Source organism: Halorhabdus amylolytica (assembly GCF_004944975.1).
In the GTDB taxonomy this organism is placed as follows: Archaea; Halobacteriota; Halobacteria; order Halobacteriales; family Haloarculaceae; genus Halorhabdus; species Halorhabdus amylolytica.
In genome coordinates, this window is record NZ_SPQG01000003.1 from 1 (window position 1) to 47,987 (window position 47,987).

General features: G+C 63.5%; 43 protein-coding genes, 1 tRNA gene and 1 pseudogene. 17 read left to right on the forward strand and 28 right to left on the reverse strand.

Annotated features, from left to right (window positions below; translation table 11 throughout):
* Positions 1-95: 95 nt before the first annotated feature.
* The 3 genes from E3374_RS17055 (at position 96) to E3374_RS04730 (ending at position 2,014) form a co-directional block, all read left to right on the forward strand.
* Positions 96-239: a hypothetical protein gene (locus E3374_RS17055; protein ID WP_169051775.1), complete on the forward strand. Its 144-nt coding sequence runs from the start codon at positions 96-98 to the stop codon at positions 237-239.
* 189 nt (positions 240-428) lie between these two features.
* Complete coding sequence (locus tag E3374_RS04725) at positions 429-1,112, forward strand: triose-phosphate isomerase (RefSeq protein WP_136687887.1); 684 nt, start codon at positions 429-431, stop codon at positions 1,110-1,112.
* Between the two features lie 62 nt (positions 1,113-1,174).
* Positions 1,175-2,014, forward strand: coding sequence for an aldo/keto reductase (locus tag E3374_RS04730; RefSeq protein WP_136687888.1), 840 nt, complete (start codon positions 1,175-1,177; stop codon positions 2,012-2,014).
* 19 nt (positions 2,015-2,033) lie between these two features.
* Here the strand turns inward: E3374_RS04730 and E3374_RS04735 are convergent, their stop codons facing one another.
* The 10 genes from E3374_RS04735 to E3374_RS04780 all read right to left on the reverse strand — a co-directional run bounded on the left by E3374_RS04735 (position 2,034) and on the right by E3374_RS04780 (position 12,778).
* The gene (locus tag E3374_RS04735; protein WP_136687889.1) at positions 2,034-4,730 is read right to left on the reverse strand and encodes a PAS domain S-box protein; all 2,697 of its coding nucleotides are present in this window, start codon (positions 4,728-4,730) and stop codon (positions 2,034-2,036) included.
* 98 nt (positions 4,731-4,828) lie between these two features.
* Positions 4,829-5,485 (reverse strand): fructose-6-phosphate aldolase, encoded by a 657-nt coding sequence (gene fsa / locus E3374_RS04740; RefSeq protein WP_136687890.1) that lies wholly within the window; start codon positions 5,483-5,485, stop codon positions 4,829-4,831.
* A 20-nt stretch (positions 5,486-5,505) separates the two neighbouring features.
* Positions 5,506-6,438, reverse strand: coding sequence for a transketolase family protein (locus tag E3374_RS04745; protein ID WP_136687891.1), 933 nt, complete (start codon positions 6,436-6,438; stop codon positions 5,506-5,508).
* Positions 6,435-7,316 (reverse strand): transketolase, encoded by an 882-nt coding sequence (locus E3374_RS04750; protein WP_136687892.1) that lies wholly within the window; start codon positions 7,314-7,316, stop codon positions 6,435-6,437. The genes E3374_RS04745 and E3374_RS04750 overlap by 4 nt, the downstream gene beginning before the upstream one ends.
* A 279-nt stretch (positions 7,317-7,595) precedes the next feature.
* Positions 7,596-8,042: a ferritin-like domain-containing protein gene (locus E3374_RS04755; protein WP_136687893.1), complete on the reverse strand. Its 447-nt coding sequence runs from the start codon at positions 8,040-8,042 to the stop codon at positions 7,596-7,598.
* Positions 8,043-8,235: 193 nt separating this feature from the next.
* The gene (locus E3374_RS04760; RefSeq protein ID WP_136687894.1) at positions 8,236-9,144 is read right to left on the reverse strand and encodes an AEC family transporter; all 909 of its coding nucleotides are present in this window, start codon (positions 9,142-9,144) and stop codon (positions 8,236-8,238) included.
* Positions 9,145-9,271: 127 nt separating this feature from the next.
* Complete coding sequence (locus tag E3374_RS04765) at positions 9,272-9,838, reverse strand: UbiX family flavin prenyltransferase (protein WP_136687895.1); 567 nt, start codon at positions 9,836-9,838, stop codon at positions 9,272-9,274.
* A 2-nt stretch (positions 9,839-9,840) separates the two neighbouring features.
* On the reverse strand, positions 9,841-10,269 hold the full coding sequence (locus E3374_RS04770; RefSeq protein WP_136687896.1) for an aconitase X swivel domain-containing protein: 429 nt from the start codon (positions 10,267-10,269) through the stop codon (positions 9,841-9,843).
* Positions 10,269-11,447, reverse strand: coding sequence for an aconitase X (locus tag E3374_RS04775; RefSeq protein ID WP_136687897.1), 1,179 nt, complete (start codon positions 11,445-11,447; stop codon positions 10,269-10,271). The genes E3374_RS04770 and E3374_RS04775 overlap by 1 nt, the downstream gene beginning before the upstream one ends.
* A gap of 29 nt (positions 11,448-11,476) precedes the next feature.
* Positions 11,477-12,778, reverse strand: a complete 1,302-nt coding sequence (locus E3374_RS04780) for a UbiD family decarboxylase (RefSeq protein WP_136687898.1) — start codon at positions 12,776-12,778, stop codon at positions 11,477-11,479.
* 139 nt (positions 12,779-12,917) lie between these two features.
* Here E3374_RS04780 and E3374_RS04785 point away from each other — a divergent pair, with 139 nt between their 5' ends.
* Entirely contained in the window at positions 12,918-13,679 is a 762-nt protein-coding gene (locus E3374_RS04785; protein ID WP_136687899.1) for an alanyl-tRNA editing protein, read from the forward strand.
* Between the two features lie 84 nt (positions 13,680-13,763).
* Here E3374_RS04785 and E3374_RS04790 read toward each other — a convergent pair whose 3' ends face one another.
* Positions 13,764-14,975 (reverse strand): RNA-guided endonuclease InsQ/TnpB family protein, encoded by a 1,212-nt coding sequence (locus tag E3374_RS04790; protein ID WP_136687900.1) that lies wholly within the window; start codon positions 14,973-14,975, stop codon positions 13,764-13,766.
* Positions 14,976-15,961: 986 nt separating this feature from the next.
* On the opposite strand from E3374_RS04790, the gene E3374_RS04800 reads away from it, so the two are divergent.
* Positions 15,962-16,065 (forward strand) — tRNA-Gln (locus tag E3374_RS04800).
* 209 nt (positions 16,066-16,274) lie between these two features.
* Here the strand turns inward: E3374_RS04800 and E3374_RS04805 are convergent.
* The 3 genes from E3374_RS04805 to E3374_RS04815 all read right to left on the reverse strand — a co-directional run bounded on the left by E3374_RS04805 (position 16,275) and on the right by E3374_RS04815 (position 18,674).
* A complete protein-coding gene (locus tag E3374_RS04805) occupies positions 16,275-16,646 on the reverse strand; it encodes a hypothetical protein (protein WP_136687901.1) in 372 nt (123 codons plus the stop codon).
* Between the two features lie 111 nt (positions 16,647-16,757).
* Positions 16,758-17,738: a Gfo/Idh/MocA family protein gene (locus E3374_RS04810; RefSeq protein ID WP_136687902.1), complete on the reverse strand. Its 981-nt coding sequence runs from the start codon at positions 17,736-17,738 to the stop codon at positions 16,758-16,760.
* Between the two features lie 180 nt (positions 17,739-17,918).
* Positions 17,919-18,674: a GNAT family N-acetyltransferase gene (locus E3374_RS04815; protein WP_136687903.1), complete on the reverse strand. Its 756-nt coding sequence runs from the start codon at positions 18,672-18,674 to the stop codon at positions 17,919-17,921.
* A gap of 238 nt (positions 18,675-18,912) precedes the next feature.
* On the opposite strand from E3374_RS04815, the gene E3374_RS04820 reads away from it, so the two are divergent.
* Positions 18,913-19,605 carry an HD domain-containing protein gene (locus E3374_RS04820; RefSeq protein ID WP_136687904.1) on the forward strand — a complete coding sequence of 231 codons (693 nt, stop codon included), beginning with the start codon at positions 18,913-18,915 and terminating at the stop codon, positions 19,603-19,605.
* Between the two features lie 18 nt (positions 19,606-19,623).
* Here the strand turns inward: E3374_RS04820 and E3374_RS04825 are convergent, their stop codons facing one another.
* Together E3374_RS04825 and E3374_RS04830 are read right to left on the reverse strand one after the other, a co-directional pair.
* Positions 19,624-20,322 carry a LysE family translocator gene (locus E3374_RS04825; protein ID WP_211194916.1) on the reverse strand — a complete coding sequence of 233 codons (699 nt, stop codon included), beginning with the start codon at positions 20,320-20,322 and terminating at the stop codon, positions 19,624-19,626.
* A 97-nt stretch (positions 20,323-20,419) separates the two neighbouring features.
* Entirely contained in the window at positions 20,420-21,154 is a 735-nt protein-coding gene (locus E3374_RS04830) for a proteasome assembly chaperone family protein (RefSeq protein WP_136687905.1), read from the reverse strand.
* A gap of 149 nt (positions 21,155-21,303) precedes the next feature.
* Here E3374_RS04830 and E3374_RS04835 point away from each other — a divergent pair, with 149 nt between their 5' ends.
* From E3374_RS04835 to E3374_RS04845, 3 genes are all read left to right on the forward strand, one after another.
* The gene (locus tag E3374_RS04835; RefSeq protein ID WP_136687906.1) at positions 21,304-22,212 is read left to right on the forward strand and encodes an RsmB/NOP family class I SAM-dependent RNA methyltransferase; all 909 of its coding nucleotides are present in this window, start codon (positions 21,304-21,306) and stop codon (positions 22,210-22,212) included.
* Positions 22,209-22,745 (forward strand): DUF7122 family protein, encoded by a 537-nt coding sequence (locus tag E3374_RS04840; protein WP_136687907.1) that lies wholly within the window; start codon positions 22,209-22,211, stop codon positions 22,743-22,745. The genes E3374_RS04835 and E3374_RS04840 overlap by 4 nt, the downstream gene beginning before the upstream one ends.
* A gap of 116 nt (positions 22,746-22,861) precedes the next feature.
* Positions 22,862-25,114 (forward strand): hypothetical protein, encoded by a 2,253-nt coding sequence (locus E3374_RS04845; RefSeq protein ID WP_136687908.1) that lies wholly within the window; start codon positions 22,862-22,864, stop codon positions 25,112-25,114.
* Positions 25,115-25,205: 91 nt separating this feature from the next.
* Here E3374_RS04845 and E3374_RS04850 read toward each other — a convergent pair whose 3' ends face one another.
* Together E3374_RS04850 and E3374_RS04855 are read right to left on the reverse strand one after the other, a co-directional pair.
* On the reverse strand, positions 25,206-26,720 hold the full coding sequence (locus tag E3374_RS04850; RefSeq protein WP_136687909.1) for a DUF790 family protein: 1,515 nt from the start codon (positions 26,718-26,720) through the stop codon (positions 25,206-25,208).
* Positions 26,721-26,835: 115 nt separating this feature from the next.
* On the reverse strand, positions 26,836-28,197 hold the full coding sequence (locus E3374_RS04855) for a DEAD/DEAH box helicase family protein (protein ID WP_169051776.1): 1,362 nt from the start codon (positions 28,195-28,197) through the stop codon (positions 26,836-26,838).
* Between the two features lie 123 nt (positions 28,198-28,320).
* Here E3374_RS04855 and grpE point away from each other — a divergent pair, with 123 nt between their 5' ends.
* The 5 genes from grpE (at position 28,321) to E3374_RS04880 (ending at position 34,345) form a co-directional block, all read left to right on the forward strand.
* Positions 28,321-29,055 carry a nucleotide exchange factor GrpE gene (grpE, locus tag E3374_RS04860; protein ID WP_136687910.1) on the forward strand — a complete coding sequence of 245 codons (735 nt, stop codon included), beginning with the start codon at positions 28,321-28,323 and terminating at the stop codon, positions 29,053-29,055.
* A 139-nt stretch (positions 29,056-29,194) separates the two neighbouring features.
* Positions 29,195-31,138, forward strand: coding sequence for a molecular chaperone DnaK (gene dnaK, locus E3374_RS04865; protein WP_136687911.1), 1,944 nt, complete (start codon positions 29,195-29,197; stop codon positions 31,136-31,138).
* A gap of 110 nt (positions 31,139-31,248) precedes the next feature.
* The gene (locus E3374_RS04870; protein ID WP_136687912.1) at positions 31,249-32,061 is read left to right on the forward strand and encodes an aldo/keto reductase; all 813 of its coding nucleotides are present in this window, start codon (positions 31,249-31,251) and stop codon (positions 32,059-32,061) included.
* A gap of 83 nt (positions 32,062-32,144) precedes the next feature.
* Positions 32,145-33,227 carry an ATP-NAD kinase family protein gene (locus tag E3374_RS04875; protein ID WP_136687913.1) on the forward strand — a complete coding sequence of 361 codons (1,083 nt, stop codon included), beginning with the start codon at positions 32,145-32,147 and terminating at the stop codon, positions 33,225-33,227.
* Positions 33,228-33,310: 83 nt separating this feature from the next.
* The gene (locus E3374_RS04880) at positions 33,311-34,345 is read left to right on the forward strand and encodes a phosphate signaling complex PhoU family protein (protein WP_136687914.1); all 1,035 of its coding nucleotides are present in this window, start codon (positions 33,311-33,313) and stop codon (positions 34,343-34,345) included.
* 85 nt (positions 34,346-34,430) lie between these two features.
* Here E3374_RS04880 and folP read toward each other — a convergent pair whose 3' ends face one another.
* From folP to purH, 4 genes are all read right to left on the reverse strand, one after another.
* Complete coding sequence (gene folP, locus E3374_RS04885; RefSeq protein WP_136687915.1) at positions 34,431-36,869, reverse strand: dihydropteroate synthase; 2,439 nt, start codon at positions 36,867-36,869, stop codon at positions 34,431-34,433.
* 135 nt (positions 36,870-37,004) lie between these two features.
* A complete protein-coding gene (locus E3374_RS04890; RefSeq protein ID WP_136687916.1) occupies positions 37,005-37,826 on the reverse strand; it encodes a hypothetical protein in 822 nt (273 codons plus the stop codon).
* 82 nt (positions 37,827-37,908) lie between these two features.
* Positions 37,909-38,697 (reverse strand): LolA-like protein, encoded by a 789-nt coding sequence (locus tag E3374_RS04895; RefSeq protein ID WP_136687917.1) that lies wholly within the window; start codon positions 38,695-38,697, stop codon positions 37,909-37,911.
* A gap of 89 nt (positions 38,698-38,786) precedes the next feature.
* The gene (gene purH / locus E3374_RS04900) at positions 38,787-40,367 is read right to left on the reverse strand and encodes a bifunctional phosphoribosylaminoimidazolecarboxamide formyltransferase/IMP cyclohydrolase (RefSeq protein ID WP_136687918.1); all 1,581 of its coding nucleotides are present in this window, start codon (positions 40,365-40,367) and stop codon (positions 38,787-38,789) included.
* Positions 40,368-40,479: 112 nt separating this feature from the next.
* Between purH and E3374_RS04905 the strand changes: the two genes are divergently transcribed.
* The 3 genes from E3374_RS04905 to E3374_RS04915 all read left to right on the forward strand — a co-directional run bounded on the left by E3374_RS04905 (position 40,480) and on the right by E3374_RS04915 (position 44,375).
* Complete coding sequence (locus E3374_RS04905) at positions 40,480-42,330, forward strand: SLC13 family permease (RefSeq protein WP_136687919.1); 1,851 nt, start codon at positions 40,480-40,482, stop codon at positions 42,328-42,330.
* 112 nt (positions 42,331-42,442) lie between these two features.
* Positions 42,443-43,777: a metallophosphoesterase gene (locus E3374_RS04910; protein ID WP_136687920.1), complete on the forward strand. Its 1,335-nt coding sequence runs from the start codon at positions 42,443-42,445 to the stop codon at positions 43,775-43,777.
* 217 nt (positions 43,778-43,994) lie between these two features.
* Entirely contained in the window at positions 43,995-44,375 is a 381-nt protein-coding gene (locus E3374_RS04915) for an ACT domain-containing protein (protein WP_136687921.1), read from the forward strand.
* A 102-nt stretch (positions 44,376-44,477) separates the two neighbouring features.
* On the opposite strand, the gene E3374_RS17545 is transcribed toward E3374_RS04915, so the two are convergent.
* From E3374_RS17545 to E3374_RS04935, 6 genes and pseudogenes are all read right to left on the reverse strand, one after another.
* Positions 44,478-44,813 carry an MFS transporter gene (locus E3374_RS17545; RefSeq protein ID WP_248299406.1) on the reverse strand — a complete coding sequence of 112 codons (336 nt, stop codon included), beginning with the start codon at positions 44,811-44,813 and terminating at the stop codon, positions 44,478-44,480.
* A gap of 98 nt (positions 44,814-44,911) precedes the next feature.
* Positions 44,912-45,583, reverse strand: a pseudogene (locus tag E3374_RS17550) (MFS transporter); the annotation flags it as partial.
* Positions 45,584-45,684: 101 nt separating this feature from the next.
* Entirely contained in the window at positions 45,685-46,128 is a 444-nt protein-coding gene (locus tag E3374_RS04925; protein WP_136687922.1) for a MarR family winged helix-turn-helix transcriptional regulator, read from the reverse strand.
* Positions 46,129-46,279: 151 nt separating this feature from the next.
* On the reverse strand, positions 46,280-46,474 hold the full coding sequence (locus tag E3374_RS04930) for a cold-shock protein (protein WP_136687923.1): 195 nt from the start codon (positions 46,472-46,474) through the stop codon (positions 46,280-46,282).
* Positions 46,475-46,557: 83 nt separating this feature from the next.
* A complete protein-coding gene (locus E3374_RS17060) occupies positions 46,558-46,710 on the reverse strand; it encodes a hypothetical protein (protein WP_169051777.1) in 153 nt (50 codons plus the stop codon).
* A 193-nt stretch (positions 46,711-46,903) separates the two neighbouring features.
* Positions 46,904-47,677 carry an SDR family NAD(P)-dependent oxidoreductase gene (locus tag E3374_RS04935; RefSeq protein ID WP_136687924.1) on the reverse strand — a complete coding sequence of 258 codons (774 nt, stop codon included), beginning with the start codon at positions 47,675-47,677 and terminating at the stop codon, positions 46,904-46,906.
* Positions 47,678-47,987 lie beyond the last annotated feature (310 nt).

Below are 47,987 nucleotides of genomic sequence, written 5' to 3' on the forward strand. Positions count from 1 at the left end.
CTGCTCATCGTCGTCGGTGAGCGGTCGCACGGCGAACGTGTTGGTACGCTTCACGACAACAGATGTTTATAATTTTAGTCTTAAAGTCTTTTCGTATGACACCAGATATTTACATTTCACACACGCTCGGCGGCCGAGTCAAAGATTACGCAGAAGCGAACGATTTGGACCTCTCGGAATCCTATGCAGAGGTTTTAGAAGCGGGACTCGACACGTTGGAGACTCACGACCAGCAGTAACACGGCGTTTTCACCAGAGCTTACGCGATTCACTCCCGCCCTGTCGTCCGAGAGACGGAGTCTCTCGTGATCACGAAAATCTCTGATTTTCGAACGACTCAGTCCTCGGTTCCGACAGAGCGTCGGAAAACTCGTCCTTCGCGGGAAGGGCGGGATTCTCTCGCTGAATCAAGATAGCTACCCGAAAGAATGTTACCGTACCCACACTTCCAGGTCAACCACAAGGTCTATCCGGGAACAGTCGGGACCGACGGCCTCGCCCTCGCGGAGACGATCGAACGGATCGGCGAGGAGACTGACGCTTCCTTCGTGGTGACGCCACAGGTCCCCGACCTTCGACTGATCGCCAGCGAGACTGACCTGCCAGTCTTTGCACCGGCCGTCGATCCCGTCTCCCCTGGACGCGGGATGGGAACACTTCTGCCCGAAGCGCTCGCAGAAGCGGGGGCGGCCGGGGCCGTTATCAATCACGCCGAGAACCGCGACACGGTGGCGGACATCGAGACGAAGATCGGCCGCTGTCGAAAGGTCGGTCTGGACGCGATCGTCTGCGTCGATAGCGTCGAGACGGGACGAGCAGTCGCCGCTCTCGAACCGGATCAGTTGCTCTTCGAGCGTCCGGAGGATATCTCGACCGATCGGGCGATCACCCGGACCCATCCGGAACGCATCGATCGGTTTCTCGACATGCGGGACGACGTGGCCCCCGACACGAGAGTCCGCGTCGGTGGTGGCATATCGACGGCCGAAGACGTCCGGAGGGCCTTCGAACTCGGAGCGGACGCGACCGGCGCGGCGTCGGCGATCGCCACGGTCGACGATCAGGAGAGACTCCTCCGTGAGATCGGTGAGGTCGTCGAATCGGTAAAGTAGATCCTGCAGAGCGACGCGAGCGGTCACGTTAAGGTCCAGGGGAGCAAATCTCCACGTGAACGATGACTGTCCCAACAACGACGCTTCCCAGTGACGACGAACTGCCAGTCGTCGGCAAAGGCACCTACGAACTCGAAGGTGAGACGGTCCAGGAACCGGTCGAGATGGCACTCGACGTCGGGTACACCCACATCGACACTGCCGAAGGGTACATGAACGAGCCGTCGCTCGGCGAGGTACTGGCCGATCACGATCGCGACGAACTGTTTCTGACATCGAAGGTCCTGGCCAAGCACCTCAATTACGAGTCGGTGATCGAAGCCGCAAAGACGACGCTCGAAGACCTACAGACGGACTATCTCGATCTCTATCTGATCCACTGGCCCAACCCCGCGATCTCGGTGCGTGAAACGATGGACGCGATGGCGACGCTCGAAGAGCAGGAACTGGTCCGGAACGTCGGCGTCTCGAACTTCGATCTGTACCAGCTCAGCGCTGCCCAACACGTCACCGACGTCCCGATCGCCGTCAACCAGATCGAGTTCCACCCCTACCTTCAGCGTCCGGAACTCGTCGAGTACTGCCAGGAGAACGATATCGTCGTCGAAGCCGCGGCCCCGCTGGCACGCACTGAAGTGCTCGATGACCCCGTGATCGAAGAGCTTGCGGAGGAATACGACCGTACGCCCGCCCAGATCGTCCTCCGGTGGGCCGTCGAGAAGGACGTCGTCGTCCTGCCGCGCTCGACCTCCCGGAAACACATCGAGCAGAACTTCGACCTCTTTGACTTCGAACTCGAAGCGGACGATCACGCGCGCATCGACGATCTGGATCGCGACGAGCCGGTCTACGACGATCGCGCCCGATCGTGGGACGACGACGTCTGGGGTATGGCAGAGTAACCGGTCCACCGACAGGAGCCTACTCGTAGAGTACGTCGACGCCAGTGAACTCGAACCGTGCGCCGCCGTTCTCGCTTTCCCCAAGAGAGACCGTCCAGTCGTGAGCGTCTGCGATCGCCTCGACGATCGCGAGCCCGAACCCAGTGCCGTCCTCGGCTGTGGAGTGACCTGGTTCGAAGATCGCCTCGCGGTCGTCCGCGGGGATACCCGGTCCGTCGTCTTCGACGTAGAACCCGTTTTCGAGCGCACCTACCCTGACAGCGACGTCCTCACCGGCATGTGTCACTGCATTCGCGAAGAGGTTCGCGAGCAGTTGTCTCAATCGTCCCGGATCAGTGTCGATCGTCCGGTCGGTCTCGACGGAAAGGGTCGCCTTGGCCGTCATCACCGTTTGCCAGCTATCCGCGGCCGCGTCGGCGAGCCCGACGGGTTCCGTCTCGATAGTCGCCATCCCCTCGACTGTGAGCGTCCGGATGTCCTCTATCAGCGAGAGGCTTCGCTCGATGGCTGTCGATGCGTGTGCGAGATGACCGCTGTCACACTCCTCCGCGGCGAGTTCGAGTCGGCTGCTCGCGACGTTCAAGGGGTTCCGGAGATCGTGACTGACGACGCCTGCGAACTGATCGAGGCGATCGTTTTGCTGTTTCAGGCGCTGTTCGTTGTGAATCCGATCGGTGACGTCCCGGTAGAGCCAGAGATTGGCCTCGCCGTCGGGCAGCGTGTAAGGCACGTAATCGCGTTCGAGTACGCGTCCGTCTGCGAGTTCAAGTCGCTCGTTTTTGACGGGTTCACGCGCATCGATCCGCTCGTCGACTCCGTCGATGAACCCCTCGGGATCGGCGAAGTAATCCTTGAAATTCTCGGCGGCCAGCGTACAGTCCTGACCGATCAACGCGTCGGTCGAATACGGGGCATCGAAGAGCGAGAGCAATCGCTCGTTGACCATCAGGACATCGCGGTCGGCGTCCTCGACGAGGACGGCCATCGGCAGATTCTCGACGATCGTCCGCAGGACCGTATTGGCCTGGTCGCGTTCCCGCTCGCGCTCCTTGCGGTCGGTGACGTCGACGTTGATCGCCACGAACCGCTCGACCGTTCCCTCCTCGTCCGTGACAGGGGTGATCGTCTGCTCGACGACGTAGTGTTCGCCGTCGCTGTCCTCGTTGACGAGTTCGCCAACCCACGTCTCGCCGTCGAGGATCGTCTCCCAGAGGTCCACGTAAAACGCCTCGTCGTGTTCACCCGAGTTGAGGATCGACGCGTCCTGACCGATCGCTTCCCCGGCGGTATAGCCGGACTGGCGTTCGAACGCAGGGTTGACGTACTCGATCACCCCGTCGGGGTCCGTCCAGTAGACCGCGTGGCCGGCGTATTCGACCGCCTGACGGTACGCCCGGAGTTCGCGTTCCCGGGTCGTCCGGTCGGTGACGTCAGTGTACCATACGTAGTTGCCGTCGGGCGATCCGTCGTCCAGCCCGTAGGGGATAATATGGATGATAAACTCCCGGATCCCGTCGGACGTCAGTCGCTCGACGTCGGCGGTAATGGCCTCCCCTTTTGCGGTCCGTTCGCGGAACTCGGCGTGTTCGTCCTCGTACTCCTCGGGCACGAGGACGTCCATGACGGCTTCGCCGACGACGACGTCCCGATCGAACCCGAAGACCGTCTCGAAGGCCTCGTTGACGTCAGTGATGTGTTGTCCGCCGTCCTCGCCCAGGGGACTGGAGGCCGCGACTGGCGTCGGCGCGTTCACGAACAGCGCCTCCCGGCGATCACGCTCCTCGCGGCGCTGTTCGTCGATGGCAAACGAGTGTAGGGCGTGGCCAACGTCGGCTCCAAGTTCCGACAGCAGACCGCACTCGTCCTCGTCGAAGGGGTGGGGATCGTCCGCGTACAGTGTGAGGACGCCGTAGAGTGTCTCCTCGTGAGCGAGCGGGACAGCCGCGATAGACTGGAATCCGCGGGCGATCGCCGCGTCGGCCCATCGATCGAGTTCGGCGTCCGCTGCGATGTTCTCCGTGACTGCGACGCGTCGTTCGCGGATCGCAGTCCCGGCTGGTCCCTGTCCAGTCGGGCTGTCCTCAGCCGTGACCGTGATCTCATCGAGATAGTCGTCGCCCGCCCCGGCCGTCGTTCGGGGCCGGAGACGATCCGTGTCCGGGTCGACGGCCCCGATCCACGCGAACCCGTAGCGGTCGGTGTCGACGATCCGTTCGCAGACGCTGGATTCCGCCTCTTCACGGCAGTCTGCCCGTACGAGTGCCTGGTTGACGTCGCTGGCAAGCGTCCGGATCCGGTCGAGTTTGACCGCCCGTCTCTCCGAACGATACTGGGCGACAGCGTTGTGGATCCGGTTTTTGAGCAGGTCGTATTGCTCGGTTCCGCCGCCCTTCTGGAGGTAGTCGGTCGCCCCGGCGGTGATGGCCTCGCTTGCCACCTCTTCGCTTCCCCTCCCAGTGTAGAGGATAAACGGGAGGTCGGGATAGTCCGCCCGGACCGCCTCGAGGAACTCGATGCCGTCCATCCCCGACATCGCGTAATCCGAGACGACACAGTCGAATCGTCCTTCCGCGAGTCCGGCAAGCCCTTCCTCGGCGTCCGTCGCCGTCTCGACGGTGATGTCATCGTCCCGTTCGAGCATGTCAGCCACGAGTGCGGCCAGATCCGGCTCGTCGTCGACGTGTAAGACGGCGATTTCGACCGGTTCGTTCGTCATCTATTTTATATCTATTGACAGGCGAGGATCAAAAACCTGTGGTGACGATTCTCAGAACAGATACTCGCGACGAACGGTGACGAAAAGCGACGAGAGGCTTACTTCAGCGCGGGACTCTCGCGGTCGCCCCAGTCGTCGAGGAAGGCTTCGAGCCCGCTGTCGGTGCGCGGGTGGTCGAACATCGAATCGGCGACAGCCGGCGGCAGGGTCGCGATATCGGCACCCGCCTTGGCGACCTCCTGGACGTGGTAGGGATGGCGGATCGACGCCGCGAGAATGTCCGTCTCGAAGTCGTAGTTGTCGTAGACTTCGCGGATATCCTCGATGAGGCCGACGCCGTCGTGGCCGTTGTCGTCGAGCCGGCCGATAAACGGCGAGACCATCGTCGCGCCGTTCTTGGCGGCGATCAGGGCCTGGTTGACCGAGAACACCAGCGTGATGTTGGTCTGGACGCCCTCGTCGGTGAGCGTCTGCAGGGCCTTCATGCCGTCGCGAGTCATCGGCAATTTGACGGCGATGTTGTCGCCCCAGGTGTCGTACTCGCGGGCCTCTTCGAGCATGCCCTCGTAGTCGGTGGCGATGACCTCGACGCTGATGGGGCCGTCGACGAACTCGTCCAGTTCGTCGATGATATCACGATACTCCCGGTCAGTCGAAGAGACCAGCGACGGGTTCGTGGTGACCCCGTCGACCAGTCCCAGTTCGTCCGCTTCTCGTACCTCCTCGACGAACGCTGAGTCGATATATGTGCGCATGATCAGTTGTGTTAGTGGACTTACTCCAATAGCCCTTTCGCCGTCTCGGCGATGTCCTCGCCGGTGAAGCCGTAGTACTCGTAGAGGTCGAGTCCGTTTCCGGAGGTGCCGAACTCGTCTTCGATGCCGACGCGCTTCATCGGTGTGGGGCGCTGTTCGGCGAGTACCTCGGCGACGGCGCTACCCAGGCCGCCGTAGATGTTGTGGTCCTCGGCGGTGAGGATCGCGCCGGTCTGCTCGGCGGACTCGACGACCAGTTCCTCGTCGAGGGGCTTGATCGTCGACATGTTCACGACGCGGGCGTCGATGCCGTCCTCGGCCAGGACCTCGGCGGCTTCCTGGACGACGTGGACCATCGCGCCGTGGGCCATCAGCGTCACGTCAGACCCGTCACGAAGGATCTCGCCCTCGCCGATCGTCGGCTCGTACTCGTCCTCGTCGTGGATGACGGGGACGGATTCCCGGATCAGTCGGAGATAGGCGGGATCGTCGTCGTCCGCCAGCGCGGTGACCAGGGCGTTGGCCTCGACGGCGTCGGCCGGCGAGATGACGCGCAGGTTCGGCAGGCCGCGATAGGCAGAGATGTCCTCGATGGTCTGGGCGCTCGGGCCGTCCTCGCCCGTGATGACGCCGGCGTGGCTGCCGACGACGGTCACGTTGCGCTTCGGGCGGGCGATCTGCTGGCGCACCTGCTCGAAGCCACGCTCGGAGAAGATGGCGAACGTGTTGGCAAAGACCGGTCGGCCGGTCTCGGCGATGCCGGCCGCCGTCGCGAACAGATCCTGCTCGGAGATGCCCACGTTGATCCAGCGCTCGGGGTACTCGTCGCGGAACCAGCCGCCCCGGGTGGATTTGGCCAGGTCGGCGTCCATGACGATGAAGTCCTCGCGTTCCTCAGCCTCGCGCAGCAATCCGTTCCCGAAGCCGTTCCGGGTCGATATCTTCTCGCTCATTTGGTCGTCACCTCCGCGGTCGCGGGGTCGAAGCCAAGTTCCTCGAGGGCCTCGTCGAACTCCTCGTCGGTCAACGCGCCGGCGTGATAGCCGTTGGGTTGGGCCTCCATGAAGTCTATCGGGTGACCCTTGACGGTGTTGGCGATCAGTAGCCGCGGGCCGTCGGTGGCGTTGATCTCCTCGAAGGCGTCGGCGATCTCCCCGAAGTCGTGGCCGTCGACCTCCCAGACATCCCACCGGAAGGCCTCGAACTTCTCGGCCAGTGGGTCGATCTCCATCGTCTCGGCGACGGGGAGGTCGTTCTGTTTCTTGTTGCGGTCGACGATCGCGACGATGTCCAGCTCCTTCTCGCCGGCCGACATCGCGGCCTCCCAGATGTTGCCTTCCTGGGTCTCGCCGTCGCCCAGAATGGCGTAGACGTCGTACTCGGCGTCGTCGAAATCGGCACCCATCGCCTGACCGTTGGCGTAGGACAGTCCCTGGCCGAGCGATCCAGAGGGGAACTCGACGCCCGGGACCTTCGGTGAGGAGTGACCCGGGAGTGCCCCGCCGAGGCGACGGAACTCCTCGTTGGGATCAACGTCGATGAAGTCGTACCGTTCTAGCAGTGCATACAGCACCGGACAGGCGTGCCCTTTGCTGTAGATGAGCCGGTCACGATCCGGATCGTCGGGATTCTCGGGGTCGACGTTCAGTTCCTCGTTGTACAACCAGAGCAGATACTCCACGGCAGACAGCGAGCCGCCCGGATGGCCCGACTGTGCCGCGTAGACCATCTCGACGATGTCCCTGCGGACCTCCTGTGCCGTCTGGCGATACGCTTCGATTCGCTCGTCCAGATCGCCGTCTGGCGCTCGATTACCAGGCAAGTTTTTCACCCACGAAAGATTCCCCTTCTCGCGAGTAAAAAGCTTCCCATTTCGCACGATTCACGAACTGAGAAGGCGGTATAGCCCAAATATCGGGAAGAAATTGAACGTCTGGCGGGGAACGACGCAGGCGCGGAATAAATGATTGAACGTGATTGTCCCGGACGAGGAACACGATTCTGCCGGGACACTCATCGGATTCGACGGACAAACTAGGTGACGCCCGTGGTCCGTCGAACGCCGGGAATCAGTCGGACGGTTCGCCAGAGCGGCCCGGACGCACAGATATCAGGCGAATTCTTTCCGGTAGCTGCGGAACTCCGCGAGGTGGGCCTGTTCGTCGGCCAGCAGTTCGGTCGCGAGGTCTTCCGTAACGGGATCCTCGGCGGCCTCGGCCGCGTCGATCAGAGCTTCGTAGGTCGCGACGGCGTCCTCCTCGGCCTCGATGACGCCCTCGACGACCGCGAGCACGTCGCTCCCCTCGGCGGGCGGCTGCAGCGACTCCTGGTTGACCTCGAAGTCGGCAGAGGCCGGAGGAACCTCGCCGTAGAAGCGCAGCCGATAGCCCAGTTCCTCGGCGTGATGGAGTTCCTCCTCGACGTCCTCTTTGAGTGATTCGGCGACAGTCTCGCCCAGCACGGTCTCTAAGTAGATCGCGTTGGCGAGGTAGTTCATCGCGGTCTCCACTTCGTCTAAATAGGCCTGCTCGAGCAGGTCGACGATGTCCTCGGACATGCGTTCTGTAGTTCCACCCGCCGAACATAAAGGATCACAGCCCGGTCCCAGCGACTGGGAACGATTCGGGAGGGCGACGAAGACGTTCGGCCACTCGCCTCACCCACAGCGCGTTGATAGTCGCTGGTGTCCCTGACTCGTCGCGAAGGCGAAGACGTTCGGCCACTGACGTCGTCGGCGACGCGCGTACACGTCAGGGTACGACGGCGATCAGCGCCGAGAGGGTGATCGCCGAGGCGACCGTGGTAAGAAAGACGTTCACCGAGGCCAGCCGTCGATCCCCGCCCATTTCGGTAACGTAGACGAACGTCGAGACAGCCGCCGGCGCCCCGAACATGACGACAGCCGTCCGGAGTGTCCATGGATCAGCGCCGAGACCGGCGAAGACGAGCCAGGCGACGGCCGGCATGACCAGCAGTTTCAACACCAGGACGGTACCGACGATCGACCGGTCGAAGTCGATCGACTCGAGTTCGATCGACCCGCCGACACAGAGCAACGCAACGGGCAGGGCTGCCTCGGCGATCAGCGCGACGCCGTCGGCGGGTCGCCCTGCCAGCGTGAACGGGATCTGCGAGACCGTCAGTCCAACGAGCAACGCGATCAGGACAGGATTGGTGAGCAGTCGTGTTACCTCCTCGCGGACGTTCGTCCCGCTGCCGGTGATCCGGACGAGGAGTGTGACAGTCAGCGGGATCTGAACGAGCGCGCCGATCCCCAGGACGACACTGCCGATCCCCGCCGCCCGCTCGCCGAGCGCACTCGCCACGACCGGGAGGCCGATATACCCCAGATTCGTATGGTAAGACTGGACCGTGGCCGCGGCCCGTGGCCCGTCTGCGTCGATGCGTCGGTGGACCGCCCACGCGATCGCCGCCATCGCGATCAACATACCGACCACGCCGACCAGCAGTTCCCGCGAGACGATCTCGCCGAGCGGCTGAGCGTGTGTCGAGTCGAACACCAGTACCGGCAGGACCACATAGAAAGCGACGCTGTTGAGCCAGCCGACGCGGGTGGCGTCGAGTACCTCGACCTCCCGGAGTGCGACGCCGACCGCCAGCAAGCCGATCATGACCACCAGCCGAGTCAGTACGTCCATCGTCCACCGCTCGACTGCGCGGCCGTTTGGAGTTTTCCAGTTGTTGCTGCTTTGGGTAGTGTGCTCGAACGACACGGGGACGACGCCGAGATCGATCGGGCCCGCCACCGTCTGGAATCCGTTCGGATCACGTCGGGTCCCAGCGGTCGTAGCAGTCGTGATCGAGGTCGAAGCGTTCGAGAATCTTCCCGACGACGTGATCGACGAAGTCCGCGGGTTCCTGGGGATCGAAGTAGAATCCGAGCACCGGCGCCACGACGTCGACGCCCATGCCTGCGAGTTTCGTGAGGTTCTCCAGGTGGATCTGGCTGAACGGTGTCTCCCGCGGAACGATCACAAGTTGGCGGCGTTCCTTCAGCGTGACGTCGGCGGCCCGGGTCACCAGCGAGTCCGCGCGGCCGGTGGCAACGGCCGCGACGGTGTTCATCGAGGCCGGCACGATCACCATGCCGTCGGTGTCGTACGAGCCTGAGGCGATCGGTGCGCCCACCTCACTCTCGCCGTACAGTTCCGTTGACGCTTGCCGAAGTCGACCCATCGTCGCCTCGCGTGAGCCGGACTCGTGGGCCATCACCGACTCGGCGGCGTCGGTAACCACGGTGTAGACCTCGGCGTGCTCGACGAGTGCTTCGACTGTCCGAACGGCGATCGGGATCCCCGAGGCACCCGTCACGCCGACGACGATCCGTTCCACGGTTACACCCGCCTGATGGTACCCGCGTCGGCGTCGACCGCGACGGTCTCGCCGTCCTCAAGGCTGTCCAGATCAGCCGCGGGCGAATCCACACAGGGTATCTCCCCGAGAATCGCCCCTGTCGCGACGATGGTTTCGGTCTCTTCGTTGACGATCGCTGCGGGCGCACAACCGTTGTTCGCCAGGCCGTAGAGGACGTACGAGCCCACCGTCGATCCCTTCCCGCGCGCGAAGACAAGCACTTTCCCAGTTATGTTTTCGCCCTCCAGGGGATGGCCGTCCTCGATGAACTCGCCGGTGTCGGGTTCGACAGCGCCGTAGAAACTGATCGGCACGGGTGAGCGCAGGACCTCCCCGCGACCCGTGCCCTCGGTGATCGGTTCGGCATCGATCGCTTCCGGGGCCGTCTCGTTGCTCGCTTCCGAAGTCATTACTCAGTCACCTCCGCCAGCAGCGTCTCCTTGTCGTTGAACGCCACGTCCTGGTTACAGAATCCCGGGAGATACGTCGCTGCCTTCGCCGAGTCGGTCGCGCTGGATTCGTAGCCCAGTTCCTCGATCGGCGAGACGACGTTGCAGGTGTCGGCAAGCACTTTCCCGCCGGCCGTTTCGATCGTCTCAGTCAGTCCGTTGCGATCGGCCCAGGTCTTGACCGATGCGCTCGTACAGACCCACAGATCGCTGGTGAGGGCCTTGCCTTCGACGGTCGCCGCCACGTCCTGGATCTCCTCGGGCGAGCAATGCGGACACCCGATGACGACGAGTTCCGGATCGTCGGCGGTGGTGAGTTCCGCGTACTCTTCTTCGAGTTCTCCTTCGCCGAACGTCACCGTCTCGACGTTTTCGGGTGGGTCCATCTCCGTCGTCACATCCTCGACGAAGTGGAGTGCGACCGCGCCGGTCGCAGCCATCGCCGCACCGAGTGATTTCAGGTCGTCCGTTCCGCCCGAATCGATCCCGGCGAAATACGGCTTGCCGTCCTCGACGAGTCGGCCCGTCCAGGAGCCAAGCGCTGCGAAGTCGGCCTGGCTCTCGATGTCGGCTTCGACGTCGATGCGGTAGGTCGGCTGGCGATTCTCCTCGAGATGGAGTCCATACTTCGGCGTCCGGCCGGTGATCGCCGCGGCCAGTGCCGAGGGACCGCCCTCACGGTTGGTCTTTGCGCCGACCACACTGTTGACAAAGGAAACGGCAGAGGATTCCGCCCAGGCGACGTGCTGGCCACGTCGCGGGAGATTCCCCGCGAGATAGGGGGTACAGGTAAAGGATAGGACGATCCCCATCTCCTTGAGCGCGTCTCGAATGCGCTTCTGTTTGTCGGCGAACGCCTCGTCGATTCCGAGTTCCTCCCAGCGCTCGAAGTCCATCCCCGCAGGGTTGGCGAACGTCGGAACCGAGGTCTCGGCGCCTTCCTCGGCGAAGCCTTCTAAGAACTCTACGCCGGGGTCACCGATCGACTTGTAGGAGATGCCCGAGGCCTGGGCGGACTCGATCTCGATCATTTCCTCGGCGCCGTAGATATCACCGAGTTTCACAAGCAGTTCCATCGCCTTCCGGACGGCATCGTTGTCCGATTCGAGTAAGTCTTCCTCGTGCTGTGTCAGGTGCATGGCTGATAGTGATGGTTCTGTGGCAGTCGTTATCGATAGTCTTCGAGGTCGATCTCCTCGGCACCGGGCACGGTCACTTCGGCGAAATCCGCGCGGTCCCGGTCGCCGGGCACAGTTGCGTCGACGATCCACTTCGCGAGCGTCCCGCGATCGTAGTCCTGGGACGGATCCAGGGACGATCCCTTGGCGTTCTCGATGAGGGTGATGTCCTCGTCGGGTTGCATCCGCGTCGCGGTTGCCCACTCGACAGCCGTCGGATCCGCGGGATCGATGTCGCTGTCGACGACGGTAACCTTCTTCATCGACGGGTGACCCGCAAGTGCGGCCATCCCGGCGTTTTTCGGATCCCCCTCCGTCCGCTTGTCGATCTGGACGACGCCGTGGAGCCACGAACACCCCCCGGGCGTCAACACGACGTTCTCGACCGTCGGGACGGTGTTCTCGACGATCCGGTAGATCCTGGGTTCCTGTGGGATCCCCATCAAGTGGGCGTGTTCGGTCCGGCCGGGGACGATGATCCGCGCGTACGGATCAGGACGCATATAGAGCTCCGCGACAGTCACGACTGGTTGCTGTCGCGTGCGATCCCACGTCCGGGAGAGGTCGACGAACGGCCCCTCTTCGCTTCGCTCGTCGGTGATCGTCGCGCGCATGACCATCTCGGCGTCGACGGGCACGGCGATCCCGTCGGCGTCGGCGATAGCCAGGTCGCCGTCGAGCAGCCGATTGGCCAGTGCGAGTTCGCTCTTCTCTGGCGCGAAGGAGGTCGCCGCCGCGAGTTCGACCGCCGGGTGGACGCCCATCACGATCGCCACGTCGAGGCCACCCTCCGTCCGGGTATAGATGTCGTGAAGGTGGCGCTCGACCAGTCGCATGACGACCCGATTGCCTTCGTCGAACATCATCCGATGGAACGAGCAGTTGGTGACGCCAGTCTCGGGGTCCTCGGCGATCACGACCGAGGAGGCGAAGTACTGGCGTTCGTGTTCGTCGTAGAAGATCGGAATCGGAACGTGCTCGTCGATCGTCGGATCGCTCGCGACGTGCTCGAAAGACGGGTCGGCTGTCTCCTCGACGGGTAGCGGATCGTCCATCGCCGACCCCATCGCCTCGACGATCTCGGTGGGTTGGATGCCCAGCGCCCGGCCGATCATCTCCCGGGAACCGAGCGTGTTGGCGACCGCGCGGACGTCAGGATAGCCCTCGACGCGCTCGAAGACTGTCGGCCTGGTCTCGTCCGTTACGGCCAGTGCCGGGAGTTCAAAGCGCGGATCGACGGGTTCTGTGAGCGTTGTCTGCTCCTCTCCGGCCAGAAAGTCTCGTAAACCCATGATAGACGGTCCTTGCACGGCATCCTATTCATGTGCTGGGGTCTGCTCCCGGCAGTTGGGAACGCCCGTCTGGACTGACCCGCGGACTCGCCATCGGCAGATCGGGAATTTAGTAGGGACCGTCTTCGTACCTCCGGACATGACCGAACTACGATACCTGCCCGACGCCGACGACGTGACCGACTTCGAAGCGACTGTCGTCGACGCCACCGAAGAATCGATCGTCCTCGATGAGACGTACTTCTATCCCGAGGGCGGCGGTCAACCGGCCGATCACGGAACTATCGAGTGGGGCGTTGGCTCCGCACCGGTCGTCGACGTTCGGAAAGACCACGGCGAGATCCACCACGAGATTGACGAGGTAGAGGGCGTTCTGCCGGATGAAGGCGACCCTGTCACGGGCCACGTCGATGAGAACCGCCGCCAAGCCCACCGGCGGATGCACACCGCTCAACACGTCCTTTCGCGGGTGGTTCTCGAAGAGTACGACGCGACGACGGCGGGCAACCAGATACACGCCGAGTTTTCGCGGATCGACTTCGAACCCGCCGACTTCGACGACGAGGATCTCGAACTGATCGAGCAACGGACCAACGACGTGATCGAACGCGATCTGGCGGTCACGAAGGACGAACGACCACGCGAGATCGTCGAGGAGAACGTCGCCGAAGGACGGTCGAATCTCGATCTGCTGCCCGATCACGTCGAGGAGTTGCGGGTCGTCGAGATCGGCGGTTTCGACATGTGTCCCTGCGGCGGCACCCACGTCGATCGAACGGGCGAAATCGGCCGAATCGAGATCACGAATCGGCTCTCGAAAGGTGCTGACGTCGAGCGTATCGAGTTCGAGTTGCGTGAGGAGTCAACTGCCCCGCGCACGGTGGGCGGGGCTTGTCAGTGAACTCGGCCTCTCCCGACCATGGTTAGTCGGACGGGACAAAGCCCCGATTCGGCGTTCACGAGAGCGAAGCTCTCGTGCAGCCCATCAGGTTTCTACGAAACCTGAGGACGTCACGGTTCCTGACTTCAGGGCGAGTTGACTGTCACCCGTCCGCCGCGACGACTGTAGGCCGCGACGGACGTACCGCCACCCAACATTCTTCGAACCCACGTAATCCGCATTCTGAGTTACTCCGCACGACTCACACTCGAATTCCGCCTGTCGCACTCGGTTGCCCTTGCTCGTGTGCCCACATTCGGGACAGCGCCGACTCGTGTTCTTCGGGTCTACAAACTCGACGCTAATCCCCTCGGCGTCAGCCTTGTACTCCACGAGGTCAACGAGCTGTCGGTGGGCCCACTGGTGGAACTCTTTGACGGGCGGCGCACGCTCTCGGATGTGCTGTAGATTCTCGAATGCGATGTACTCGCAGTCGTGAGTACGTGCGTCTTCGAGAATCTGGTTCGCAACTTGATGGAGTTGGTCACGAAGATACCGTGATTCTCTCCCACTCATCTGCTGAATCGTCCGATGGGCGGATTGTGTCCCAGTCTGCTGGAGATTACCGCGAATCCGCTCGAACTCTCGATGCTGGTGTCGAAGTTCTCTGCCGGAGGCGAAGTACGCTGTCGAGGTGGTGGCGATGTTGACGATGCCGAGGTCAACGCCGAGAACTGTCCTGTCCTCGTCGTCATCCTGTATTTCGACCTGTTTTTCGGGTTTGTCTTTGCGAAACCCGAGGTGCAGGTAGTATTCGTCATCACGCTTTGACAGCGTAGACTCTGTTACTTCCCACTCCTCATCGGTGAGGTATTCGTGTTGATACCCGTCTTCTTCGTTGGGGAGGTTCAGGTCACACCGAATCCGACCCTTGACAGTGGCAAGCGAAACAGACCCGTCCTCGAACAGTATCATCGTCCGGGTGTCGTATTTCACCGTGTTGCTGGTAAATTCAGGTCGGGACGTTTTGTCGTGTTCATCAAGCTCTTCGATTGCTTCGACACCATCGAGTGCGGCTGCGGCTTGGTGGGTGGCGAGAATTACGTGCTGACTCCCGAGACGTGTTTCCTCCAACACTGTGTCGTAGGCGAGGTCTTGGAGGTAGGTTTTCCGCGTCTCACCTGCATCCCATCCGATGCGACTGCTGATGTTGCAGGCAGTTTTCCACTCGCTGATGGTGGCGTCGAGCAAGTCCTGTTGCTCGTCGGTGAGGATGGGGCGGGTGATCGCAGTGCGTCTCAGGTAGTCGTCTGCCACTATTTTCAATAGAAGGTAGAGTTAGTTAATAGCCCGTGGTTTGTGGTAGCAAGTGTCGGCTTCAACCCCGCCCACGGTGTTGACGCAAATCGAAGATTTGCGAAAGCCGAAAACCGGAGGTTTTCGGAAGGGCGGGGAATCCGCCTCGCTACCTGGTTTGAACAGAGCGATCCTGGTAAGCACGAGTGTTTCAGCAAGCACATCGTGAATTAACTGTTCAGTAGATGGGCGAACTGACCGACGGCATTCGCACGAACTACCGGGTTCTTCGAACCACTCGTTCGCGCGATTCGCCGCGCTCGAAGCGCTCGGCCTTTTTCATCGACGCTTTTCGAGAAGTGGCTCCAGCGGCGAACGAAGCGAGTGAGGAAACCCGACGATGAAAAAGGTCGCTGTATTACCCGTAACCGAGCAAGATGGGGCAACTTCTCATCACAGGCCCGTTAGACCCACTATAGTCTCAGTTTCTCCCGGCTCAGGATAGATGAGATTGGTGTGCTCAATGCAGATGAGTCAGAGGACGATACATTCACCAACGGAGACACTTTTGTCCTTACGGCAGGTGTTCGGACTGAAATTCCTGTCCGTACTGTTTGAGCACGCGCAGGGTCGGACGAGCGGCGATCCGGCGAGCGATCGATGTCTCCGGCGGCGAGATTCCAGCTATCTGGGTGGCCCACCCGGTCGTGTCTTGGAGTCGGTCACGGGCGTCTTCGGCAGCCGTGATGACTGATACGGATTATTGTCGTGATGTACCGGTATCCGTCGACCCCCGGGTCGGCGTCATCCGGGAATAATCTACAATAATCCGTATAACTCCGGACGCATGGGGCTTTGCGAAGCTTCACGCACAGATTCGCTACAAAGCCGCCGAGAAGGGGTTCCTGTCGAGACGGTGAATCCCGGCTCAATCCAGGTGCCGAAACCATCTTGCGATCCGTCGGAAAGATAACGCTCTTAAACACTGATCGACAACTCTTCTGTGCAGTCCCGTGGTGTAGTGGCCAATCATAGAGGCCTTTGGACGAGATCTGATACGTCAGATTCCGGAAGAAAGCCTCTGACGGCGGTTCGAATCCGCCCGGGACTATATTTCAGTATTGTTTCAATCGGAATAAACTGGATAGAGGCTTGCCGTCACGGTCCGGACTGAAGCCCCATCACAGAGCAATCCTTCACCCGAGCGGGTCGCCATAGCATGATGTATCTGAACGGACAAGGACGGACCAGGACGTTAGAGTCGGGTGAATCGACTTACGCGACCGAACGGGAGCGGTACACACGGTCGAACGTTGGCGTTTAGTCGGCCATCACGTCGACGTCACTCCAGGGTCGGAGCCAGGCCGTCGTCATCTGTCGGTAGGTATCCCAGAAATCCGTCCAGAGTTCGACTTCTGGCGTCTCTCTCGGCGGAGTTCCGTACGTACCACGGGAACTACTCGCCGAGATGGGCGACGGCAAACGTGACTCCTCCAGCGACCGCGTCGGCCGGACAGACACCGCGTGACCACACTCTGGACACTGGTACCAGACCGACCGCGAACCGCGCCGCTCGTGGAGGACCCAGTCGCCCTCGACGTGGCTGTCGTGACCGCAGTTGGCACAGAACAACACGGACTTCCGTCTCGGCGATCCGCAGTTGCTGTCCGATACCGTACTAGAGGGGGCCATCTTCTTCTGACAGTTGGTGACTGACGGATAAAAAGGTTAGTATAAATTATTTATTTTTCCAAACGGCGGAAAGAAGGACTTTGAAAGGATATTACCGACAGTACTGCTTCATTAATATTTATCTACTGTCACGACTTCGCCCCGCTCGGCACTCTCATAGAGGGCATCGATAACGGCCATGTTCCGGAGAGACTCCACGTCGTCGATCCGGGGGCGTTCTCCAGCTTCGACGGCGTCGGCGAAGTGTTCGACTTCCCGCTGGTACGGGTCGACCGGATCGAACTCCTCGGTCGTCCGTCGGCCGTCGACCTCGTACTCGATGGAGACAGTCTGGTCGGGAGCGGCTCCGAAGACGTTCTCTGCTTCGAGCCACCCGTCAACGGCCTCGACCCGATAAGCCTCGGCCTCGGGAGTATCGAACCCGGAGTGGATCCGTGCCGTCGCGCCCGACTCGAACTCCAGAACGCCGGTCAATTGCGTGTCGACGCCGCTGTCACGGGTGTCGGCACTCCGGGCGTACACCCGCTCGGGTTCGCCGAGGAACAACCGCATCGCGCTGACCGTATAACAACCGAGATCCATCAGGGAACCGCCGGCGAGGTCGGGATCGAGGCGGATATCTTCGAGGTCGTCGAGCCGGAAGGTAAACGCCGAAGAGCCCGTACGGACCTCCCCGAGTTCTTCGTCGACGACTTCGGCTGCCCGTTCCGTCCGTGGGTGGAAGCGGTACATGAACGCTTCCATCAGCGTCACGTCCCTCTCGGCACAGTATTCGAACATCTCACGGGCCTCGTCAGCGTCGACTGCGATCGGTTTCTCACAGAGGATGTCCAACCCGGCGTCGGCTATCCGTTTCGTCCACTCGGCATGGAGACCGTTCGGGAGGGGATTGTAGACGGCGTCGATCGGAGCCTCCTCGAACATGGCCTCGTAACTACCGTAGGCGTTGGGGATGTCGAGTTCGCCCGCGACGTTCGCGGCGCGATCGCCGTCCCGTGAGGCGATTGCCGTTACTTCGTGGGAACTCCGTTCGATCGCCGGCACGAGCGCGTTGCGGGCGATGTCGGCCGTGCTGATAATGCCAAATCGCATGCATTCAACTGCGTCCGGTTCCCTCTTGAAAACCCGGGTTCACCGGCCGTCGGGTGAGGACTTCATCTTCATCCTGGATGTGACGACGAAACGAACGAAAGGTCGGGTGAAAATGGGCCCAACGAGCGAACGCGAGTCGACGAACCGACGACCGACGAGCCGGCGGGCACGAGTGCCCGATCAGAGGTATGCGGCGTCCCACCGGGTCGGTTTGCGCCGGTTCCCGCAGTCAGTGCATTCGATACGACCCATTGCATCCATCGCGTTGGCGAGCTGTCCGCAGTTGTCACAGTAGTACCCGTAGCGGTTCTCCCGGTCGGGATCGGTGTAGACGATGTGGAACGGGGCCTCCGATCCGCCTTCGGATTCGTCGTGGTCGACGTAGACAGTCTGTTCGCCGGATTCGAGCGGTTCCAGACCGGTAGGCTCGGCGACGTAACGATACTCGACGTGCGTGCGACCGCCGATCTCGATCTCGGTCCGGCCGACGCGTTCGAAGCCCTGTGACTCGAAGAAGTCGGTGCCGTCCTGATTGTTCGCGAGGACCCGTCCCTGGACCGTCGTCGCACCCGATTCACGGAGGCGATCGATCGTCTCCTCGAACAGTGCCGTCCCGATCCCCTCGCCGCGGTATTCGGGGTCGATGTGCAACCAAAGCAGGAGGGCGTCCCGACCTTCGTCCGCCTCGTCGGTAACCCACGGCCGGTCGGCCGTCAGCGTGCTCTCGGAGAACCCGACAATCTGTCCGTCGGATTCGGCGACCAGTAGTTTTCGATCGGCAGACCCAAGACTGCTGTCGAGCGGTTCCTCCCCGTACCACTCCTCGACCCCACTGGTGATCGTCTGCGGACTCAGCGAGTACGACGACTGGAGGGACCGCCTGGCAACGTCCCGGATCGCCGGTTTGTCACTCAGTGTCGCGGTTCGTATCTCCATGGTACCCATTGTGGGATCGGCCCTCTTAAGCGAACCGGCGCATCGACCCCCGACACGCAGCGGCCATCGTGGTTGCGACGGCGTCGTGATGGAAGTGCTGATCAGTGACGGAGGCACGGTGGCTCTCGGAGGGGTTAGCCGGGTTTGGCGGCTCCTGTCGGTGTCGTAACGCTAAAGAGCCGAACCCACCATTTATTAGCCAAGATGAGTACTACGCGAAGCCGCCGGAGGTGGTTCTGTGGGTGTTGAGATCCGGGAGTCACCCGTCTCGGACGACGATGTCGAGGAGATGAAGCGGTTCGTCCACGACTATCTCGAAGCAAGCGTCGAGAACGAACAGGCGGGCGGTCGGATGCGGTGGTACCCCTGGCATTCCGCGGAGTACCGGTACAACCACATCCTCAATGTGGTCGAGCTGGCGGCCGATATCGCGCGCACGGAGGGCGCAGACTTGCAGGTCACCCGCGTCGCAGCCCTCTTTCACGATATCGCGAAACTCGAGGCCGAACAGGACGAACACGCCGAGGCGGGAGCCCGCATCGCCAAGGAGTTCCTGACGACCCACGGGGACTATCCGGAATCCTTCGTCGAACAGGTCGTCGAGGCCATCCGCGAGCACTCCTATCAGGGCGACTTAACGGACCTGCCCCTGGAGACTCGCTGTCTCATCGAGGCGGACGTCCTCGACAAGGTCGGCGCCAATGGCGTCGCCCTCCTGTTGTTACGGATGGGATACGAATCCCGCGACCACACGGACGCCGCCGAGATGGTCGAACGGGTCGTCGAGCGCGGCGAGGACGCCCGCGAACGCATCGAGAGTGACGCCGCCGAGAGTCACCTCCACCGTCGGCTCAAGCGGGTCCGCTGGTTCAAAGAGTGGCTGGAGAGCGAAGTCGCCGCCATCGAACCCGGCGCGGATCCGGAAGAGTGAGTCGGGCGGCCCGGATCGTCACAATATGTCGAACGTGGCGAGGGCGTCCGACAGGAAGAGCACGCCGAAAGCCGCAAGGAAGACTGCGCTGAGCGCCGCCACGACGGGCGCGAAGCGATCGATTCGACGGCCAGCCCCGACGAGCGTCGCCGGGAAGCCGACGATCCAGAGGACGATGCCGCCGAACAGCCCGACGATCAGTGCGGGGTCCCCGGTGTGGACGACCAGCACACCCGCGAGCGTGTCGCCGACGTAAGGAGTATGTGAGAAGACGTCGACAGTGCCGGGCGTCAACAGCCCGACACCGACGGTCACCCAGAAGACGATCTGATACGGGTTGGTGAGTGCCAGCAGGAACGCTCGCCTGAAGCCGCGTGCGTCCGAACCGGGTGCCCCGTCGTCGAAGTCGGTGAAGGTTTGGTCGAGTTCCCGGACGGCGTCGACGGCGAAGTAAAGCATCAGGAGGCCACCGACGGCGACCATCGCACCCTGCAGATAGGTTACCTCGCGGACGATCGAAACGACCCCTAGCGCGGCCAGCGCGAAGAACGTCGCGTCGGCAACCATGGCGCCACAGCCGGCGATGACGCCTGGCCGGAACCCACGGACGACACTCTCCTCGGCGATGACTGCGTTCATCGGACCCGGCGGGGCCGCAAGCGCCAGTCCGAAGACCATCCCGGCCAGCCCGGTCGCGACGGTTTCTGGGACTGCCATCACCCGACAGTAGTCCGGATTCGCCGAAAAGGGTATCGAGTTGTGGCACCATCCCAGTCTGTCGATCGCTCGATTCTGCTCGGAGGAGGCGTCCTCGCTACTGGTACATCCCGACCGGTTCGGCCTTCGAACTCTCCTCGCTGGCCTGTTGCATCTGCCGGGCGAGTTTCTTCCTGGCCGTCCGGATCTCCTCGGCCTGTTCGAGAAGCGTCTCGGTCTCGACGTCGATCCCGGCGATCCGTTCGATCCCTTCCTCGAGAAGGATTCTCGCGGCCGCGGGATCGGGGAACTGCGAGGAGGCCTCGACGATCAAACCCAGACCGTCCAGGTCGCGACGGCTGGCTTCGTACATGAGCGCACCGGTCGGCCCGCTGATCGCCCCACGCTCGACCGGCGGGGGGACATCGTGGATCGACAGGAGTTCCGCCGCTTCGCCTGTCCCAACGCCGTACAGTGCCCGTTCCCCATCCGGGTCGGTCGGGATTCCGCTGAGGTAGAGGGGCAACGCGCTGACCTCCTCGAGCCAGCCGGTCACACAACCGGCGAACTCCCCGGCTGCCTGTGGCGAGACCGGGACGTCGCTCTGGAGAACCAACAGGTCCCGATCCACGTCGGCGTAGATCCGCACGGCACCGGTGATCGCTCTGTCGTCCTCGTGATAGACGGCGACCTCCGGCAGCCCATCGCAGTGACAGGTCGCGTAGTGGGCCATGTCGAAGGTCTCGATGATATGATCGGCGGCGATCTTCCCGACGAGGCCGATGCCGGGGAACCCCTCGACGAGGACCGGTTCATCGAGATCGAGGTCATCGTGGACGGCGACGTGTGCCATGCGTGAACATGGCCTGCTAGAACCAAAAACGTGCCGGGCGGGCCCACCATCCCGACGGTATTCACAATCATCCGTTCGGACCAGTTTGCCCCCGGCCATCCGATCGCCCGTTCGAAACCGTCAAACCGGATCCATGCCAAGCGCCCCCGATGGAAGTACTGCGGCGTTACGAGCCCATCGTCGAGGACTTCGAGGCCTTCCGGGCAGCCTGTGAGCGTTCGCTCCCGTCGGTCGTCAGGGTGAACACGCTGAAGACGACGGTCGAACGGGCGCGGGAAGCACTCGCCGAGGAGGACATCAGCCACGAACCAACAGGCTGGCACGACGGGGTGCTCAAACTCCCGGAAGGCGATCCCGGATCGAACTGGCCGTACATCCAGGGGTGGCTCCACGGCCAGGAGGAGGTCTCGGCGCTCCCACCGTTAGTGCTCGATCCGCAACCCGGCGAGCGCGTCTGGGATGCCGCCGCGGCACCGGGGAGCAAGACCACGCAACTCGCCGCGCTGATGGACGACGAAGGCCTGCTCGTGGCGACCGACAACAACCTCGGGCGGCTCTCGGCGCTCCGATCGAACGCCGAGCGCCTGGGCGTGACGAACCTCGCGGTCACCAACGAGGACGCCCGCAATCACTCCCTGAAACCGTTCGACGGTAAGTCCTACGACCGGGCGCTTGTGGACGTTCCCTGTTCGTGTGAGGGGACGATCCGGAAGAACCCAGACGCTCTCGAACAGTGGACCTTCGAACACGTCCAGGGGGTCGCTGGCGTCCAGAAGGGGATCCTCCGGCGGGCGATCGAGGCGACCCGCAAGGGTGGGACGGTCGTCTACTCGACGTGTACGTTCGCACCAGAGGAGAACGAGGCCGTCCTGGACTCCGCGCTGGAGAAGCACCCCTGCCGGCTGGTTGAGGTGGAACTGCCGCTGCAATCCCGTCCCGGCGTCACGGAGTGGGAGGACGAATCATTCGATCCGAACGTCCGGAAGGCCCGGCGGATCTACCCACACTTCAACGACACCGGCGGGTTCTTCGTTGCGAAACTGGAGGTAACTGAATGACCGACAGTGATCGAGACGGGGACACGAACGCCCCCGAGAACGATAGCGAGCGGTTCGATCGGCTGCCCGAAACCGAAGCGGAACGCGAGGTCCCGGGACGACCCACTCGCGAAGCCGTCCTCGACTTCTGGGCGGACCGGTTCGGCGTCCCGCCGGAAACGTTCGACGATCACACCTTCTGGGAGCGTGGCTCGGGCAAGATCTGGGCGTTCTGCGGGGACCTCCCGTCACCGGTCGAGATCGAGGCCCTCGGAATGACGTTCCTGCGGACGCGCCAGGAACACTGGAAGCCGACCCTGGAGGCCGTCCAACGGTTCGGCGGTCACGCCGAGAAGAACGTGATTCACCTCTCGCGGGATGAGTCGCGCAGGTTTCTCGCCGGCGAGGACCAGGAACCCGCGTGGGACGGCGACTGGGGATATCTGATCGTCACGCACAATCTCGCTGGCGAGCGCGAACCGCTTGGAGTCGGGTTGTACGTCTACGACGAACTCCGATCACAGGTTCCCAAGGGGCGGCGACGTAACCTCTGACAGGACCCGCAATTCCAGCGTCACTTCGTCCGAACCCATGTCACTGCTTCAATTAATGCGATAATTTATATTCGATGTGAGCGTTCATTCGCAGGATGACGGCGGGAAAACCGGATGTGACAGGATTCGATCGGAAAGCCGTTCTCGGGCTCGTGGTGACGGTCGTGATCGTCGCCATCGGTGTCGCGGGGTTGGGAGGGATAGCGAGTGGGGCCGAGGAACCGCGGGACAGGCTCGGGAACGTGTCGGCACCGGTCGTCGTCTTCGAGGGGGAAGTCCTGAACGTTACCGAGGTCAGACAGTCGGAGTCGGGCGATCCGATCGGTACAGGGTCCGTGAGTTTCGAGGGACTGGCGGGTAACGCCGAGGGAGAGTTCGAGCAAGCAGACGACGCCTCCCGGGTCGACTTCCGAAACTTCCGGACTGGGACATACGATACGAACGGAGACGGGCGGACCGATGTCGTGGTCCGAGCGCCGGTCATCAGGTCGGTGACAGTCCGGACACAGAACGGCGCGAACGTAACGGGCGGACGCATTCCTGCCGACGCGGTCGTCGATATCGCCGCGCAGTTCAACTTCGAGGCGGCCGACCGGATCGAAGTGAGTGTCGAGGATCCGGACGGACTCGACGTGACGCGGGAAGTCCTCGGCTCGGGAACGGCGAGACACCTCACCGACGCCGAGGATAGCGTCCGGGCGAACTTCACGGACCAGCCGGAGGGTGCCTACCGGATCGAGGTCGAGGCGAGCGAACTCGACGCGTCGCGGACAGCGACCGTCGTGATCAGGAGTAGCCGGCCGACGATCGCGCTCGACCGGAGCACCGTCTCGCGTGGCGAGTCGACGATTGCGACCGTGATCGGCGATCCCGGCGAGCGGGTACTGCTCCGGATCAGGAGCGGCGACCTCGACGGCGTCCCAGCGACCGACGAGGGGGCCCACCAGGTGTTCGCCGCGTCGGGCGCAGTCGTCGATCGGATCGGGAGTGACGCCCCCGGCGCGGTCGCCGCAGTCGTCCGTCTCGACGACCGCGGTGAGGGACGTGTTCGCATCCACAGCGACGGGCTCAGATCGGATAACACGGCCCGGATCGAGCTCGTCCAGGGGACCAGCATCCGGGGGACATCGCTGTCCCGGGCCTCGTTGCGCGTCGATCGCCGCGCAGTGAGTGTCACCGAGTACCCTGCCACGGCAATCCTCGGGTCGGAACTGACGCTCACCGGACAGGCGAGGGGTGCGTCGACAGTCACGGCCTACGCGCGGATCGACAACCGATGGGAGCCGCTGTTCCGGGACGGGTCGAGCGATCGGTACGCGAGGGCCGACGTCCGGAGCGACGGTCGCTACACGCTCCGGATCGACACCTCCCGAGTGATCAACGCCAGGGGGACCTACTGGATCGCCGTCGCGGCCGACGCTGGCGAGCAGTACGACCCGGACCAGCGGCTGTCTGCCGCCGAGTTCGCCAGCCTCGATGCCGAATCCGTATCGATCCGGATCGGAAGCGGGGAGCTGAGGGCCAGCCTCTCCCAGCCGGAAGTGGCCTTCGACACTGGCGACGAGGTGACTCTCTCGATCGAGACCGGGACCGATCAGGAGGACATCCACCTCTACGTCGTGACGCCCCGGGGAGCCCTCCAGACTGCGGAGACGGCGGCCGTGCGGGACGGACTGCTCGAACGGGACCTCGGAGACTTCACCACTCGCGGGGAGTACCGGTTCGTGGTCGTCTCCCGCGGCGACGACGGGTCCTTCGAGTCGACGCCGAACTCCGTCCGGACGCACGTAACGGGACGGGAGTCACAGACGCAACTGCTGGCGAAAGTCCGGGACGCCTACACCCGGGCGGGCTCGGACGACCGGCTCCGCGAGTTGCGTCTCGACGTCACGTATCCACGGATCGCGATCGACGCGCCCCCGGCGGACGGGACCGTCGAACCCGGTGACGTAACCGTTTCCGGAACGACCAACCGCCAGGCAGGAACCGACGTGTCCGTCGAGGTTTACCGCGACGGCACCACGGTGACTGCCGAGACGACTCGGATCGGATCGGCCGGCGAGTGGCAGACGACGCTCGATCTCGCAGGCGAGTCGGCGGGGAGCTACACTGTCCGCGTCGAGGTCGACGGAACGACCACCCAGCGACGCTTCTCGATCGATCCGACGACCACCACTACCACCGCGACGGCGACGTCGACCACGGCGACCGCCGAGACGACGACAGATACGACTACCGTGACGACGACAGACGCGGCCGCCGAGACGACGACCGGAGTAACCGAAACCGACGGTCAGGGATTGACGGCCGTGCTGGCGCTGCTCGCAATCGTCGCTGTGGCGGCACTCGCGATCCGTCGCCAGACCTGACGGACCGTTCTAACCGCGTGATCGACAGTCGGACTGTCGCGGACCGAGACGCGATCGAGGCCGTCTGGGAACCGGAGAAAGGGGGACATAGTCACTCCCCAGGTTTCTCGCGCTCCCGAACCACGCCGCCACCGAGACCCTCCCACTCGACACGATACCCCAACCGGGAGAGTACCGCGCTCGCATCGTCGATCCCGTACTCCTCAAGGACCGTCTCCGCCTCCGCGAGGTCTATGCCGGCCTCGATCTCGTCCTCCAGCGCGTCCAGAACCGCCGGTCGAACGAGTGTCCGGCCGACGCGCTCGTGGCTGGGGACGGCTACTCGCTCGATCGCGCTCTCGCTGACGCCGTGCTCGGCGGCCAGGTCTGTGAGTGTGATCACGTCCGTCTCGGGGTCCAGCTCCGAAGGAAGCGACGTGGCCGCCTCGTTGACGAGATCGGCCTCGTAGCGCCGGAGGGCTTCCCGAACGTCCTTGATCCTGACCCGGCCGGAATACGGGATCGCCCGATGATCGCGCGCCTCGATCGCCTCGCCGACGCCGAGACTTTCGTCGAAGGCGACGAGCAATTCCACGTCCTCGATCGCCTCGAACTGGTCGAGTTTCTTCCCGACGTATTCGGGCGTCCAAAAGCCCATGATCTCGAAGTAGACCCGGAAGTCGGCGTGCCGGTAGTCGAATGCGAAATCGGGGATAGCGACGCTCGTCCCGACTTCGAGGGGTTCCGGTTCGCGTGTGAGTTCCCAGGGGAGGGACAGCGACTCGAAGCGGGTCGCGAAGTCGGCTTCGACCTCGCTGTCGTAACTCGCGTCCGTGACGGGTTCGACGCCGGGGACCGAAAGGTCGGTATCAGACAGTTCCAGTCGGCGCTCGGTCCCGTCGTCGTCGATCGTCGCTTCCAGGTTCCACTCCGCGGTCGTCGCCACACTCCGGAGCAGACGGGCGAACCGGGTTCCGTACCGCCGGGTCGATTCAAAGAGCGCGTCCGGCCCCGTGACGAGTAATTCCCACTCTCCGTCGTCTTTGTTCACTTCGTAGAGCAGTCCCAGTCGCTTGACCGCCGAGACCAGTTTCCTTGGATCGTTCGACCGAACCCGGACCTCGGTGGCGTCGAACAGCGCCGTCTGCGCGAGCGAGAGATCGTACTGGTCGAGCAACTCCGTCGGTGTCCAGCGCGGATCGAACGCCGTCAGGACCTGTTCGGCCTCCCGGTCCGCGTACAGTGATCCCGAGACGGCGTCGGCGTCAGCCCCCATCCGATCGGCGGCTCGTTTGAGTGCCCGCTGACGGTCGTCCTCCGTGACGACGCCCACTGTCTCGGCGGCGGCGAACGCCGCACGTCGTGCACGCACGGGGGAGAGCGGCGCCCGCGTCTCGAAGGTCGCGTCGCGTTCGAGCAACGACGCGAACCCACGGACGAGTTTGAAGTCCGGTGCGTCCCGTTCCAGGTCGGCCAGCGCCGCATCGAGCACTCGTCGCCGGTGGCCCACGTGGCCCTGAAAGACCCCGACCGTCCGGGCCGCCAGATTACGGTGGTCCCCGTTGACGAATTGCGGGTGATAGCCGCCGCCGGCCCGCGAGACCCGCAACAGGTCTTTTCCCAACACGCCTCCCCGTTCGGGACAGAGGGGTGAAAAGCCGACGGACGGGGATCGACAGTGGCCAGTCCCGCCATTCCGTCTCGAACGTCCGCGACGGTGGCGAAGGCGTAATTTCCGTGGCTTACTCACCATCGGACCGCCGGCGTCGCGCGACCCGTTCTTCCGCAGTGTCCGCACAGATCACCTCGTACAGCAGGGCGCGGTCGTCCCCTTCCGTCGGCCGAAGTATGCGCCCGAGCCGCTGGGTAAACTCCCGCTGACTGCCGCTGCCGGCGAGCACGATCCCGACGTTCGCCGCGGGCACGTCGATCCCCTCGTCGAGGACGTTCGCCGTGACGACCGTCGAGTACGTCCCGGCGCGAAACCGTTCGAGGATCTCGCGACGCTCGCGGGTACCCGTCTCGTGAGTGATCGCCGGCCGGAGGAACCGCTCGGACAGCTCGTAGACGAAGTCGGTCGTAGCGGCGAAGCCGATGACGCGGTCGTCAGTGTGGCGATCGAGCAGGTCGGCGAGGACTTCGACCTTCCGATCGGCCGTCCGGACGACGTCACGGGCGCGTTCCTTCGCCAGCAGTGCCTCGCGGGCCCGTGGGTCCGAGCCCGAGCGCATCACGAGCTTGCGATAGTCCGAGCCGCTGGTCAACTGCAGATCCGAACTCGCGAGGTACTCGGTGAACGTCTCCTGATTGGCCTCGTAGGTCCCGCGCTCCTCGTCAGTCAACTCGACCTCGATCCGCTTGATGTCGTAGGGTGCGAGGTGTTCACCCGCCAGGTCGTCCGGGTCGAGCCGGTAGAGCGGATCCCCCACCAGCTCGGCGATCACCTCGTGAGCGCCGTCCGACCGCTCGAAGGTAGCTGTCAGCCCGAGACGGGCGGGGGCAGCCGATAGGCGAGCGATGTCGCGATATCCCTCCCCGCCGAGGTGGTGAACCTCGTCGAAGATCACCAGCCCGAAGCGGTCGCCGATCCCGTCGGCCCGGAGGTACGCCGAATCGTACGTGGCGACGGTGACAGCTTCCAGGCGCTGCTCGCCGCCGCCCAACTGGCCGATCGGCACGTCGAATTCGGTTTCGAGTTCCGCGCGCCACTGTTCGAGCAAGTCGATCGTCGGGACGACGACCAGCGCGGCTGTCCCCAGCGTCGCGATGGCCTCTATCCCGATCACGGTCTTGCCGCTGCCGGTCGGCAGTTCGAGGACGCCGCGCTCGTCTGCCTCGCGCCAGGCGTCAAGGGCCTCGCGTTGATAGTTCCTGAGACGATAGGAAGAGGTCACATCGACCGACGGGGCCGAGAGGACCGCGTCCTCGATGTCGCAGTCGGCCTCACCGAGCGCGCGGCGAACGGCCATGTATCGGTAGCCAGGGGCTCGCCAGGTGTCCGAACGGTCGTCGCGTTTGAGATCCGCCATCGTGGCGACCGACTCGGGGAGATCTCCCTCGACGCGGATCGTGCCGGACTCGTAGGTAAGCGCGAGCGGAGCCACTGTCCTTCTGTGGCCGGTCGGCAGCCAAAAGGTTGTTCCCGGAGGGCGTTTGGACGGACTCGACTCCGCGTCCGGACGAGGGCTTTCTCAATCCTTTTATCCGCTGACGGGCACCTATCGACCATGACTGAGACCGAGCAAGACGGCGAGGACGTCGAACGGACTGAGGAGGGGGCAAGCGACGACGCGCCAGAGGGCTCGGCCCAACCCCCCGAATCCAGCGACGAAAGCGTCTCCTCGCTCCGCGAGGATTTCCTTGAGGATATCCGCGAAACCGACGACACCGAACTCGCCGACGAACTCGCTGCCCGCGAACTGGAGATCGAGACGCTCCGCGACGAGATTGACGAACTCGAGGCGAGCCTCGAGGAAAAGAACGAGGAGATCGAGGACCTCACTTCCCGTCTGAAGCGCAAGCAAGCGGACTTCCAGAACTACAAGAAGCGCATGGAACGTGAGCGCGAGAAGGAACGCGAGCGCGCCACTGAAGACCTGGTCGAACGGCTGCTCGATGTCCGGGACAACCTACGGCGCGCTCTCGACCAGGACGACTCCGACGATCTCAGAGAGGGCGTCGAATCGACGTTTAGACAGTTCGAGCGGGAACTCGACCGGGAGAACGTCGACCCGATCGAACCCGCGCCTGGCGACGAGGTCGACCCCGAACGTCACGAAGTACTGGCTCAGATCGAGGCCGACCAGCCCGAAGGGACGATCGCCGACGTTCACCGGCCCGGGTACGTAATGGGGGAGAAAGTACTCCGTCCGGCACAGGTGGCCGTCAGCGACGGGCCGAGGGACGACGAGTACGAGACGGACGGGGATCGTCCGGAGGAGGGCGCGGACGACCAAGAGTAGGACGGAACTTCTGTATAAAACCCTCGACTGTGAACGTCCCCGTCGAGACAAACCGCAAGACGGGAGCGACACCGGTCCGGAGCGTGGTTCGGCCTGTCTAGTAATGTTTAACCGGCACAAGCCGGTAGATGCGGACAAGATGGCGAGCAACAAGATTCTCGGAATCGACCTGGGGACGACCAACAGCGCGTTCGCGGTGATGGAGGGTGGCGACCCGGAGATCATCGTCAACAGCGAGGGCGAGCGGACGACGCCCTCGGTCGTGGCGTTCGACGACGGGGAGCAACTCGTCGGCAAGCCGGCGAAGAACCAGGCCGTCAAGAATCCCGACCACACGATCCAGTCGATCAAGCGTCATATGGGCGAGGAGGACTACACCGTCTCCCTGGAGGACGAGGAGTATACGCCCGAGCAGATCTCGGCGATGGTCCTCCAGAAGATCAAACGCGACGCCGAGGAGTACCTCGGCGAGGAGATCGAGAAGGCCGTCATCACGGTCCCGGCGTACTTCAACGACCATCAGCGACAGGCGACGAAGGACGCCGGCGAGATCGCCGGTTTCGAGGTCGAGCGCATCATCAACGAGCCGACGGCGGCCTCGATGGCCTACGGACTTGACGACGAGTCCGATCAGACCGTCCTCGTTTACGACCTGGGTGGTGGGACCTTCGACGTCTCGATCCTCGACCTGGGTGGGGGCGTCTACGAAGTCGTCGCGACCAACGGGGACAACGATCTCGGCGGCGACGATTGGGACCGGGCAGTTATCGACTGGCTCGCCGAGGACTTCGAGAACGAACACGGAATCGACCTCCGGGAGGACCGTCAGGCACTCCAGCGCATGAAGGATGCCGCCGAGGAGGCCAAGATCGAACTCTCCTCGCGCAAGGAGACGGAGATCAACCTGCCCTTTATCACGTCGACCGACGACGGCCCGGTCCATCTGGAGAAGGACCTCACCCGTGCGAAGTTCGAGAGCCTGACAGAGGACCTCATCGAGCGGACAGTTCAACCCACTGAACAGGCTCTGGAGGACGCCGGTTACTCGAAGTCTGACATCGACGAGGTGCTCCTCGTGGGTGGATCGACCCGGATGCCACAGGTCCAGGAGAAGGTCGAGGAACTCACGGGCAAGGAACCGAAGAAGAACGTCAATCCCGACGAGGCCGTCGCGCTGGGCGCCGCGATCCAGGGCGGCGTCCTCTCGGGCGACGTCGACGACATCGTTCTGCTCGACGTGACGCCTCTCAGCCTTGGCGTCGAGGTCAAGGGCGGGCTCTTCGAACGGCTCATCGAGAAGAACACCACCATCCCGACCGAGGAGTCGAAGATCTTCACGACCGCGGCCGCAAACCAGACGTCGGTCCAGATCCGTGTCTTCCAGGGCGAGCGAGAGATCGCCGAGGAGAACGAACTCCTCGGGGCTTTCATGCTACAGGGGATCCCGCCGGCGCCCGCGGGCACGCCCCAGATCGAGGTCACGTTCTCCATCGACGAGAACGGTATCGTCAACGTCTCCGCGGAGGATCAGGGATCCGGTAACTCCGAAGAGATCACTATCGAGGGCGGCGTTGGCCTCTCAGACGAGGAGATCGAGGAGATGCAGGAAGAGGCCGAACAACACGCCGAGGAAGACCAGAAGCGCCGTGAGCGTATCGAGGCACGAAACGAGGCCGAGAGCGCCGTCCAGCGTGCCGAGACGTTGTTGGAAGAAAACGACGAGGCCGTCGACGACGACCTCCGAGAAGACATCGAAGACAAGATCGATGCCGTCGAGGAGGCTCTAGAAGACGACGATGCCACGAAGGACGACTACGAGAGCGCGACCGAGGAACTGACCGAGGCGCTCCAGGAGATCGGCAAGCAGATGTACCAGGAGCAGGCCGCCGAGGGTGCTGGGGGTGCCGGAGCCGCTGGTGGTGCGGCCGGTGCCGGCGGCATGGGCGGTATGGGCGCTGGCGGTCCCGCTGGCGCCGGTGGCCCGGCAGGTGCCGGTGGCGCTGGAACCGGTGATGCCGACGACGAAGAGTACGTCGACGCTGACTTCGAAGAGGTCCAAGACGAAGACGACGAGGACGAGTAACACGAGTCGCGGGGCCGAGACCCGCTCCGATCGAACCGCGTTTCGATGAGTGAGGTGATTTTTCGCCGTCGATGATAATACCCATAGGTTTCGATCACGATCGATCACACATGACGGCATTACCCGAGATCGGCCTCGGTACCTGGCAGAACGAGGATCCGAAACAGTGTGCCGAGAGCGTCCGGACCGCCCTGGAGATGGGCTACCGGCACGTCGATACCGCGGAGTTCTACGGCAACGAAGACGCCGTCGGCGAGGGGATCGCCCGGGCCGACGTCGATCGCGATGAGATCTTCCTCGCGACGAAGGTTCACCCGTCCGCGACGGGTGTCGCTTACGAGGAGGTCCTCGAAGCCGCCGAGAACAGCCGTGAGCGCCTCGGCGTCGAGTCTCTCGATCTGCTGTACGTCCACTGGCCGACCGGCGAGTACGATCCTGAAGAGACGTTACCGGCGTTCGACGAACTCCGCGAAAGTGGGCTGATCGAACACGTCGGCGTCTCGAACTTCGAGCCGTACAACCTCGATCGCGCTCTCGACGTCCTCGATGTGCCCCTGTTCGCCAATCAGATCGAGATGCATCCGCTGCTCCCCCAGGCGGAACTGCGCGAGTACGCCGACGAACACGACCATCACGTCGTCGCGTACTCCCCGCTCGCCCGCGGGGACGTCTTCGACGTGCCCGAGATCACCGAGATCGCGAAAAAGCACGGCGTCAGCGAGGCTCAGGTCAGCCTGGCGTGGGTCCGTCAGAAGGGCGCCTATCCGATCCCGAAGGCCACGAGCGAGGCCCATATCCGGGACAACTTCGGGAGTCTCGACCTCGAACTCGACGCGGATGACATCGCTGCCATCGACGCCATCGACCGGACCGAACGCCACGTCGACTTCGACAGCGCCCCCTGGCATCACCGCCCGGAGTGAATCCGTTCCGGTGTCGCAGACGGTTCCCGTCGTGATCGCCGACGATCCCCGTGTTTTTCCGGGATCACGGCTTATCTTCTGGTATGCGCCGCGTCGGTATCCTGCTCAATCCGATCGCCGGCATGGGCGGACGGGTCGGGCTGAAAGGGACCGATGGCAAGGTCGCCGAGGCCCGTCAGCGCGGGGCGGAGCCACGCGCTCCCGACCGGGCGCGACGGGCGCTCGACGCGCTGGCGTCTCACGATACCGTGTCGGTGGTGACGGTGGCGGGGATCATGGGGGCCGATATCGCCCGCGAAGCAGGGTTCGATCCGACCGTCGTGGCCGAACCAGTCGCGGGACCAGCGGCGTCGATCGGCGAAACGACGGCGGCCGACACCCGACGTGCCGTCGCCGCGCTGGTCGCCGCAGACGTCGACGTGGTGGTGTTCGTCGGGGGCGACGGCACCGCCGTCGACGTCGCCGAGACGCTCGACGGGCTCGGGAGCGAGATACCGATGCTCGGCGTCCCGGCGGGCGTGAAAGTCTACTCGGGCGTCTTCGCCGTCGATCCGACGGCCGCCGCGGAGATCGTCACCACGTTCGAGGAGACCGAACCAGGTGACGTCCTGGATCTCGACGAGGACGCCTTCCGGGAGGGGGAGGTCTCGACGGTGTTACGATCGACAGCGAAGACGCCAGTCGATCGGCGACGGCAGTCACCCAAACAACGAGTCGGGGGGACGGTGGAGACGCTCGCAACGGGTGTCGCCGCCGGGGTCGATCCTGAAACGACCTACGTCTTCGGACCGGGGAGTACAGTCGGCGCGATCGAATCACAGCTCGGGTTCGAGGGATCGCCACTGGGCGTCGATGTCTGGCGGGACGGCAACGTCCTGGTCGAGGACGGCGGCGAGTCCGAGATCCTCGCGAGTCTCGGGACTGACAACGTCGTGTTCGTCTCGCCGATCGGCGGCCAGGGGTTCGTCTTCGGTCGTGGCAATCAGCAACTCTCCCCTGCCGTCCTCCGACAGTCCGACGTCCGGATCGTCGCTTCGCGCCGGAAACTAGACGGGATCGGCGTCCTCCGGGTGGATACCGGCGACCGCGCCCTCGACGAGCGACTGCGGGGCTGGCATCGCGTTCGAGTCGGGCGCGTCGAAACCCGACTCGTCCGGATCGTCTAGGGCCTAGAGGTTTGCTTTCGGCGACCTAGGCATACCCTCGTAGTATTGATAGACTTAAGGTCGACTGGTCACATAAGAGGTGTATGGATACGCGGAAGGTCCAACAGCTCGGACCCTCAACGCTGGCGATGACACTCCCGGCTGACTGGACGAGCGAAAACGGGGTACAGAAGGGAGACGAAGTGACCCTGCGAATCGGTGGGAAAGGCATGTTGACCGTCTTTCCCGAGTCCGTCGACTCGGGGAAATCGGAGGCGACGATCCACGTGTCGACGCTCGACGCGGACTCCGTCGAGCGGGCTATCGTCGCCCAGTACGTCCTCGGCCGGCGCGTGATCCACGTCGAGGCCGACGAAGGCAAGACACTGCCGAGTTCGCACATCAACGCCGTCTACAACGCCGAGACACAGTTGATGGGGCTGGGCGTCATCGAGGAGACCCCACGGCGGATCGCCATCCGGTGTTCGGTGGACCCGGGGGACTTCCGTCTCGAAAACCTGCTTGAACGCTTAGAGAGTACGGGGAGTACGATGCGAACCGAGGGGATCAAGGCACTGGCACACGGCAATCCCGACCTCGCCCAGCGGGCACTCAATCGCGAACGACAGGCCAACAAGATCTTCGTCCTGCTGTTGCGGCTGATCTTCACCGCCTACCAGAACCCCAATCTCGCCCACGCCGTGGGACTGGAGGATGGGTTCCCGCTGGTCGGCTATCGGTCAGTCGCGAAAAACCTCGAGTTGATCGCCGATAACGCCGAGGACATCGCGGACATCGCCCTCGAGACCGACGGCCACCGTCTCAACGTGGATTCGGAGACGATGGAACGGATCCGGGACCTGACCGAACAGGTCGACGAACTCACCGAGATGGCCGTCAAAGCCGTCGTCGAACGCGACTTCGAGATCGCGAACGACGTCCGTACACGGTTCCGGGAGATCGACCACTGCGAGGACGAATTGCTCGACGGGCTCGAAGAGATGCCCAACAGCGATCTGCTGGCGGTCAGGGACGTTCTGGTCGCGCTCCAGGAGACGGCCCAGTACGCGGTCCGCAACGCCGAGATCGCCACGAATCTCGCACTGAACGAGGAGTCCGAACACACGACGATCGAGTGAGGAACGCGGGGTCGCTCGCAGCCTCAAGGGCGTCCGGCCCGTTCCAAGCGGTCACTTCTCGAAGGCACCCGGTCCTCTAAGACATTCACTTCTCGAAGCGATCCGAATCGGCGGCCGCGCGTACGACGTCGACGGCCGCGACGTTTGCCGCCGCGTCGTGGACCCGGATCACGTCGGCACCGCGGTCGGCCGCTAGCGCGGTGGCCGCGATCGTGGGTTCGTAGCGCTCCTCGGCGTCGCGATCGATCAGTTCAAACATCGACTTGTGGGAGTGACCGATCAGGACCGGACAGCCCAGCCCGCGGAGTTCCTCGAGACGATCGAGCACTTCGAAGTTCTCCGCGGCACTCTTCCCGAAGCCAAGGCCGGGATCGACGAGGATCCGCGAGCGGTCGAGGCCAGCCTTCTCGGCCAGCAAGACGCGTTCTGTGAGTTCGTCGAGGATGTCCTCGACGACGTCGTCGTAGTGGACCTCGTGGTCGGGATCGACAGGCGTGTCGATACTGTGCATGACGACGACCGACGCATCGTGTTCAGCCGCGAGACGCGCCATGCTGGGATCTTCGAGCCCGGAGACGTCGTTGAGAACGTCCGCGCCGGCTTCCAGGGCCGCCTCCGCGACTTCGACCTTCCGCGTGTCGACCGAGACGGTCACGTCCCGGCCGGCGAGGCGTTCGATCACCGGGACCACGCGATCGTGCTCGGTCTCGACGGGCACTGGATCGGCACCCGGTCGGGTGCTCTCGCCCCCGACGTCGACGATGTCGACGCCCGCCTCGATCATCTCCTCGGCGCGATCGAGCGCGTCCGCGAGGGCGTCGTACTCGCCGCCGTCGTGGAAGCTATCGGGCGTGACGTTCAAGATCCCCATCACGGCCGTGCCGTCCTCCCAGGGGAGACCCTGATCGTCGGGAACGACGTCGACGGAAAGCGCCTTCCGAAGTTCCTCAGCCAGCGACGATCCGACGTGGGATCGATCCCCGAGTCGCCCGACGACGCGTTCGAACTGCGCGTGGGTCCCCATGAGGAGAACGTCGACGCGTTCGCGCTCGCTGTCGTCGACGGCCGAGATCGCACACTCTCCGCCCACTGAACGGAGTGCGTCTCTGAGAGTCCGAGCTTCCCGAGGCTGGAGGCGCGTCTTCAGGACGCGATGGACGCCCTGAGCCCGCATCTCCCAGGCGTCCTCGTCGGTGACGTGAGCGTCTTCGAGAACCGCCTGGGCTTCCGGAAGCGACCCGACGCGTTTGGGCACCTTCGCTCGCGTCCAGCGCGACCGTGCCTCCCTGACGGCGTACAGCGAACCCACGACGAGGACGGCGTCGTCCGAGCCGGCGGTCTCGAGTGCCAGATCAAGCCCGTCCGCCACCGTCGACCGCGTCTCGACGTCGGCGTCAGTCTCGATCACGAACGCCCGGGCGAGGACCCCCTCGTCCTCCGCCCGGTCGACGTCCGGGCGAGCAGTGATCACGGTGTCGGGTTCGGGCAGCGCCGCGGCCATTCCTCGGTGGTCCTTATCGCACATCGCCCCGACGACGAGGTGCAGGTCGTCGTACTCGAACGTCGAGAGAGTCTCGGCAACCTGCTCACAGCCGCCGGGGTTGTGTGCACCATCCAGGACGACCAGCGGTTCGCGATCGAGTACTTCGAATCGGCCTGGCCAGGTAGCCCGCCGGAGACCGCTTGCGAGTTCAGTCTCATTCACGTCGGCGACCTGCCGGGACAGGGCAGCCGCGACACCCGCGTTTCGAGCCTGATGGGTCCCTAACAGGGGGAGACGCGCTTCGACCGACCAGTCCGGGCCTGACAGCGTGACAAGTCCCTCCAGGCCGTCGCGACCGTCAGCCCCGACCGAGACCGTGGCATCGTCGTCGGTCCCCACTCGAAGTACTTCGCCCGCCTCACCGCGGATGGCGGCCAGCGCGTCGCCGGTCGCGGCCGTCACCAGCGGTGCCTCCTCGGGGGCGACCGCGGCCTTGTCGCTCGCGATCTCCTCGATCGTCTCGCCGAGGAAGTCCGTGTGTTCGAGGGTGATGCTCGTGACCGCGCTGGCAACGGGGTCGACCACGCTGGTGGCGTCGTGGCGGCCGCCGATGCCGACCTCCAGGATCGCGACGTCGACCTCGCGGCGGCCGAACTCCCACAGCGCCAAGGCCGTCAGCGTCTCGAAGAACGTCGGCGCGTCGCCGGCAGCCGCGTTCTCGGTGACGTAGGGTTCGATCCGCTCGACGAACTCGACGAGCGCTGCCTTCGACAGTTTCCGTCCGTTGACTCGGACGCGCTCACGGACGTCGTCGAGATGCGGCGAGATGTAGATCCCGACGTCCAGTCCCGCCTCTCGGAGCACCGTCTCGAGCATCCGGGCGGTGCTTCCCTTGCCGTTGGAGCCGGCGATCTGGACCGTAGTGAGTGGCACCTGTGGATCGTCCAGATACGCGAGCATCTCCCGCGTCGCCTCAGTTCCGGGACGCGGAGAGAACCGGCGGAGGTCGAAAAGAAAGTTCGCAGCCTCGTGATAGCGCATGCTTGTTGGCATCGGGCCGGCGCGCTTTAGCCTATCGGAGTCAGATGCCTCCCGTCCTCCCGGAGTCAGATGCCTCCCGTCCTCCCGGAGTCAGATCTCCCTGTCACGGCCCCATCTCCCCGACGGATCAGCCCCTCACTCCTCGCCGACGATGCTGGCGTCCGCCGCGCCCTCGGGGAGAGAGACAGAGACGTTCTCGTAGGTGAGTCGGGTGGTGATCTCACGGTCGACATCGACCGACTGCCCTTCGATCGTCCGGGTGAGTTCGGCCGTCCGCCGGATCTTGATCGGGCGAGTCGTCTCGGGGTCGATCCAGAACGTCGCCCGGAGGGTCGCGTTGGCCTCGACACCTGGCGGAAAGTCGAGCGTGTCCCGGAGCGCCGAATTCAGTTCCGCCGTGTCAAATGCGGCGTGCAGGACGTATGCCTCCGACCCATCGAGAGTCACTGTCTCGAGGTCCGACAGCGAAGCATTGTCGAGGAATAACTGGTGTAGCCGGAGTTGATCGTAGAGGGTCCAGTGGCGCGCAAAGCTCTCCGAGACATCCCGTTCGATCCACTCGGAACCGTACTCCGCCCGGAACCGATCGCTGCGCTGATAGAGCGTCTGATCGAGGACGTACCGCTCGACGGTGACCCGCTGACCGGATCGAGTTACCGTCCGATGGGAAACCAGTGAGCGGCTGGTCCGGTTGAGGGCGTATTCGACGTCGATGGTGCTCGTCAGGTCGCCGTCCGCGAGGTGCTGGACGATTGTCGCGTTCTGGTCGGCGGTGTAGGCGGAGACGTTCTCCATCGCCGATAGCGTGTCGGCTCGCAGTGCGTTCGCCCCGGGGACCTCGCCTTCGACGGTCTCGGATGGCGTCGCTGTCGGCGTCGTCGATCCGCTTCCGACACACCCGGCAAGCAACACTGTCGCCAGGAGGAGAGCACCCGCGAGGTGTGTTCGAGTCGTCATATCGGTTCCAACGGGACCGACCGAAATAAACCCGGCTAAGCCGGGAAGGCGGGCGGGGCGGTCCAGAGACCCCACCGTAGCGCTACGAACTGGTCTTGTTTCCGAGCGAAACCGCCGAATCGGCCGCTTCTGGGAGTGAAACAGAAACGTCACGGTCGTACTCGAACGCGAGTTCGATGTCCATCGTCAGGTCGGCAGTCTGTCCCGCTTGCGTGACTGTCGCGTTCATCGAGACAGTGCTTTTCACCGGACGATCAGTGTCTGGATCGACCCAGAGACGTTGTTCGACGTTGGTCACGTCGTACTCGACGCCCGACCCGGCGCCGAGGCGGGCCATGATCTGATCGCTCGTCGCGTCTTCGTCGACGTCGGCTTCGAGGAGCCGTGTTTCAGTTCCGTCAACGGTCTCGGTACCACCTGTCGTCACCGAAGCGTTCGTCAGGAACGCCCGCTGGCGGGAGAGGGTGTCTTGCTGGTCGAAGAAACTGTCCCCGATCTCGACGGTCACCCACTCCGAGCCGTACTGGCTGGCGTAGGCGGGACTGTACTCGTAGAGCGACTCGTTCAATACGTAGACACTGGCTTGCTGGGCCATCCCGCTCACCGAGACAGTCTGGTTGATCTGCAGCCGCTGGTCCGCCCGATCGAACGCTCCGTCGGACTCGATCGTCTGGCGCTGTGTCCGGTTGTTGACCGTCTGGACTATCGTCGTGTTCGAAGTAACGTGATAGGATTCGACGGCGTCCATTGCCGCGAGTGTCTCCGACTGGGCCTGTGATCCGTCGACCTTCTCGGTCGTCGCCCCACCACTACACCCCGCGAGGACCACCATCCCGAGGAGAGCAATCAGGGCAAGCGTACGTCGTCGCATGTATCTCATCCGTACTTTCCGTGGGCCCGTAAAAAGGGACCGTCTTTCCCTCGATACTGTCTGGAAACTGACAGAGTGGGGGCGGCGACTCAATCGTGTCGGAACGCCCGCGTGCCGGTGAAGACCATCGCCATGTCGAGTTCGTCGGCCCGTTCGATCACGTCGTCGTCGTTGACGCTCCCGCCGGGCTGGATGACCGCCTCGATGCCGGCCTCCTCGGCCGCGTCGATGCCGTCCGGGAACGGGAAGAAGGCGTCGCTGGCCATCACCGCGCCGTCGGCGTCCTTGCCCTCGGCGTCTGCCTCGGCTTTCATCTTCGCGATCTCGACGGCGTCGACCCGAGAGACCTGGCCTGCGCCCACGCCGACCGTCTCCGTGCCTTTCGCGAAGAGGATCGCGTTGGATTTGACGTGCTTGATGGTCTGCCAGGCGAAGAGCATCGACTCGATCTGTTCGTCGGTCGGCTCGCGCTCGGTGACGACTTCGAGATCCTCGCGTGTGACCGTCTGGAGGTCGCGATCCTGAACGAGTCGGCCGCCGACGATCGGCTTCTCGGTCACCGTCTCGGTGGGATCGAACTGCTCGCTCACGTCGAGAACGCGGAGGTTGTCCTTCTCGAAGAGCACCGCGAGGGCATCGTCGGTATACCCCGGCGCGACGACGACCTCTTTGAAGGACTCGACGATCTGCTCGGCCGTCGCGGCGTCACACGTCCGATTGAGGGCGACGATCCCCCCGAAAGCACTTTTGGGATCAGTCGAGAGGGCGTCGGCGTAGGCCTCGCTGATCGATTCGGCGACCGCACAGCCTGCCGGGTTGGTGTGCTTGATGACTGCACACGCTGGCTCGTCGAACTCCTTGACGATGTTCAGCGCCGCGTCGGCGTCGTTGTAGTTGTTGTAACCCATCCCCTTCGCACCTCCGTTGAGTTGCGGGGCATGGACGACGCTGGCCTCCCCACAGGTCCGATCGGCATAGAGGGCGGCGTCCTGGTGGGGATTCTCACCGTAGCGGAGTTCCCGAACGCGGTCGTCGCTCGCGATCCGCCGGGCGGGGTACGCGCCGCCGTCGTCACCCTCGACGGAAACCGTTCCGGAGTCCCGATCGATCTCGACGCGGTCCTCGGCGAACCACTCGATTGCACGGGGATAAGCCCTGAATTCTCCTTCGTAGAGCACCCGCTCTTTGAGATCTTCGACGGCGTCACCCTCCCGGACGGGAACGGGTTCCTGGGTGACGATCGGTCCGTCGTCGACCGTCTCGTCGACGACGTGGACGGTACAGCCCGTCGTCTTCACGCCCGCTTCGAGGACATCCTCGTGGGGACTCATACCTTTGAACGCCGGCAGGAGCGCCGGGTGGACGTTCAACGTCGTCGGGGCAGCGTCGAGGAACGTCTCGGTGAGGATCCGCATGTAGCCGTCCAGCGCCACGAGTTCGAACTCGTAGTCACCGAGGGCATCGAGAACGCGCTTCTCGTGTGCTTTGCGGTCCTCCCCTTCCTCGCGTTCGACGACTTCAGTCGGGATGTCCCGGTCGGCGGCTTTCTCCAGCACCGGTGCGTCGGCGTCGTTGGTCAGGACGACGGCGAACTCCGCCCCACCCGGCGCGCGGTCGGCGATGTTCATCAGATTGCGGCCGCGATTCGAGGCCATTCCGGCGAGCTTCATGTGCGGGGAGGGGCGGGCCGCCAGCAAAGTAGTTGCGGATCGGGCGGGTCAGGGACAACCCGAAAGACGTTGCATCCCAATTCTTAATTCCTGTCCCCCGAATCGACGGGGCATGGCCATCGCGGGAATCCCGTTCGAGGCAGCCCTCGTGTTCGGACTCATCGGCGTGGCACTCGTCCTGTTCGTCTCGGAGGTGATCCCGAACGACGTCACGGCGATCGGCGTCATCGTCGCGCTGGCCGCGCTCGGGCCGACCATCGGGGTCACGCCACGGGACGCCATCGCGGGGTTCGCCAATCCCGCGACGATCACCATCGTTGCGATGTACATGCTGAGTGCGGGGATCCAGAATACGGGACTCGTCCAGCGACTCGGCGTCTCGCTCGCGGGGTTCGTCCGTGGCGACGAAGGTCGGGCCCTGCTGGCGACGGTCGGCACGACAGGGCCGATCGCGGGGTTCGTCAACAACACCCCGGTCGTCGCCGTGTTCATCCCGATGATCACTGATCTGGCCGAACAGAGCGACGTCTCGCCGTCGAAGTTGTTGTTGCCCCTGTCCTACGCGGCGATCCTCGGCGGGACGCTGACACTCGTGGGGACCTCGACGAACATCCTCGCCAGTGACTTCACCCGACAGCTCGTTCCCGGGCGGGACGGTATCGGCATGTTCGAGTTCACGCAACTGGGTGTGATCGTCCTCGCGGTCGGACTCGCGTATCTGTTGACGATCGGCCGTCGACTCACGCCCGCACGGATCCCGGTCGATACGGATCTCGTTTCGGAGTTCAATCTCGAAGATCACCTCGACCAGTTACGCGTCCCGGAGACGTCGACTATCATCGGCGAGCCAGTCGCCGACATCGAGAACCGAGAGGATGTTCCGGTCGACGTACTCCAGTTGCGTCGGAACGGTGAGGCCTACGCCGTCCCGGACACCGACCAGCGGATCGCCGCCGGTGACGTCCTCGTCGTCAACGGACCGAGACGGGCGGTATCCCGGCTCCGCGACGCCTACGGCCTCCATCGCCTCGTCCGTGAAGACGTCACCGACGACACCTTCGACGACAGCCCAACCGAGAACACCCTCGCCAAGGCGGTTGTCCCGGAGGACTCGGCGTACGTCGGGGAAACGCTCGCGGAAGCGCGACTCGAAGAGTTCCACCGGACGACGGTCCTCGCGGTCCGGCGAAGCGACGAACTCATCCGTCAGGATCTGGACGAGGTCACTGTCGAGCCAGGCGACCTCCTGCTGGTCCGACTATCGTCGACGGCCATCGATTACTTCGCGGAGTCGGGTGATCTGATCGTGGTCGACGAGGGGGAGGCCGACCGGATCGACGAGATCGAACCGGCAGAGGTCGCGCCGCTGTCGCCGAAGACGCCACTCGCGGTCGCGATCATGGCAGGGGTGATCGGTGCGGCGGCGTCGAACCTCCTTCCGATCGTGATCGCCGCCCTCGCGGGCGTCTTTGCGATGATCGTCACGGGCTGTCTGTCGCCAGCCGACGCCTACGACGCTGTCTCCTGGAACATCGTCTTCCTGCTGGCGGGTGTGATCCCGCTCGGGTTCGCCATGGAGGCGACCGGCGGGGCCTCAGTGCTGGCCGACGCGCTGGTCGCTACCGATGCGTTCCTTCCGCTTATCCTGGTGATGCTACTGTTTTATGTCTTTACCGGCCTCCTGGCGAACGTCATCACCCCCGTCGCAACGATCGTATTGATGATCCCCGTCGCCGTTGATGCAGCCGGCGGAATGGAAGCCGACCCCTTCGCGTTCCTGCTGGCAGTGATGTTCGCTTCCGCGATGTCGTTCATGACGCCTGTCGGCTACCAGACCAACCTGATGGTCTATGGTCCCGGCGGCTATCGGTTCTCGGACTTCCTGAAAGTCGGCGGCCCGTTGCAGTTGCTGCTTGCGGTCGTGACGACGGTTGGGATCGCGACGATGTGGGGGCTCACGTGATCACGCCCGATGGACGGCTCGCTTCTCGACACCCAGGTCGGCACCGGGCGAGGGTGTTCCGGGCTGGCACCGGGCGAAGGTGTTTTGAGACAGCGCGCGCACTCGAAGACGAATGGGTGACGCCGAGACGGTCTACTACGCGATCAGCGACCTCCACATCGGCGGCGACGAGCAACTGGAACACGTCGAGTTCCTCGACGAACTGCTCGCGTTTCTCGAACGTCTCGAGAGAACTGACGAGAACGCGGAGCTACTCATCAACGGGGACGCGTTCGGCCTCTGGGAGTTCACCACTCTGGAAGGCATCGAGAAGTTCGACGCGCTGGTCGATCGCTACCCGGAGTTGTTCGAACAGCTCCGTGCGACCGGCGAGAACGTCCAGATCACGCTTCTGCCGGGCAATCACGACCACGAACTCGCCGCCTACGACGAGTACGTAACGCGGTTCGCCAAATACAACGTGGATCTCGTCCAGAAACAATCGATCACCCGTCCTGTTGGCAAGCGAGTCATTCACTTCGAACACGGCAACCAGCGCGACCCGAACAACCGCTTTGTGGACTTCGGCAACCCCTACGAGAAGCCGCTTGGCTATCACTACAACACGCTCGTGACCAGCCGAGCTGGCCAGGTATCCGACCGCGGACGACGCAACTGGCTGAAGGATATCCAGGCGGTCACGCCCACCGAGCGGGTCCCGGTGTGGTTCCTCTCGAAGTACTTCTACAACGAGATGCATCCCCTGCTGCGGTACGCCGCCGTCCCGTTCCTGTTGCTGTTCAATCTGAGCGCGCTTGTCGCGATCGGTGCCGGCCTCGACCTGATCGGGATCTGGTCGATGCCGACCGACGCCATCGAAGGGGCGTTCGGTCGACTCGGATCCGCCGGGACGTTCGCGTTCTCGGTGCTGGCGATCAACGTGGCTATCGTCGGGATACTAGTCCTGGTCTGGATCCCGCTGCGGTTCATCGTCCAGGATTTCAAGCGTACCATCGACCGGTTCGGCCTCGTCGAGACGGAGTTCACGGTCGATCCGAGCGAACCGTACGTCGCTGCGGCGAGAGACGTCTTCGAGGCGCGTCCCGAGACGGCCGTCTTCTGCTACGGACATACCCACCGACCGGCGGTCGAGGAGGTTGACGGACGGGCGATAGTCAACACGGGGACGTGGCTGAAGCGTTTCCATCGCCGGCCCGTGATCGCTGGATTGCTCCCTCCGGTCTTCCACCCGACCTTCCGGCTGAGTGTGGTCCGGATCGCCGCCGAGGACGGGGGCGTGGCCGTCGAGTACGAGACGATAGACAAACCCGATCCCGCAAAAGAGGACCTGACGTTCACCGAACGGTTGCTGACTGTCGGCCGGGTACCTGATCCGAGCATTCCTGATCGGGTGGTCGTCGGTGATTCCAGGGAGTTCGAATCAGCGACAACTGATCGAAAGCCATGACCGTGTATCACATGGCATACCGCGAGTCGTCTACTTGATCGAGCGTCGCTCGTTTTCGCCGTCTCGATACCTCGATCTGAACCCACTCCGGACTAGCTGTATTCTGCACAGCCCGAATCGAGTACGTAAGGGTGCTGTACGTCGACACACCGAATGACACTCCTGTAACTCCGCCCGGGATCGACACTGTTTTCCACGACTCAACTGGTGGGTCGGTATGGAACCGAGTGCGTTCCTCGACGGTGCAACCGTGACGATTTCGGATCGTACGTATGCAGTCTGTCGAACCGAGGAGACGTACGCTACTGCGTTCGCGACGGTTCGAGACGGGACCGAGACAACGACCATCATTGCGGAGGACGCCCTCGATAGCGTGGCGTACGAGTCGATCGAGCGGGGCTGGAAGCGCTTGACGTTCGACGTAGAACTCCCGTTCGAGCTGGTGGGATTTCTGGCAACGGTCGCGACGGCCCTGGCAGATGCGGAGGTCTCTGTCTTCGTTCTCTCTTCGTACTCGACGGATCACCTTCTCGTCCAGACGGACGACATTGCTACCGCCGCCAGTACACTCGTGGATCTCGGTTGTGACGTGAACTGACGGCCATAGTTGGTTGCACCGAGTTTGGACGACACACTCCGCGTGTCATCTCCGAGTAGCAGGATTCGGTCGACAGTCCTCTCGAGGGCCAGATAACGAGAGTTATCGTATATTTTTGATCGTCGTGCCCACGAAAAGTGTGGCGACGACGCCCGCAGTCACGCCGAAGACCGCGACGACGCCGAACCCGGCCGCGACCGGACCGAACACCACTGGCGAGAGGAACTGTCCCACGTACCCGAACATGGCGATGTACGAGCTGAACTGCCCCTTTCGGCTCGCCGGAACCAGCTCTTCGACCCAGAGCATCGCCGTCGGGAAGACCAGCCCCTGTCCGAGCCCGAACAACACGACCGGAGCGATCGCCACGACCGGGGAATTCGCGACCGGAACGACGGCGAAGCCGATCGTCCAGAGGAGAAACGCGATCCGGGCCAACTGGCCGTAGGAGAACAGCCGGTGGATCCGATCGACAGCGCGGCGCTAACACCGCCAGCGATCCCCATCACCGAGAGGTAGAGACTGATCTGAAACGACGACTCCAGCCCGTAGGTCTCTAAGATCCCCGGATAGTAGACGACGATCGAGTAAAGCAGGACGTTCGCCAGGAAGTAAAGCAGGTAGACGGCGAGGAGCAACGGCGTCCCCGTGATCACGTCCACCAGCAGCCGGAGACTACCACCCGCCCCGTCGCTCTCCGAAGGGTCCGACTCCATCGCCGGCTCAGGGACGAACAGCAGTGCGGCCACGCCGAGCGGGAGGCCAACGAGGTAGACGCCGAAGGGGACCTGCCAGGAGGCGGTCCCGAGGATTCCGCCGACGAGTGGCCAGACCGACGCCCCGACGCTGTTGGCGCCGGCTCGCAACCCCATCGCGCGGTCTTTCCGTCGGCCCGAATAGAGGTTGTAAATGAGGACCGTCACGCCCGTATAGACGAATGCGACGGCGACGCCCAGTGCCGCCCGCGTCACGAGCAAGACGGGAAACGACGTGACGACGAGCCCGGCACCGCCGGCAAGTGCGTACACCACCAGCCCGAGGATATAGGGTTTCCGTGGCCCATATCGGTCGATAAGGACGCCGGCGGTGAGGCTCGCGAGAACGATGAACAGACCGTGAGTCGTGATGATGAGTCCTGCCAAGGACTGCATGACGGCCAGTCCTGCCTGGATCTGGTTGACGACCGGCCCCAGTATCGCGCCGGCCATGACCGTCAGCGTCCCCGTAGCGACGATCACCCAGAGTGCGACCCCCGCGGACGGTGACGGCGGGACCTAATCCCGAAGGCGACTTCAGATCGACGACGAGATCACGTTTCGTCCTCCGGAAGATCCACGTCCAGGTTCCGACAGACCGTCCGCAAGTGCCCGACCAGCGCCGATCGCTCCTCGACTGACAGTCCCTCGGTTAGTTGGGACTCGACACGGTCTTTCACGGCGGCGATATCCTCACGGAGTTCTCGTCCCGCGTCCGTCAGGTGCAGTCGCTTCCGCCGGCCGTCATCGGGATCCGGTCGCGTCTCGACGTATCCTTTCGATTCGAGTTGAGCCACGACGCGGGCGATCGAACTCTTCTCCAGATGGTGTTGTTCGACGAGGTCGGTCTGGGTGAGGCCCTCGCGTTCGGCGAGCGCAAACAGGACCCGATACTCGCCGCGACCCAGGTCCTGGTCAGAGAGTTCGTCCTCGATCGTCCGACTGAGTGCCCGGCCGGCCAGGGAGACGTGCCAGGCGACGGGCTCGCGATCGGGCATAGGCCAGGTAGTTGCGTACACAACTTCATTGCCACGAATGGGGCGTCCGGTCACGATATCGGTCCACCAACGAGGCAGGGGCTCGCAGCGTAGTGTTCGAAAGAATCGGAATTGCGTTCAGAGCACTGCCCGACGGCAGTGTTCGGATGATCTATGCGCGAACGACGTTCGTCGCGCGCGGGCCTTTGGGGGCCTGCTCGATGTCGAATTCGATGTCCTGTCCCTCTTCGAGGTCCGGGCCGCCAACGTCCTCCATGTGGAAGAAAACGTCATCGTCCTCGTCCTCAGTCGAAATGAAACCGTAACCGCCAGTGTCGTGGAAGAAATCCACCGTTCCGTTTGCCATTGCAAACAAACGTAGTGTCGCTCGGGGGATAACCCTTCTGAGAGTAGTGGTACCACGACCGTTGAGTGAACGTATCGCAAGATTCAGGCGACCAGTGGCGCGAGTTCCTCCTCGTAACAACGCCGGCAGACGTAGTAATCGATCGCGCCCTCCTCGCTGTTCGTATGTACGAGCACATGCACCGTGCTGTCGAACGGGTACTGACCGCCGCAGACAGCACACGTCTCGGATGACATCTCCCAGTTGTGGTATTCGTTCACGACCTACATAGGTGTTTGCGATCGTTCACGGAGGGACTGCGGCCGCATGTCTCCGGAGGTCTCTCCTCGCTAGATATCTTTGATCGGGTCGTCCCACGGATAGCCCCTTTCGGGGTGGGGAGCCGTCGCAATACAGTGAGAGAATCCCGTCGTTCTGTCCTGGCAGACGTCAGCGAGACGTATACCCGCCGTCCAGGACGATCGTCGACCCGGTCATGTATGACGAGGCGTCCGAAGCGAGGTAGACGACGAGTTCCCGGAGTTCCTCCGGACGGCCGAGTCGACCGAGCGGCGTGTTTTCGAGCCATTCCTCTTCCATGTCCGGGTTCGCTTCGAGAACGTCGTCGACGAGTTCGGTTCGCATGTACCCGGGTGCGATGGCGTTGACCCTGACGCCGCGGTCGGCCCATTCGACTGCGAGCGATTCGGTGAGCATTGCGAGGCCGGCCTTCGTCGTGTTGTAACTCGCCTGCTTCTGGGGAACGTTGACGTCGATACCCGACATTGAGGCGATGTTGATGATCTTCCCCGTTTCCCGACGGAGCATCTGCGTTCCGACGTGTTTGGCACAGAGAAACGGACCGTCGAGATTCACCGAGAGTACGCGTCGCCAGGACTCAATCGATGTCTCCTCGGCGGGGGAGTTCTCGACGATACCAGCGTTATTGACGAGCACGTCGATCGGCCCGAGCCGTTCGGTAACGCGTTCGACCATCTCTTCGACCGACGCCTCGTCGGTCACGTCCGTCTCGACGGCGATCACGTCGGTCTCGCCGTCGAGTTCTCTCGCGGTCGTCGTCGCTTTCTCCCCCTGCACGTCGACGATCGCCACGTCGGCCCCCATCTCCGCGAGGGCACCTGCCATATGCTTACCCAGACCCTGGGCCGCCCCGGTGACGATGGCCACGTCGCCGTCGAGTGAAAACCGCTCCATGACGCTCATAGGACGCTTTCGCTTGTCGCCGTGAGTGATTAAACCCCATGCACATCCATCAGACAGATGTCTGTTTCCTCTTCGGTGTTCGTTCGCGTACTCACGATGTCCTGCTGAACACCGCGAGGCAGGGCGCATCAGACGACGATAGGACTCTGACAGTGTGCTGTTGAACGGAGTCAGACAACACTCGTCGGATGACGAACGGAATCCGACGGTGGGGCTGGGAGTTCGCCGAGTATCACGAGGCGAACGCCGATCGACTCGTTTCACTCGTCGATCGGAATTTGAACCACGTGAAGGTGGTCGCTCGCTTCGC

Coding starts and splice junctions, on each gene's coding strand:
- E3374_RS04840 (WP_136687907.1), top strand. CDS start 22,209: ATGACCGACAGTGATCGAGACGGGGACACGAACGCCCCCGAGAACGAT.
- E3374_RS04725 (WP_136687887.1), top strand. CDS start 429: ATGTTACCGTACCCACACTTCCAGGTCAACCACAAGGTCTATCCGGGA.
- E3374_RS04825 (WP_211194916.1), bottom strand. CDS start 20,322: ATGGCAGTCCCAGAAACCGTCGCGACCGGGCTGGCCGGGATGGTCTTC.
- E3374_RS04935 (WP_136687924.1), bottom strand. CDS start 47,677: ATGAGCGTCATGGAGCGGTTTTCACTCGACGGCGACGTGGCCATCGTC.
- E3374_RS04880 (WP_136687914.1), top strand. CDS start 33,311: ATGGATACGCGGAAGGTCCAACAGCTCGGACCCTCAACGCTGGCGATG.
- E3374_RS04735 (WP_136687889.1), bottom strand. CDS start 4,730: ATGACGAACGAACCGGTCGAAATCGCCGTCTTACACGTCGACGACGAG.
- dnaK (WP_136687911.1), top strand. CDS start 29,195: ATGGCGAGCAACAAGATTCTCGGAATCGACCTGGGGACGACCAACAGC.
- E3374_RS04835 (WP_136687906.1), top strand. CDS start 21,304: ATGGAAGTACTGCGGCGTTACGAGCCCATCGTCGAGGACTTCGAGGCC.
- E3374_RS04830 (WP_136687905.1), bottom strand. CDS start 21,154: ATGGCACACGTCGCCGTCCACGATGACCTCGATCTCGATGAACCGGTC.
- E3374_RS04915 (WP_136687921.1), top strand. CDS start 43,995: ATGGAACCGAGTGCGTTCCTCGACGGTGCAACCGTGACGATTTCGGAT.
- E3374_RS04875 (WP_136687913.1), top strand. CDS start 32,145: ATGCGCCGCGTCGGTATCCTGCTCAATCCGATCGCCGGCATGGGCGGA.
- E3374_RS04930 (WP_136687923.1), bottom strand. CDS start 46,474: ATGGCAAACGGAACGGTGGATTTCTTCCACGACACTGGCGGTTACGGT.
- E3374_RS04775 (WP_136687897.1), bottom strand. CDS start 11,447: ATGCACCTGACACAGCACGAGGAAGACTTACTCGAATCGGACAACGAT.
- E3374_RS04910 (WP_136687920.1), top strand. CDS start 42,443: ATGGGTGACGCCGAGACGGTCTACTACGCGATCAGCGACCTCCACATC.
- E3374_RS04805 (WP_136687901.1), bottom strand. CDS start 16,646: ATGGCCCCCTCTAGTACGGTATCGGACAGCAACTGCGGATCGCCGAGA.
- E3374_RS04895 (WP_136687917.1), bottom strand. CDS start 38,697: ATGCGACGACGTACGCTTGCCCTGATTGCTCTCCTCGGGATGGTGGTC.
- E3374_RS04745 (WP_136687891.1), bottom strand. CDS start 6,438: ATGAGCGAGAAGATATCGACCCGGAACGGCTTCGGGAACGGATTGCTG.
- E3374_RS04925 (WP_136687922.1), bottom strand. CDS start 46,128: ATGCCCGATCGCGAGCCCGTCGCCTGGCACGTCTCCCTGGCCGGCCGG.
- fsa (WP_136687890.1), bottom strand. CDS start 5,485: ATGCGCACATATATCGACTCAGCGTTCGTCGAGGAGGTACGAGAAGCG.
- E3374_RS04770 (WP_136687896.1), bottom strand. CDS start 10,269: ATGACTTCGGAAGCGAGCAACGAGACGGCCCCGGAAGCGATCGATGCC.
- E3374_RS04815 (WP_136687903.1), bottom strand. CDS start 18,674: ATGGAGATACGAACCGCGACACTGAGTGACAAACCGGCGATCCGGGAC.
- E3374_RS04870 (WP_136687912.1), top strand. CDS start 31,249: ATGACGGCATTACCCGAGATCGGCCTCGGTACCTGGCAGAACGAGGAT.
- E3374_RS04890 (WP_136687916.1), bottom strand. CDS start 37,826: ATGACGACTCGAACACACCTCGCGGGTGCTCTCCTCCTGGCGACAGTG.
- E3374_RS04785 (WP_136687899.1), top strand. CDS start 12,918: ATGACCGAACTACGATACCTGCCCGACGCCGACGACGTGACCGACTTC.
- E3374_RS04730 (WP_136687888.1), top strand. CDS start 1,175: ATGACTGTCCCAACAACGACGCTTCCCAGTGACGACGAACTGCCAGTC.
- E3374_RS04755 (WP_136687893.1), bottom strand. CDS start 8,042: ATGTCCGAGGACATCGTCGACCTGCTCGAGCAGGCCTATTTAGACGAA.
- E3374_RS17055 (WP_169051775.1), top strand. CDS start 96: ATGACACCAGATATTTACATTTCACACACGCTCGGCGGCCGAGTCAAA.
- E3374_RS04780 (WP_136687898.1), bottom strand. CDS start 12,778: ATGGGTTTACGAGACTTTCTGGCCGGAGAGGAGCAGACAACGCTCACA.
- purH (WP_136687918.1), bottom strand. CDS start 40,367: ATGAAGCTCGCCGGAATGGCCTCGAATCGCGGCCGCAATCTGATGAAC.
- folP (WP_136687915.1), bottom strand. CDS start 36,869: ATGCGCTATCACGAGGCTGCGAACTTTCTTTTCGACCTCCGCCGGTTC.
- grpE (WP_136687910.1), top strand. CDS start 28,321: ATGACTGAGACCGAGCAAGACGGCGAGGACGTCGAACGGACTGAGGAG.
- E3374_RS04810 (WP_136687902.1), bottom strand. CDS start 17,738: ATGCGATTTGGCATTATCAGCACGGCCGACATCGCCCGCAACGCGCTC.
- E3374_RS04905 (WP_136687919.1), top strand. CDS start 40,480: ATGGCCATCGCGGGAATCCCGTTCGAGGCAGCCCTCGTGTTCGGACTC.
- E3374_RS04760 (WP_136687894.1), bottom strand. CDS start 9,144: ATGGACGTACTGACTCGGCTGGTGGTCATGATCGGCTTGCTGGCGGTC.
- E3374_RS17060 (WP_169051777.1), bottom strand. CDS start 46,710: ATGTCATCCGAGACGTGTGCTGTCTGCGGCGGTCAGTACCCGTTCGAC.